Raw genomic sequence first — 54,942 nt, 5'->3', positions numbered from 1 at the left:
CCGGCTGGTCGTTCCCGCCCTGCCGGAGTTTCCGGCCGGGAGCCCGACGGAGCATGAAGGCCGGGCGGCGGTGCGGACCGAGATGGCCGGGCCCGAGGGGGTGACGCTGGACCTGGTGGTCGACAGCCGGACCGGGATGGTGCTGCGGGCCTCCGCGCCGGGAACGGCCTATGTCGAGGAGCTGTCCGAGCTCGCGTTTCCCGAGGCTCTGCCGGACGACCGGTTCGTCCAGCCCGAGGACGACGGCAGCGCCGACCGGGCCGAGCAGCTGCGGTGGGAGCGGATCCGGGAGCACTACCGGACGTGGCCGCTGCCGGTGCCCGCGTCCTGGCCCGGCCCGCTCGGGCGCCCGAGCCCGATCGACGGCGATCCCGACACCGGGTACGTGGTCGTGGACCTCGACAACGAGCCGTCGCCGGGCGCGCCGACGGTGGCCCAACTGGTGCGCCAGCCCCTGGAGGAGCCGCCGTACTTCGAAGGATGGGCCAGGGACCCTGGACACCACCTCCAGCGGTGGCGTGACGCCCGGTGGCAGTGGACGCTGGTGCTGTCCGACCACCCGCTCACGGTCGAGCAGTTGGAGCGGGTCCGCCGGGAACTGGCGAGCGCCGAGTAGGAGTTGTGCGCGGGAAGTCGGCCGGTCCGACTTCCCGCGCACAAGGACGGCTTGCTCAGCCCCTCGGAGTGAACCAGCTGAGTTCGAGGATGGCGTCGTTGTAGTCGGCGTCGTCGCCGTTCTCCGCGACGACCACCATCAGGTGGTAGTTGCCGATGTCGTACGGGCCACCGCTGTTGAGCTTGCTCGCCTTCCAGTTGCCGTCGGCTTCGCTGTACTCGAAGGTGGCGACGAGCTGACGCGGACCGGTGATGGTCTCCGCCCCGGAAATGGTGTTGCGCTCTCCGGTCCCGGTGAAGAGGTAGTCCACCTCACCGTCCTTGCTGGTGACCGCGACCTTCTGGGTGAAGGACGAGTTGGTCTTCGCCTTGATGGCGACCTTTGCGCCGTCGGGGAGACTGATCTCGGCCTTGTTGTCCTTGACGAAGACGTACGCGTCAGACACTTCGGACTCCTTCGGTTCGGCTGGATCCCAGCACAGGGTGGTGACTCTGAGTTCTCAATAGTGATCGAAAGTGATCGCCGCTCAGCGTAGCCAGCAGAGAGCCGGAGGAGGCGGAGTCACGGAATCCGGGACAGGGGCAGCTCGACAGTGGTAGGCGGAGCGCCGGGGTGTTCAGGAAGCCGGGGCGGCGGTCTCCAGGGTTCGGCGGATCACTTGGATCCCCTGGTCGACCATCGCGGCGATGGGCTCCGCCAGGCCGTGCGGCTGCACGTCGGTGACCCAGACGAAGCGGCTGCGACCGCCGGGTTCGGCGAACACCTGCATGGAGGCGTGGTGGTGGGCGACGTCCATGGAGCCGCCGACCACCGAGTAGGCGATGCGCCGGAGGTCGTCGTCGAGGGAGACGATCAGCTCGTGCACCACCGTGCCGTCCGCGAAGGTCACCACCCGGACATCCCCCTCGACCCGGGTGTCGACCACGAATGCGGGGGCGAGCCGGTGATGGACCTCGCCCCAGTCGTGGATCGCCGCCCAGATCCCCTCGGGGTCGGCCTCGATCAGGACCTCTCGGTGCACGGTTGCCATGGGGGTACTCCTTGTCTGGGTGGACGGTCAGTTGGCGGTGGGCGCGGTGGCGGTCGCGGCGGCGGTCGCGGCCGGGAGCAGGCAGAAGGGGTGGCCCTGGGGGTCGGTGAGGACGACCCACCGGCCCTCGCCCGGCTGGAACTCCGGACGGGACGCGCCGAGGGCGAGCAGCGCCTCGACCTCGCCCTCCAGGTCGGCGACGGTGAAGTCGAGGTGCAGGTGCCCGCTCCCCTCGGGCCACTGCGGCGCCTGGTAGCCCTCGACGCGGACGAAGGCCAAGCCCGTCCCCGCGCTGCCCGCGCTGAGGGAGGCGAAGTCCTGGTCGCTGTAGGTGAGTTCCCAGCCGGTGGCGTGCTGGTAGAAGGCGGCGAGCGCGACCGGGTCGGCGCAGTCGACGACCACGGTGGTGAGCTGTGCGAGAACGGGCATGAGCGGACTCCTGAATCGTGAACGACCGGAAGCCTTACGGGCTTCGGTGAGGAGCCTCGCCCAGCAGCCCCGCCCCGGTCTTGAACATCCTTGCGTGGCTGTCAGACCCGGTGCGTAGCGTTCGAAGAGTGCTCACCGCCGACCCTGTCGCCACCCGCCCCGGCTTCGCCATCAGCGCGGTGTCCTGCCGGTCCGACCACAGCCGCTGGTCCGCGCCGGAGGTACGGGCCGACTACCGGGTGGTGCTGGTACGCCGTGGAAGGTTCCGCAGAACGGCTGGCGGCGCGCCCGCCGACATCGACACGGCCCTCGGCTACGTGGGCGTCCCCGGCGAGGAGGAGAGCTTCGCCCACCCCGCCGGGGGCGACACCTGCACGTCGATCAGCGTGACGCCGCACCTGTGGCGCTCCCTGGCCGGGGACGGGGCTGGACCGGCCGCACAGACGCTCTATACGGACCCGAAGCTCGACCTGGCGCACCGGCGCCTGCTCGCCGCCGGTCGGTCGGAGGACATCGACTACGCGCTCGCCGAGGAGCTGGTGGGGCTGCTCTCGACGGCCATCGGCCGCACCGTCGCCGGGCGGACCTTGGTGGGCGACGCGGCAGCCGAGCGCGACCGGAGCCTCGTCGCGGCCGCCCGCGAGGCGATCACCGAAGCGGACCCGGCCGCGGGCACGCTGTTCGGGCTGGCCGAGTCGCTCGGAGTGTCCCCGTACCGCCTGAGCCGGGCCTTCCCGCGCCACCTCGGCGTCTCGGTGACCCACTACCGCCACCGCGTCCGCATCGGCCAAGCCCTCGACCGCCTGGAGGCCGGCGAGACCAGCATCAGCACCCTCGCCGCCGAGCTCGGCTATGCCGACCAGGCCCATCTCACCCGCACCATGCGCCAGCACCTCGGCCACACGCCGACCGCCCTGCGGCGGCTGCTGAGCCCCGAGCCTGGGCTTAGACGATGAAGTGGTCGAATTCGCCGGCCTTGGCGCCCTGGATCCAGGCGTTGAGCTTGGCGCGGGTGGTGGTGACGATGGTGGAGGGGTCGTCGGACTCGCGGAGGTAGATCAGCTCACCGGCAGAAGCGATCTCGACGCAGTTCGCCTGGTCGCTGCTGTAGCTGGACTTCTGCCAGTTGAGCTGGTGCATGGCTATCTTCCCTGGACCTTGTAACGGATGTGCTGGATCAAACCCAGTGAGTCGCGCCGGGCTGGCGATGACTCGGATGTTGCAGCCGACAGGAGAGGAAGTGCCAAGCCCCTGAGCCGGTCGAACTTCCGGTCAAATGTTGTCACGACCTCGGGGTCTCCAATGAAGTCGGACCCATGGGGGTGTTCGAGCAGAACTGTGTCAAGCCGGGTGTGAGCCCCACGAATGAGCAGGAACGGAGTGTCATTCGAAGCGTATGTGGTGCAGTCGAACGGGAGGATCTGAATCGTCACGTTCGGCAGCCTGCTCATCTCGATCAGATGGGTCAGCTGATCCCTCATGACCGTCGGCCCGCCGTACATCATGTGGAGGGCGGCCTCATGGATCACGGCCCGATAGGGAGGCGCATTCGTGCCGGTCAGCAGCTTGTGGCGCTCGTAGCGGAACTCGACCTTCTTCTCGTTGTATCCCTGGATGACCTCACTGTAGGCCTTGGTCTGCAAGAGCCCCGGGATCAGGAGAGATTCGTAGTTGTTCAGGGCGGTAGCGCAAGCCTCTGACTCGGCGAGATCGAGCGCACTGCGCGTCATGTGGTGCTTGAACTCGGTCCACCAGCCCTTGCCCGAGCTCTCGCTCATGGCGATGAGGCCGGCCCGGTACTCGGGGTCCGTGACCTTGCAGATGTCGAACCAGGCGTTCAAACGTTCAGTGTTGAGGCCAAGCCTGCCGGCCTCGGTGTGGCTGATGTTCGGACCCTTCACTCCCAAGGCCTCGCCGATCTCCAACGCCGAGAGGCCTGCGGCGTCTCGAAGTCGGCGAAGTTCCTCGCCGAAGCGGCGTTGGCGCTCGCTGATGCCAGTCCTGAATCCCATGGGCAGGTCCTTCCCGCGATCTATGCCTACGGAAAGTGTAGGGGCATGTGCGGAGTGTGTTGCAGAGTTGAGGCAGATTCACTTACAGTTCCAAGCACATACCGTCGATCAGACGGATCGTCAGTAGTGTTTGGGAGACTCCCCATGTGTGACCCCAACCTCAACTCCCCCTCCCTCCTCGTATCCCGCGAGCTGTTGCGCGAGGCCATGGCGCGCGCCGGGTACGGCCTCTCGGCGATCGCGGACGCCGAAGTCGCCCTTGCCGAACTGATCGTGAACGCCTGGAGGCACGGCCGGACCCCCTCGCCGGCCGTCGTCATCTCCATCGAATCCCGCACCCTCCGGGTTGACGTGGCTGACCTCAGCCCCCTCCTCCCCGAGCGCCGCAGGCCCACCGAACTCGCCGAGTCCGGCCGTGGGTTGCAGCTGGTGGAAGGCCTCACCCACCGGTGGGGCGCCGAGCCGCAGAAGATGGGCAAGCGGGTCTGGTTCGAGCTGTCGCAGGACGGTGGCGCCGCGTGAACGCCCTCCACCCCATCCACCCGGCCGATCCGGCGATCCACCACCTCACCGGCCCGCAGCTCACCGAACTCATCGTGGAACTCCGGACCGAGGGGCGCGAGTTCGGCATCCTCTGGCCGTCCGCCAAGCCGGGCGAGACCGTCCTGAACGGCCGGGTGCTCGTCGACCTGGGCAACGTTCCCGCCAGTACCGTGATCAACCTCCTGGCGCTGCTGCGCGAGTTCAAGCGACACCGGAGCTGAGTGCCAAGTTTGCTACCGCCGGAAAAGGAGCTTGACCTCAAGTCGGCTTCACCTCCTAGCGTCGGTCCTGCCGAAGTGATCGACGCGAAGGGGAGGGATCGGCCGTGGAGTACTCGCACAGCGATGCCGAATTGATCAAGCAGCCCATCGGCTACTGGAGTTGGGCCGCGTACAAGGCCGTCGTCAACCGCACCCGTGGGGCGCTGGCCGAGTTCGGCACCACGCAGCCGCAGTGGTGGGTGCTCGCCCAGCTCGCCCGGGCCGAGGAGCCGAGGACCCGAGATGAGGTCTCCGCCGTACTGCGCGACTACCTCGACACCGGGCAGGACGCTCTCGGTGCCGAGATCGACGCGACCGTCGAGCGCGGCTGGGTCGCCGAGTCCCCCGGGGGCCGGCTCGTACTGACCTCCGAGGGGCGGGAGTTCTTCGACCGGCTCGCCGCTCTCCAGGACGAGCTGTGGGCCGAGCGCCACGCGGACATCTCCGACGAGGAGTACCTGACCACGCTGAAAGTCCTGCAGCGGTTCGTCCACAACACGGGCGGGCAGGCCTGGCACCACTGAGCGCAGGGGGCCGGACTGTCCGACCCCGTTCCTAGGATCGGCGCCATGCCCGACGCCTTCACCGTCCTGTGGACCCACGACACCTGCCGTTTCCTCCGCAAGGGGGGCCGGGTGGGTGAGCGGCCGCCCGTCGCCTACAGCGGGGTGCACCAGTCGCTGCCCGCCTGGTCGACGGCCAAGGCCGGGGACGAGGTGTACGCGCTGCACGTCAGCCGGTGCGAGGTGTTCGTGGTCAGCCGGATGCGGATCGTCGACCGGGAGCGCGGCGAGTGCTGCGGCGCCGCCCGAGCGACCTGGCAGGACCCGGCCTTCCCGGGGCACGATGCCTGGTGGATGCTCGGCGCGGGCGGCTGCGGGGCCGAGGCCGTCCACGTGGACGGGACGCCCGTGCGCTTCGACCAGCGGATACCGGGGGAGCTCCTCGGGCAGCTCACCTGGCGCAACCAGCGGGGAAAGCTGCGGGGGTTGAAGCACCTGGTGGACGGGCGCCTCGAACGCTCCGTCAGCCTCCAGGGCTTCTACCGGCTGACCCCGGAGTCGGCCGACGAGCTCGCGGAGCTCGTCGGCCCGTGAGCCGGACCGCTGTGCACAGGAAGTCGGACCGGCCGACTTCCTGTGCACAGCGGCGATCAGGGTCCGATTCGCCCGGCGAGGTTCAGGGCCACCGCGATGTGGCTGTACCCGGGGAGGGACGACCCGACGGCCTTCTCGAAGCGGACGACGTCCGCGATCCCGAGCTTCTCCCCGCCGGGGAGGGTCCGGTTCGACGTCCACAGGAGCAGCCGCAGCTGCTCGTTCTCCGCGCCGAGCATCGCCGCCGAGGGCTCCAGCGGCTTGCCGTTGGCGGCCCGCCACTCGGCGACCTCGGCCCAGAAGGCGGCCACGGTGTCCCAGCAGACCGCGGCCCGGGGGCCGAGCAGGAGCCGGGTCTCCGCGGGAGAGCGGAACGCGTCCAGGCCGTGGGAGGCGAGGTTCTGGAGATCCTCCAGGAAGGTGACGGCGAACGCGTACTCGGCCTCGTCCGCCAGCAGTTCCTCGATCAGTGCCAGGACCTCGGCCGTCCCGCCGTGATCCCGCCGGGCGACCCGGAAGGCGACCTGCCGGCAGACGTCCAGGTCCTCGTCGGCGTCCACCGAACGCGGGTCGACACCCGCGAGGTCGAGCAGTCGTGCCGTCCGCCCGACCGGCCGTCGGCGCCAGGGGAAACGCATGGTGTTCCTCTCCGCCGAGGCGGTGGTGAGCATGATCGTCAGTGCCGGGGAAGCATGGCACGGTGTTCCACGCGGGCTGCGGGCGGGAGGGGCTCCGGGGGAGTCGTCAGCGGTGCCGCTGCCACTCGGCGCGGGTGAGCTCGTACTCGACCTCGCCGTGTTCGGAGCCGGGGATCGCGTCGGGCCAGTCGCCGGTGAAGGTCCGCAGGAACGTCAGGCCGGACTTCTCCATCACGCGCCGGGAGCGGGAGTTGACCGTCATGGTGTTCGCGGTGACCCGTTCCACGCCGAGCTCGGTGAAGCCCTTGTCGATCAGCGCCCGTGAGCCCTCGGTGGCGTAACCCTTGCCCCAGGAGGCCTGGTTGAGCCGGTAGCCGAGCTCGACGACGGCCGGGTCGTGGTCGGTCAGCGGGCGGAACTCGAACCAGCCGAGGAAGGTGCCGGTGGCCTTCTCCTCGGCGGCCCAGAAGCCGCGGGTGCCGGTGCACGGGTGGTCGTGGAGGAGCCGGGGGAGGACCTTGGCCTCGACCGTCTCCCGGCCGGTCGGCTCTCCGCCGTTGATGAAGCGCATGACCTCGGGATCGTTGTCCAGCGCGAGGAGGTGGTCGGCGTCGGCTCCGGTGAATGGACGCAGGACGAGTCGCTCGGTCTCAAGGAACACATGCATGGCGCGATCCTGTCCGTCGGCGAACGGGTGTGCCACCGGATATCCGGCGGCCCACCGGCCCGCGCAGGAAGTCGGACGGGCCGACTTCCTGCGCGGGGACGGGATCGGACAGCGGGGGACAGCGACCCGCAGGGTGACAGCCGTCAGCCCGTCACCGGTTCCAGGCGGAGGCGCTGGTGGGGCCAGGGGGGCGGCTCCTCCGTCGGGCCGAACCAGACCCGGACGTCCTCGCCGGTGCGGACGGGGAGGGCGGGGAAGTCGTTCTCGGCGTGTTCGGTGCGGTGCAGGGCGTGTTCCGGGGCGAGGTGCCGGGCGGCGTACGCGTCGAAGGCCTCGAAGGCGGCCGGGTCGGGATGGCAGACGGTGGCGAGCACCTCGCGGGCACCGGGCGGCGGGAGGAAGCCGGGGCCGCGCAGCAGCAGGACGTCGTCGCTGTCGATCATGGTGGCGTTGGCCGCGTCGCGGTGCGCCCGCCAGACCGGTCCGCCGTAGAAGGCCTCCAGGGACCGGCGACGCGCGGCCATGTCGGGGAAGGCGCGCAGCCAGACGAAGCGGTCCGGGTGGCCGAGGTCGCGGAAGCGGCCGCCGAGAGTGATGCCGACGGCCTCCTGCCCGGTCACGAACTCCCGCTCGAAGAGCTCGATCAGGGTGTCCCGGGCGCCGGGGTGCAGGGTGTACCGGCGCAGTTCGACGATCGGGTTCACGGCGATCGGGTTCACGGCGATGGGGTTCACGGCGACGTGGTTCATGCGGCGAGCCCGTCGAAGGCCGCTCCGGTGCGGGTGAGGTCCATCGTCCAGTTGAGCTCCCAGCTGCGGCCGCCGTCGGCGGAGAACTCCTGCTCCCAGCGGGCGGCGTCCGGGCCGAGGCGGTACCAGGTGAAGTGCACCCGGATCGGGCGGCCGCCGTAGGTGTCGTCGCCGTGGAAGTCGCCGCGGTCGCCGGTGAAGCCGCCGGTCACCGGCGGGTCGAGCCGGCCGGTGCGGCTGTCGGACCAGAAGATCGACCACTGCCGCGCCTCCCGGTCGTACAGGCGCAGGGTGGCGCCCCGGCGGCCGAGGGTGGGGAAGGCGATCTCGTCGATGTTGCCCGCGCCCCCGAACAGTGGCCGGATCACGGCCTCGCCGGGGAACTCCTCCCAGGTGTCGCCACCGTTGAGCGGGGTGCTGAGCGGGGCGGTGAGGCGGCGGTTGGCCACCCGCCAGGTGCCGTGCAGGAAGTCGAAGTCGTTCGTGCCGTTCATGTGCCGCAGGCTAGGAGCGGTCCACTGACATCCACTGTCAGTGAATACTGCTCGGTATGCGCGCGAGTCGACTGGTCACCCTGCTCCTGCTGCTCCAGAACCGGGGCCGGATGACCGCCCGGGAGTTGGCGCAGGAGCTGGAGGTGTCCGTCCGGACGGTCTACCGGGACGTGGAGGCGCTGGCCGCCGCCGGGATCCCGCTGTACGGCGAGGCCGGGCACGAGGGCGGCTACCGGCTGGTCGACGGCTACCGGACCCGCCTCACCGGGCTGACCGCCGAGGAGGCCCAGGCCGCGTTCCTCGCCGCGCTCCCGGGCACCGCCGCCGACCTCGGCCTCGGCGGGGCCCTCGCCACCGCCCAGCTCAAGCTGCGGGCCGCGCTGCCCGCGGAGCTGCGCGAGCACGCCGGGCGGATCCAGGAGCGCTTCCTGCTGGACGCCCCCGGCTGGTACGGCCGCGCGGACGAGACCCCGCACCTGGCGGCCGTCGCCGCAGCGGTGTGGGCGCGCCGGGCGGTGGTGCTGCGGTACCGGCGGTGGCGGGCGCCGGAGGAGATCGAGCGGCGGGTGGAGCCGTACGGGCTGGTGCTCAAGGCGGGCCGCTGGTACCTGGTGGCCGGCGGGCCGTCCGGGACGCGGACCTACCGGGTCGACCAGGTCATCGAACTTCGGCCGCTGCCGGAGCAGTCCGCCGTGCCGGAGGGCTTCGACCTCCCGGCGTACTGGCAGGCCCACCTGGCGGACTTCCGGGCCCGGCTGCACACCGGGGAGGCGCTGGTGCGGCTCACCCCGGAGGGTGCCCGGCGGCTCGGCGTGCCGCCGGGGGAGGGCGGCTGGACGCAGGCCCGGGTGCCGATCGAGTCGGTCGACCACGCGCACGGGGAGTTCCTGCGGCTGGGTGCCGACATCGAGGTGCTGGAACCGGCCGAACTGCGCGAGCGGATCGCGGGGACGGTCCGGGCGCTGGCCGCCCGCTACGGGAGCGCCGACCCCGGGAGGTGATGGCCCGGAGCCGCCCAGAGTTGCCGGGAGCCGCCCCGAGCCGCCCGGAGCCGCTCAGGGCCGCCCGTAGCCGCCCGGAGCCGCTCAGAGCCCGACGAAGTGGTCGAACTCGCCGTCCTTGGCGCCCAGGATCCAGGCGTTGAGCTTGACCCGGGTGGTGGTGACGACCAGGTCGGGGCGGTCGGACTCGCGGATGTAGACGAGCTCCCCGGCGGAGGCGATCTCCAGGTACCTGGCCTCACCGGCGCTGAAACTCGACCGCTGCCAGTTGAGCTGGTCCATGTGTGCTCCTCCTGATCGTTCACCACAGCCGCAACGAGGGTACTGCTCCACGCAAGAGGGCAGCGGCACCGTTTCGGTCATGTCAATTCGTGCGGGTCGCTGTGCTATTCCATTGGGGTGTCAGTCGTTCCTACACTGAGACCCCGCCGCACGGGGGCTGCGGGAGCCAGGTTGCCGACGGGCCCGGGGGAGGCACGTGTGACTGACCGGGGCTGGGACGAGGACGAGGCCCGGCCGTACTTCTTCCTCTCCTACGCGCACACGCCGAAGTCCGGTGCGCGGGGCGCCGGCGACCCGAACCACTGGGTGCGCCAGCTGTACCGGGACCTCTGCGAGGCGGTGCTCCAACTGACCACCGTCCCGGCCGGGGTGCCGGTCGGATTCATGGACGAGTCCATGCACCAGGGCGAGTTGTGGGCCGAGCGGCTGTCCGAGGAGCTGGCGACCTGCCGGGTGTTCGTGCCGCTGTACTCGCCCCGGTACTTCAACAGCGTTCCGTGCGGCCAGGAGTGGCACGCCTTCACCCGCCGCCCGGTCTACCCGGCGACCATGGAGGTGGAGCGCACCAGCGGCATCGTCCCGGTGCTGTGGGCGCCGATGAGCCGCTACCGGCTGCCCCAGGTGGCCAGCGAACTCCAGTTCAACCACGCGGGGTTCGGGCCCGACTACGCCACCGAGGGCCTGTACGCGCTGATGAAGCTCAGCTACTTCCGGGCCGCCTACGAACTGGCCGTGCACCGGCTGGCCGCGCGGATCGTCCAGGTGGCGGAGGAGACGGTGATCCCGGTCGGGCGGCGGCTGGAATTCAACGGGCTGCCCAGCGCGTTCAACGTGTCCGCCCCGACCAAGCAGCTGCGGATCTCCGTACTCACCTACCACCAGGGCGAGTTGCCGCAGGACCGCAACCCCGACTTCTACGGCGCCCGGCGCACCGACTGGCACCCGTACCGGCCGGCCGGCTCGCCCATCGCGCAGCACGCCGTACGGCTGGCACGGCAGTTGGGGTTCCAGCCGACCGTGCACGAGTTCGACGACGAGGTGGAGTCCATCATCGAGGGCAACGCCGAGGCCCCCGGACTGCTGCTGCTGGACCGGTGGGCGCTGCGCGACCCGCGCCGCCGGGAGCTGGTCCGCCGCTTCGACCGCTCCGACGCCACCTGGGTCAGCGTCCTCGAACCGTGGAACACCGAGGACCGGGAGTGCCTCGAACGGGACGGCGAGTTCAGCGGGCTGAGCGACCAGACGCTGCGCAAGACCCGGCGGGCCGGGCGCCCGAGCTTCCTCGGCGTGACCGGCCCGACCGGGCTGAACAGCCTGGAGGACTTCGACGACGCGTTGCCCCGCGCCGCGATGAAGGCCAAGTACGCCTTCGAGAGCCGGACCAGGGCCGAACCGGAGGAGCCCCCGGCGCCCCGGCCGAGCCTGCGCGAGGCCTTCCGCCGCGGCCCCGGGGGCTACGGGCCGGACGGCTTCGGCGGGCACCGCACCGAGCCCTTCGGCCCGGACCCCTTCGACCGCGACCACGACCCCGACCGGGACGACCGCGACGACAGCCCCGGCCGGGACGACAGCCCTGGCCGGGAAGGCCGCGCCGCGCGGGACGACTACGGCGCCGGCGAGGAGCGCACCGTCCGGCTCTCCCGTGCGGACTACGCCGCCCCGGAGGAACGCACCGTGCGGCTCTCCCGCGAGGACTACGGAGCCCCCGACACCAGGACCGCCCCCGAAGCCCGCGCCGTCCCCGACCCCCGGACCGTCCCCGACCCCCGCGCCGCCCGCGAGGACCGCACCACCCGTATCACCCGCACCACCCGCACCACCCGTGACGACCGCACCGCCCGTGACAACGATCGCCCCTACCGCAACGACCGTGACGACGGCGATGACCCCGATGCTGGGATGGCGCCCTTGGGAGGACCGCACCGATGAGCGACAACACCACCAGGAACCTGCGCCTCGGCGCCGCCGAACTGGCCGCCACCCGCGAGGCCGCCCGGCAGGCCGCCGAGCAGGACCGCCAGGGCCGGATCATCACCTTCTACTCCTACAAGGGCGGCACCGGCCGCACCATGGCCCTCGCCAACACCGCGTGGATCCTCGCCGCCAACGGCTTCCGGGTGCTCACCGTCGACTGGGACCTGGAGGCACCCGGCCTCGCCAAGTTCTTCCACCCCTTCCTGGACCCGGCCTCGCTGGCCGGCACCACCGGGATGATGGACCTGATCGCCGAGTACCGCGAGGAGGCGCTGCGCCCGGTCGAGCACGCCGAGGGCTGGCACCTGGACTTCGCCCGGGTGCACCCGCACGCCCTCTCGCTCTCCTGGCCGCACTTCCCGGCCGGCGGCAGCCTGGACTTCCTCTCCGCCGGCCAGTTCAACCGGGACTACTCCGAGGCCGTCACCCACCTCGACTGGGACATCTTCTACGACCGCTTCGACGGCGGGCAGTTCTTCGACGCGCTCAAGGCCGACATGGCCAAGCGCTACGACTACGTGCTGATCGACTCCCGCACCGGCCTGTCGGACATCGCCGAGATCTGCACCGTGCAGATGCCCGACGACCTGGTGGTCTGCTTCACCCTCAGCGACCAGTCCATCGACGGCGCCTCCCGGATCGCCCAGCACATCCACGACCGCTACCGCGACCGCGGCATCCGCATCCTGCCCGTCCCGATGCGCATCGACGAGGGCGAGAAGGAGAAGGCCGACGCCGGCCGCGCCCTGGCCCGGGTCCGCTTCGACGGCCTGCCCGCCGGCCTGGGCAGCGAGGAACTCGCGGGCTACTGGGGCTCGGTGGAGATCCCGTACCGGCCGTTCTACGCCTACGAGGAGATCCTCGCCACCTTCGGCGACCAGACCGGCACCCCCACCTCGATGCTGGCCGCCTGCGAGCGCCTCACCTCGATGATCACCGAGGGCCGGGCCGCCGGCCTGCCGCCGATGGACGAGGAGGTGCGGCTGCGCTACGTGGACGCCTTCACCCGCCGCCGCCCGTCCGTGCCCGCCGACCTCTACCTGTCCTACGTGCCCGAGGACCGGATGTGGGCGGACTGGATCGAGTCCGTGCTGACCAGGGCCGGCTTCCGGGTGCTGCCGCGCGACCTCAGCGCCGGCACCGACCCGCGCGAGGAGACCGAGCGCGGCATCGACTCCGCCTACCGCACGGTCGCCGTCCTCTCGCCCGCCTACCAGCGCTCCCCGCAGGCCCGGGCACTGTGGGAGTCGGTGGTCAACTCCGACCCCTCCGGCACCCGGCGCCAGCTGCTGCCGGTGCGCGTCGGCGACGTCCGGCTCACCGCGCCGTTCAGCAACCGCAACCCGGTCGACCTGGTCGGCCGCGACGAGAACCAGTCCATCCAGAGCCTGCTGCGCGCCCTCGGCCGCGGCGACGCCGTGCTCGGCGACGCCCCGGCCGGCGGCCCGCGCTTCCCCGGCAGCAAGCCCTCGGTGTGGGACGTCCCGCCGCGCAACCCCTCCTTCACCGGCCGCGCCGCCGTCCTGGAGCAGCTGCGCAACCAGCTGCGCGGCGGCATGGCGGCCGTGCTGCCCACCCCGCAGACCCTGTACGGGCTCGGCGGCGTCGGCAAGACCCAGGTCGCGCTGGAGTACGCCCACCGCTTCATGTCCGACTACGACCTGGTCTGGTGGATCGACGCCGAGCAGACCGAACTGGTCGCCCCGGCCCTCGCCGAACTCGCCCGCCGCCTCGGCCTGCGGGTCGGCGACTCCGTCACCGAGGCCGCCGAGGCCGCCCGGGAGGCGCTGCGCCGCGGCGTGCCCACCTCGCGCTGGCTGCTGATCTTCGACAACGCCGACGAGCCCTCCGAGATCCGCCGGTTCTTCCCCGGCGGCTCCGGCCACATCCTGGTCACCTCCCGCAACCAGGCCTGGACCGGGCACGCCGAGGCGCTGGAGGTCGACGTCTTCACCCGCGGCGAGAGCGTCGAGCACCTGTGCCGGCGCGCCCGCAGCCTCTCCCGCGCGGACGCCGACCGGGTCGCCGAGGCCGTCGGCGACCTGCCGCTGGCCGTCGAGGTGGCCGCCGCCTGGCTGGACACCACCGGCACCCCGGTGGAGACCTACGTCGCCCAGCTGCACGCCGAGGCCGCCCGCGCCCTCGCCGTCGACCACCCCACCGACTACCCCACCCCGGTGGCCGCGACCTGGAACGTCTCGATCGGCCGGCTGCGCCAGCAGTCCCCGGCCGCCGTCCGGCTGCTCCAACTGTGCGCCTTCTTCGCGCCCGAGCCGATCTCGATGAACCTCTTCTACAGCGATCAGATGATCCGGGCGCTGGTGAAGTACGACGCCGACCTCAGCGACAAGTTCATGCTCGGCAAGGTCATCCAGGCGATCGGCCGGTACGCGCTGGCCAAGGTCGACGCCGGCAGCAACAGCTTCCAGGTGCACCGCCTCGTCCAGGCGGTGATCCGGGCCGGGATGACCGACGACGAGCAGGAGATCGCCGTCCACGAGGTGCACCGCATCCTCACCGGCGCCCGGCCCGTCCTCGGCGACACCGACGACCCGGCCAACTGGCCCGCCTTCGACGAGATCTGGCCGCACCTGTCGCCCTCCAAGGCGCACAACTGCGACGAGGCCGACACCCGCCAGCTGCTCATCGACCGGGTCCGCTACCTGTGGAAGCGCGGCGAACTCGACCGCGCCCGCGACCTCGGCCACGCCCTCGACGCCGAATGGACCAGCAAGCTCGGCGAGGACGACCGGCAGACCCTGCTGCTGCGCTTCCAACTCGCCAACGTGCTGCGCTCCCAGGGCAACTACGCCGAGGCCCTGGCCCTGGACGAGGCCACCCTGGAGCGCCAGCGGGTGCTCCTCGGCGAACACCACCCGTACACCCTGATGACGGCCGGCTCGCTCGGCGCCGACCGGCGGGCACTCGGCCGCTTCCAGGCCGCGCTCGACCTCGACCAGGAGATCCTGGAGCAGTTCCGCGAACTGTTCGGCGACGACAACCCGCGCACCCTGTCCATGGCCAACAACCTCGCCATCGACTTCCGGCTGGTCGGCAACAGCGAGGCCGCCCGCGAACTCGACCAGGAGACCCTCGACCGGCGCACCGCCGTCCTCGGCCCCAAGCACCCCTACACCCTCTCCACCAAGTCCAACCTGGCCCGCGACCTGCGCGAACTCGGCGACTACCGCGGCTCGGTGGACCTCCTCCAGGAGGTCACCTCCGACCTCGGCGACGTCCTCGACCCGGACCTCCCGGAGAACCTGCGCAACGCCAAGTCACTGGCCGTCTCACTGCGCCGGATCGGCCAGCTCGCCGAGGCCCGCCGGATCACCAAGGAGACCTACGAGCGCTACCTGGAGCGCTACGGCGCCGACGCCCCCGACGCGCTCGCCTGCGCGCTCAACCTGGCCGCCGACCACAGCGCCTCCGGCGACAAGGAGGCCGCCCGCGACCTCTGCTCCACCGTCTTCGAGGGCCACCGGCGGCTGTTCGGCGACGAGCACCCGTTCACCCTGGCCTGCGCCAACAACCTGGGCATCTACCTGCGCGGCAGCGGCGACGTCCAGGGCGCCATCGAGCGCGGCCGGCTCACCGTCGACGGACTGACCCGCTCGGTCGGCGCCGAGCACCCGTACACCCTCAACGCGGTGATCAACCTCGCCAACGCCTACGGCGACGACGGGCAGGCCGACCTCGCCGAGGCGCTCGGCCGGGCCGCCTACTCGGGCCTGTGCGGACGGTACTCGCCGCAACACCCGGACGCCGTCGCCTGCGAGGCCAACCTGGCGATCACCCTGCGCTCGGCCGGCCGGCACACCCAGGCCGCCGAACTGCGCGCCCGGGCGATCTCCGAACTGATCCGGCAGTTCGGCGAGGAGCACCCCAACACCGTCTCCGCCCGCGGCTGGAAGCGGATCAACCGCGACCTGGAGCCGCAGCCCGTATGACCGGACGAGGGGCGGGGTACGCTGCCGAGCCATGAGTACCCTGCCCCCCGTCCTGGTCACCCGGCACCCCGCGCCCGGCGTCCTGGAACGGCTCACCGACCGGTACGCCGTCACCGTGCGCGAGACCGACGAGGAGCTGGACCGGGCCGAACTGCTCGCCGCCGTCCGCGGCCGCCGGGCCGTGCTCACCACCCTCAACAACCGGGTGGACGCCGAGTTCCTGGACGCCGCCGGCCCCCAGCTGGAGATCGTCGCCAACCACGCCGTCGGCTACCACAACATCGACCTGGCGGCCTGCGCCGAACGCGGCGTCGTCGTCACCAACACCCCCGGCGTGCTCACCAACGCCACCGCCGAGACCGCCTGGGCGCTGCTGCTGGCCGCCGTCCGCCGGCTCGGCGAGGGCGAGCGGCTGCTGCGCTCCGGCACGCCGTGGACCTGGAGCCCGAACTTCCTGCTCGGCCTGGAACTGGCCGGTACCCCGCTCGGCGTGCTCGGCATGGGCCGGATCGGGCAGTCGGTGGCCCGCCGGGCCGCCGCCTTCGACATGCCGGTCGGCTACCACAACCGCCGCGCCCTGCCGCCCGAGCAGGCCCACGGCGCCGAGTGGAAGCCGCTGGAGGAACTGCTCGCCACCTCCACCGTGCTGGTCGTCACCTGCCCGTGCACCGAGGAGACCCGGCACCTGCTGGACGCCCGCCGGCTGGCCCTGCTGCCGCCCGGGGCGGTGGTGGTCAGCATGACCGCCGGCGTGGTGGACGAGGAGGCGCTGGCCGCCGCGCTGGAGTCCGGCGCGCTGTTCGCCGCCGCCGTGGACAACTTCGAGCACGAGCCGGACGTCCCGTCCGCGCTGCTCGCCCAGGAGCGCGCGGTGCTGGTCCCGCACCTGGGCAGCGCCACCGTGCGGACCCGGCAGGCGATGGGCGGCCTGGCGGTGGACAACATCCTCGCGGTGCTGGGCGGCTCCGAACCGCTGACCCCGGTGAAGCGCTGACCCCGGTCGAGCGCTGACCGGCCGGGCGCTCGGAGCCGCTACCCCGCCGCCCAGGCCAGCGCCGTGGTCATCACCCGGAACGCCCCGAAGTGCGCGGCGCCGGGCTCCAGGAAGAGCTCGGCGCCCGGTACGTGGTCGGCCAGCCAGCGGGAGTGGTCCACCGGCGAGAACTGGTCGTCCGCGCCGTGCCACAGCCAGGTCGGCACCCCGATCGACCCGACGTCGAAGCCCCAGTCGGCGGTGAAGGCCAGGACGTCGTCGATCCAGCCGTCCGCGCCGTGCCGGAACGCCTCCCGGTAGTTGCTCTGCAGCATCCGGCGCAGCCCGCTGTCCGCCACCACCTCCCGGTCGGCGGGCGACAGTTCGGTGCGCAGCCCGTTCAGCAGCCGGACCGGGTCGTCCTTGATCTGGCGGGAGCGGAACTCCATCGCGTCGGCGATCCGGCCGTGCCCGCGCTCCGCCTCCCGGTAGGCCCGGACGTTGGACGGGGTCATCCCCGCGTACCAGTCCAGGCCGGTCGCGTTCCGCGGCGCCAGCCCCACCAGCACCGCCACCCGGCTGACCCGCCCCGGCAGCATCGCCGCGCAGGCCAGCGCGTGCGGGCCGCCGCCGGAGCGGCCCAGCACCGCGAAGTCGCCCAGCCCCAACTCGTCGGCGATGGTGCGCACATCGGCCGCCGCGTGCGACACCCGGCGGCCGAACAGCCGGGTCGAGTCGCCGTAGCCCGGCCGGTCGTAGGAGATCAGCCGCACCCCCAGCCGGTACAACACGGTGCTGCGCGGATGCGGCCCGACCCGACTGCCCGGCATGCCGTGCAGCAGGAACACCGGACGGCCGCGCGGATCGCCGAGGGACTCCACGGCGAGGGCGCGACCGTCCGCCGCTTTGACCATCCGTAACGCCACGCGTTCCTCCTCAGTGCTCCCGGTCGGTGGTGGTGCGCACCTCCCGGCGGGCCTGCCAGGTGGTGTGCTCGCGGGACACCGCGTCCTCGGCGTCCCGGGCCAGCCGGGCCCAGAGCTCCTCGGCGTCCATCGACTCCAGGTCCAGCCGGGCGAGTTGGAGGCGGATCAGCTCCAGCTCCTCGGCGGCCAGCCCGTACGCGGCGGCCAGCGGGCGGTACTGGCGCAGCTGCGCCCAGGCGGTGACCGAGGCGGCCACCGCCGACACCGTGCCCAGCGCGTCGTAGGTGAAGGCGCCGAGCGCCCGCAGCACCGCCAGCGCCAGGCCCAGCGCCGGCAGCAGCACCCCCAGGACGTCCGTCCAGTAGCCGGCCCGGGCGCAGTAGCGGGCCTTGCCGCGGTACCAGTCGTGCTGCACCCGGATCCGCTCGTTCAGGTACACCTCGCGGCGCACCGCCAGCGGCTGCCCGCGCAGGTCGCGCATGGCCGGGGTGATGTCGACCCCGGTCGCCGGCACGGCCACCGGGCCGCCCCGGAACGCGCCCAGCACCCGGGCGAGTTGGAAGCGGTACAGGCCCTCGGCGTCCGGCAGGCTGTGCGGCGGCGGCTGGTAGGCGTCCGCCCGGACGGCGAACTTCCAGGCCAGCGTCTTCACCGACTCGGCGGCCGCCCGGCCCTCGTACCAGAGGCCCTGCGGGTTCTGCCGGCCGATCACCACCGCCAGCGCCACCGCGCCCAGGTAGGCCGCGGCGGCCGCCCAGGCCCACGGCTCGCCGTCGGCCGAGCCGGTCGCGGCCGCGACCAGCAGCAGGAGCAGCTCCCAGGCGGAGAGCAGCACCGAACGGCGCTGGCCGCGCAGCGAGGCCGCGTCGGCGGCCCAGAAGAACTCGGGCAGCAGCTCCCGCTCGCGCACCCACCCGGTCCGTCCCGCACCAGACGCCATGCTCGGCCCCCACCCGTCGCTCCGGTCCCTCCGCTCTCCTGCCCCGGGCGGGTCGCCGGTACGCCTGGCCGCGGCGGGGGCGCCGCGCAATGGCCGGGAAGGCCCGGTGGATTGTCCGGTACGCCCCGTAGTCGACCGGTTGCGAGCCGTCAACAAGGTGTCGTCAGTAGGTGTAGAAGATGCGCTCGGCGTTGTCGGCCATCTGCTTGGTGTTCCACTCGGTGCCCCCCGGGACGTTGCCGGAGCGGAACAGCGGCGGCGCGGCGGCGTCCCCGGCGGCCGCCCGGTCGGCCAGCCGGCCGACCGCGGAGGCGACCACGGCCTGCATCAGCGCGCTGGTGACGATGGTGGAGACCGGGCCGAAGGAGGTCTCGGCGCCCGGGTGGGTCAGCTCACCGTCGCCCACCGCGACCTTGCTGTCCAGCACCACGTCGCAGTGGTCCTTGAGGTAGGTGCCGGAGGGGTGCGCCGCGGGCACCTCGTCGGGGTAGGCCAGCGAGGTCACCCCGATCACCTTCAAGCCGCGGTCCCGGGCGTACCGGGCCAGCTCGACCGGCATCACCTGGCGGCCGGAGAGCGAGATCAGGAACAGCAGGTCCCCGCTGGTCGCCGGGGTCAGGTCCAGGGTCGAGGTGGCCAGCCCGGACACCCGCTCCAGGGCGCTGGCCAGCGGCGCGGGCATCATCGTCACCCCGGCCATCCCGGGCACGTTCAGCAGGTTCATCGGGACCAGCCCGCCGGCCCGGTAGACCACGTCCTGGGCCGGCAGCGAGGAGTGCCCGGCGCCGAAGGTGAACACCCGGCGGCCCTCGGTGATCGCCTCGGCCAGCAGGGCGGCCGCCGCCTCGATGGTGTCGGACTCCTCCGCGCGGACCCGGTTCAGGTGGGCGATCGCCGCGTCGAAGTACCGGCCGACCAGGTCGTTCATCGGTTGCCTTCGCTCTCTGCCGGTGGGGGCGCCGGCCGGGTGGGGCGACCGGGACGGCCCGGACGCCAGTGGAGAAAGCTACGGCGAGCACGGTCGCGCCCCGGCGGCACCGCTGTCAACAGGAACGAAAACCGGTCCCGGAAACCCCGGGGCGGGCCCGGTTGTCGGTGCGGTACGTCAGAATTGGCGGTGAGGACACCGAAGAACGGAGCCAGCGGCGATGTCTGGGCTGATCGACACCACTGAGATGTACCTTCGCACCATCCTGGAGCTGGAGGAAGAGGGCATCGTCCCGATGCGTGCCCGGATCGCGGAGCGCCTGGAGCAGAGCGGTCCCACGGTCAGCCAGACGGTCGGCCGGATGGAGCGCGACGGGCTGCTCCAGGTCGCCGGCGACCGCCACCTCGAACTGACCGAGGAGGGCCGACGGCTCGCGGTGCGCGTGATGCGCAAGCACCGCATCGCCGAGTGCCTGCTCGTCGACGTGATCGGCCTGGAGTGGGAGCAGGTGCACGAGGAGGCCTGCCGCTGGGAGCACGTGATGAGCGAGACGGTCGAGCGCAAGGTGCTCGCCATGCTCGGCCACCCGACCCAGTCCCCGTACGGCAACCCGATCCCGGGGCTGGACGAGCTGGGCGACACCAAGGCCGAGGGCGAGGGCTTCGACGCCGCGCTCGTCCCGCTGGACACCGTCAAGCCGGGCGAGGCCGGGGCGGACGTGGTGGTCCGCCGGATCGGCGAGCCGATCCAGACGGACAGCGAGCTGATGAGCACCCTGCGCCGGGCCGGCGTCCGGCCGGGCTCCACGATCAAGGTGACGGCCGGCACCGGCGTCGGCGGCGTGCTCGTCGGCACCGGGGACAACGCGGCGGAGCTGGGCAAGGACATCGCCCAGCACGTCTTCGTCGCCCAGGCCTGACCCCGCCCGACCGGGCCCGATCGCCGCGCCCCGTGCGACGGTCGGGAAGCCCCGGGTGACGATCGGGGCCCGCTGCTCCCCGTGCAGCGGGCCCTTCCCGTCCCTCCCCGGCTCCCTCCCGGTCCCCTCCTGCCCCTCCCGTTCCCTCCCGGCCCCTCCACCGCCTCGCCCGGCTTCCCCGTCCGAGCGACCCTTCCGGCGACCCCACACACCGCAATTCCTCCCCTCGGCCGATCATGGCAATCCTTGAGCGCTGTCACTCGTACGAGGGGCTTTCCCGGTTGACCAGCGGGTAGACCGAGGCCTTATCCGCACATGCGTGTGACGGGCCCCGCCTCCGGTGGGAGACAAGGCCCGTCACTCGCGCGCGTTGTGTCGCGCGGTGCACGCCCTCACCCGATCGGCGCAGGGCGGCAGGCTTCGGCCGTTCGGACGCCGGCCGTTCAGACGCCGGCCGGCTGGGCGGCCTGGAGCTGCTGGGCGGGCGCCTCGCGGCCGCAGGCGTAGGCGAGCGGACTGATCAGCTCGGCGGCGTCCGGCAGCCAGCGGTTGGACTCGGAGGGGGAGCGGGCCCACTGGGCGTAACCGGTGGAGCCGATCCGCGAGGGCGGGGCGACCGTCCAGTCCCCCTCGCCGCGGGCGACCAGGTCCAGCCGCCCGGGCGGCCAGCCGAGCTTGCGGAGCATCTCCGGCAGCTTGGCCGCGACGCCGGGCAGCACCAGGAAGTGCAGCCGCCGCCCGACCCGGCCGGGCGAGCTGGGCAGCACCACGACCGGGCCGAGCTGGAGGTCCATCCGCTCCATCCGGGCCAGCGCCAGGCACCCGGCGGTCTCCGGCACGTCCAGGACGTCGAAGGACCGGCCGGTGGGCAGCAGGATCGACGCCTTGGGCCGTTCGGTCCACCAGCGCCGCACCGCGCCCGGCCCGGCGCTCGCCTTGCGGGCCCAGTCCGCGTCCAGCGGGTGGGCGCCCGGCTGGGGGCAGCGCTGGTCGCCGCAGGAGCAGCGGGCGGGCCCGTCGCCGTCGATCAGCCAGGCGCCGGGGGCCACCTCCCAGTGGCGGTTCTCGGCGTAGCCGACGGCTTCGATCAGCAGCGGGGGCAGGCCGGCGTTCTTGTCCTGGCCGGGGGCGTCGGGGATGTCTTCCACGCGCTGCTCAACTACCGTGCGTGAGGCTGGTTACGGCCCGGCGGGCCCCGGTCGGCCGCATCCCGGCAATGTCACCCGAACCGGTGACTCAAGCGAGTTGGGGCGGGCGGAGGCAGGCGCAGCGGGGGCGCACGGAAGCATTCCCCAGGGCGCGCGGGGGGTGCGGTTCGTCACCGTGGGTATCCCGCTGACGTTGCTGATCGCTAACCTGGTGTCAGATTCCTTGGACGGTCGGACAGTCGGCAACAGATCAGCACATCGTCGCCCGCCGGCCGGGACCGGAGGGTGTGGGGAGGCGAAGCCCAATGGCCGCGAGACCACTCGTCGCACGACAGCCCAACGAGCGCCTGCAGCAACTGATCCAGGAGGCCAGTTGCTCCAACGCCGGTCTGGCCCGCAGGGTCAACCTGTGCGGCGCGGAGCACGGACTGGACCTGCGCTACGACAAGACCTCCGTCGCCCGCTGGCTGCGCGGGCAGCAGCCGCGCGGTCAGGCGCCGGCCGTGATCGCCGAGGCGCTCGGGCGCAAGCTCGGCCGCAGCGTGTCGGTCGAGGAGATCGGCATGGCCGACGGCAAGAACCTCAGCTCCGGCATCGGGCTGCAGTTCGCGCCGACCCTGAACGCGGCCCTGGAGCAGGTGTGCGAGCTGTGGCGCAGTGACGTCGGCCGGCGGGACTTCCTCACCGGGGCGACGGTCGCCGCCTCCGCGCTGGTGGAGCCCAGCCGGGACTGGCTGATCACCCCGCCCGACCCGGTGGTGGCCCGCACCGGCGGCCCCCGGGTCGGCCCGACGGACGTGTCCGCGATCAAGGCCACCACCGCGATGCTGGTCGACCTGGACCACCGCTTCGGCAGCGGCCATGTGCGCCCGGTCGTCGTGCACTACCTCAACTCGGTGGTCTCCGGCCTGCTCGGCGGCGCCTACCGGGAGGAGACCGGGCGCCAACTCTTCGCCGCGGTGGCCCGGTTGACCGAACTGGCCGGCTACATGGCGGTGGACACCGGGCAGCCCGGGCTCGCCCAGCGCTACTACATCCAGGCCCTGCGGCTCGCCCAGGCCGCCGACGACCGCGGCTACGGCGGCTACGTGCTGGCCGCCTCGATGAGCCACCTGGCGGCCACCCTCGGCAACCCGCGGGAGATCGCCCAGCTCGCCCGCGCCGCCCAGGAGGGCGCCCGTACGGTGGCCACCCCGACGGCGATGGCGATGTTCTACGCCGCCGAGGCCCGCGGCCACGCCCTGCTCGGCGACGCCCGCTCCTGCGAGGCGGTGTCGGCCAAGGCCCTGGAGATGATGGAGAAGCGCCGCCCCGAGGACGACCCGGACTGGATCGCCCACTTCGACGACGCCTACCTCGCCGACGAACTCGCCCACTGCCACCGGGACCTCGAACAGGCCGGGCCGGCCGAGCACTACGCCCGCCGGGCGCTCGACCTGCACCCGCCGACCCGGGTCCGCCGCCGCGCGGTGGACCTCGTGCTGCTCGCCACCGCCCAGCTCCAGCAGCGCGACCTGGAACGCGCCTGCGAGACGGGCACCCAGGCGGTGCGGCTGCTCAGCGGGCTGCGCTCCAACCGGGGCGTGGAGTACCTGGACGAGTTCCGGCGCCGGCTGGAGCCCTACCGGGAGCAGCGGGTGGTGCGCGAGTTCCACGCCAGGGCGGACGCGGAGGCGGCCTGACCACCGTCTGTGCAGGGAGCGTGTGGGAATGTCCCGCCCGCGTGGTCACCCGGTGAGGCGAACCGGTAGCGTGGGCGCGACGTCCAAGGAACTGTGATGCTCCCAAGAACCGACGAGATGTGGTCCGCCGCCAGTGCGCGGTCCTGCACAGGTGAGGAATCGCGTTGAGTCAGCGCCGCTCGTACAACTCGGGTGACTTCAACCTGGACGACCTGTTCCGCCCCGAGCCCGGCCAGCCCCAGGGCCAGCCGGGCCAGCAGCAGGGCCCCACGGCCGTGCCGCCGGTGGGCCGGCCGTCCGGGCAGCCCGAGTACCTCGGCGAGGGCGCGCAGGCGCCGCCGACCCAGGCGATGCCCCCCCAGCAGCCCGCCTGGGGTGCACCGCCGCAGGCCGGTTACGGCGCCCCGCAGCAGGCCCAGCCGGCCCCCGAGACCCAGCACCTGCCGCCGTACCCGGCCGGCGACCCGCAGGGCGGCTACCCGGCGCCGCAGCCCGGCTACGGCGTCCCGCCGCAGGCCGCGCCCGGCTACCAGGGCTACCCGCAGGCCACCCAGCCGCAGCTGCCGCAGCACCAGCAGCAGCACCAGGCGGGCTACCCGGTGCAGGGCTACCCCCAGCCGGACGGCTACGCCCAGGACGGGTACGCCACCGACGGCTACGCCACCGACGGCTACGGGTCGGACGGCTATCGGCCCGACCAGGACGCCACCCAGGCGGGGCGCGGCGGCCGCGGTGGACGCCCCTCCAACAAGCTGGTCATCGGCGGCGTGGTCGCGGGCTTCGCGGCGGCCGGCGTGCTGGTCGCCGTGCTGATGAGCGGCGGCGACGACACCACCAAGAGCGGCCAGAAGACCGCCCCGGTCGCGGCCACCGGCGGCACCGCCACCGGTGCGGCCGGCGCGAGCGGCTCCGGCGCCGCCGCCGACCCGGAGGTCAAGGCGCAGGCCCAGCCGCTGTCCGACCTGCTGGGCACCGCGAGCGACAGCCGCAGCGCGGTGGTCTCGGCGGTCGCCTCGGTGCAGAAGTGCGACAAGCTGCCCGACTCGCAGCAGGCACTGGCCGCCGCGGCCGGCAAGCGGCGCGAGCTGCAGACCAAGCTCGGCCAGTTGAAGACCGACAAGCTGCCCGGCGGCCAGCAGCTGGTCGAGCAGCTGAACGCGGCCTGGACGGCCTCGGCCCAGGCCGACGACGAGTACGCGGCCTGGGCGACCGACGCCCAGTCCTCCTGCGACCCGAAGAAGCCGGACACCGGCAACCAGCACTACAAGAACGCCGTGCAGGCCAGCGGCACGGCCACCACCGCGAAGAAGCAGGCCTCGACCCTGTGGAACGCGATCGCCACCCCGACCGGCCTGCCCAGCCGCGGCGACGGCGACCTGTAGCGGGACCCCCGGAACACCGGAGGGCGGGCCCGCGCGGGCCCGCCCGTCCGTCCATGTGCCGTACGCGGTGCGGGGCGCGGGGGATCAGGACGGGCCGCGGGCCCCGGTGAGGACCCAGCGGACGTCCACGAAGCCCGGCTGCTGCAAGGTCATCCGGCCGCCCTTGACCACCTGGTAGGTGACCCAGGTGTTGACCAGCCGGGGCGACTCGGTGCTGGGCAGCATGTTGGTGGTGCCCCAGTTCAGCGGCGGGGTGAGGCCGACGTCGATGCCCTCGCCGCTGTCCAGCAGGGCGTCGATCGACTTCGCCTCGATCGGCTTGCCGGCCGCGGCGAGCTTCTCCACCACCACCCGGAACACCTCGTAGGCGACCCAGGTGGTCTGCACGCCCGGGTCGGAGACGTCGATGGCGTGCCCGTCGGTGGCCTGGGAACGGACCACCGCGCGCAGCCCGTCCCAGGTCTTGGCCGACTCCGGCGGGTACCAGCTGGTGACGAACGCGCCGGCCAGCGGGCCGGAGTCGCCGCCGGTGGAGTCGACCACCGACTGCTGGACGCTGCCGATCACCGAGGCGATCCGGGTGTTCTTCACGTTCTGCCGCCGGTAGGCGTCCAGCAGGTTGCCGGTCGGCTCGGCGGTCAGGGCGCTGGTGACGCAGTTGCCCGGGTCGTCCCTGCCGATCGCCTTACGGACCACCTGGCTGTAGTCGGAGGACTGCTCGGGCGCCTTGACGTCCAGCAGTTTGATGCCGGCCGGCTTGAGCGCGTTGCCCAGGTAGCCGAGCAGGTTGTCACCGGACGGGGTGTCCGGGCGGATCAGCGAGACGGCCTTGCAGCCGGCGTCGACCAACTGCCGGCCGCTGCCCGCGATCAGCGCGGGCATGCCGCCGTCCACCGGGTAGGACAGCGGGCTGGAGAACTCGGGCTGGGACAGGCCGTAGCCGCCGATCAGCGGGATGCCGGCGCGCTCCAGCATCGGCATGAAGGCGTCGCCCCACTGGCTGTAGGAGCCGAGCACGGCCACCGCCTTGGCGTCCACCGCCTGCTGGGCGCAGGCCTTGGCGCCGTCGGCGGTGTTGTGCTCGTTGCAGGTGATCACGTGCAGCCGGTGGCCGCTCAGACCGCCCTTGACGTTGACGTCCCGGCCGATCGACTCGGCGAGCGCGGTCATGCCGGGACGGTCCGCGGAACCGGTGCCGGACGGGGCCCAGGTCATCACGGTCAGGTCGTCGGCGCCGGTGGAGGCTCCGGCCGGTCCGCCGCACGCGGAGGCCGAGAAGAGGGTGGGGAACAGCACCGCGGCGGTCACCGCGGCGGCGATCGGGCGGCGCGGGCGGCGTCCGCTGATCGTGGGACGGGCCCGGGACGAGTCCCTTCGGCGGGTCATCGGTCTTCCCTCTCTGGGGCGCCATCCGGCGCACCGGGGGACAGCCAAGCCCCGGAGCCACAAGCCGAGAGGGACGAAATGTGAACGCCCGGCCAACGGACGCCGAAATCCGGGGCGGTACGCGTGTAGATCGCGAGTGGAGCACGAACAGACGGGGAACGTACGATCGTTCACCATGTCCGCCAGCACAGATTCTTCGCACCGGTCCACCCGAAACCCTTCTCGTCCGGGCCACCGCTCCAGCACGATGGGCGGCATGCCGCTCAACGACCTGCCCTGGTGGCGCTGGCGAGCCCGACTCCGCTCGGCGCTGCACATGCTGTCCGACCCCGGTTTCCAGCACGAGGCCTGGCTCACCGGCCGGGAGGGCTACGGGGATGTGACCGACGCCGTCTACCGGCTGGTCGAGGACACCTGGCTGGACCGCTGGTCCGCCGAGAAGTACGTGGGCACCATCTTCCGCGACTCCGCCGAGGCCGCCCTGGTCGACGTCGCGGTGCTGCGCGCGGTCCAGATGCTGCACGAGGTCGGCGCCGACGCCCCGGCCTCCGCCTACCTCGGCCACCCCGGCTGGCCCGAGACCGTCCGGGCCGCCCGCGAGGCGCACGTCGCCCTCGCCACCGGGGACGGGGACGACCCGGATGCGACGCCCAAGTCCCTCGACGTGCTGCGCATCCTCACCCAGGTCTGAGCTCGGGGCTGAGCTCGGGCCTGGGGCCGGGGGCTGAGGTGTCGTGCTGGTCGGTGCCGTCCCGCAGTACGGGCAGCGGGGCGGCGACTGTCCAGGATGTGACACGCTGGACCATTCACGCACGCGCGTCACGCACTCGTACGACCTCAGAACGGGATACCCGCAGTGGAACAGCAGCCGGCCAGCGCCCAGTACGTCCTCACGCTGTCCTGCCCCGACAAGCAGGGCATCGTCCACGCTGTCTCCAGCTACCTCTTCATGACCGGCTGCAACATCATCGACAGCCAGCAGTTCGGGGACGGGGACACCGGACTGTTCTTCATGCGGGTGCACTTCTCCGCCCCCGAGCCGGTCACCGCCGACAAGCTGCGGGCCAGCTTCGCCGCGATCGGCGCCTCCTTCGGGATGGACTGGCAGATCCACCCGACCGAGCAGCGGATGCGGATCGTCCTCATGGTCAGCAAGTTCGGGCACTGCCTGAACGACCTGCTCTACCGCACCCGGATCGGCGCCCTGCCGGTGGAGATCGCCGCGGTGGTCTCCAACCACACCGACCTCCAGGACCTCACCGAGAGCTACGGCGTCCCCTTCCGCCACATCCCGGTCACCCGGGACACCAAGGAGGAGGCGGAGCGGCAGCTGCTCGACCTGGTCGAGAAGGAGAACGTCGAACTGGTCGTGCTGGCCCGCTACATGCAGGTGCTCTCCGACCGGCTGTGCACCGAGCTGTCCGGCCGCGTGATCAACATCCACCACTCCTTCCTGCCGAGCTTCAAGGGCGCCAAGCCGTACCACCAGGCGCACGCCCGCGGCGTGAAGCTGATCGGCGCGACCGCGCACTACGTCACCGCCGACCTCGACGAGGGCCCGATCATCGAGCAGGAGGTGGCCCGGGTCACCCACGACGTCAGCCCGGACCAGCTGGTCGCGCTCGGCCGGGACGTCGAGTGCCAGGCGCTGGCCCGCGCGGTCAAGTGGCACAGCGAGCACCGGGTGCTGCTGGACGGGGCCAGGACGGTCGTCTTCGCGTAAGCGGCGGTCGTCTCCGCACGAGTGACGGCCGTCCTGGTGCGAGCGGCGGCCGTTTCCGCGCGAGCGGCGGTCGTCCTCGCGCGGGCGGCGCAGGAGCGTTACGGCCGCGCCAGCAGCGGCAGCGCGTGCAGCACCTCGCGCACCGCGGCCCGGTCGCCGTGCTCGCCCACCGGCAGCCGGTCCGGGTCCCGGTGCGCGGCCGCCAACTGGCACAGCTCCAGGCCGTCCAGCACCATCGAGGCCACCGGCTCCCCGGCGGCGGGACCGGCCGACCACGCCGACCGCGCCGACCAGGCCGATCCGGCGGGACCGGCCGGTCCGCTCGGTCCGCCGTCCAGCGGCACCAGCCACTCGCCGGCCGCCGGACCGTCCACCACCAGCCGCACCCGCCGAACGGCCCGACCGTCCCCGGACGGCGCCCCGGCGGGCGCGGGCCGCGCCGCGCGCAGCCCCGCCAGCGCCCGCGGCAGCAGCCGGACCACCAGCTCCACCATCTGCCGCAGGTGCTGCGGCGCCGGCGGAGCGTACGGGTAGGCCACCGCGCGGGCCACGTCCTCGCCGTGCACGAAGCACTCCAGGGCGCGCTCCACGAAGGCGTCGCGCAGCGGCAGCACCGCGAAACCGAGGTCGACCGGGGTGCTGCCCTGCGGCGCCAGCGCGGCGCTGCGCACCAGGTCGTGGGTCTGCTGCCGCCACCGGGCGCGCACCGACCTGGGCGGCAGCCCGGCCTGATCGGCGAGCAGCCGGGCGGTCCGCGCCGCGTCCGCCGCGTACCGGCCGCCCTGCGGGGGCACCCGCGGCGCCGGGACGCCCACCTCCTGCGGCGGCACCCGCCGCTCCGCGCCCGTGACCGGCCCGGGTCCGGCGGCGGCCGGCACCGGGTCGGGCAGGCCGAGGGCGAGCGCCAGGAAGCCGTCCGCCGCGGTCAGCCGGCCCAGTACCTCGGCCGGGCGCAGCAGCTCGGTGCCGCCGTGCCACGGCAGTTCGGCCACCTCCTGCCACTCCTCCGGGCCGAGGTCGCGCAGCAGCGCGTCCAGCTTGGCGGTCTCCGCGGTGTACGGCATCCCCCAGGCGGGGACGGGCAGTTCGGCCGGGCGGCCGGCCAGGCACCAGTCCAGTACCTGCTGGCGCAGCGAACCGGGCTGGTCCAGCGGCTCGTCCAGGGAGAGCCAGCCGGCCGCCTCGCGCAGCCGGTCCGCCTCGTCGGCGCACTCCGGGCAGGCCGGCAGGTGCTGCTCCAACTCGGCGGCCTCGCGCGGCGGGCAGGCGCCGAGGGACCAGGCACCGAGCAGCGAGCGCAGGGCGTCGTGCCGCTCCTCGCTCATCCGCCCGCGCACCTCTCGACGGTTCGCACGCTCACCTTCACCTGCCCCCGTTCCCGTCCCCGTGCTCCTGGCGGGCGCGTTCGTCGGCCAGTTCGGTGGCCAGCAGCTCCAGGCCGAGCCGCATCCGCTGCTTGGCGGCCTGCTCGCTGATGCCGAGCAGTCGGGCCGTCTCCTGGTAGGTACGGCCGTCGTAGTACGTCACCGCGATGGTCTCACGCAGGGGTTGGGGCAGGGAGTCGACCACGTACTGCATGCGCGCGGCGGTGGCGACGGCCCGGATCTCCCGCTCGGCCGCCCCGCCGTGCTCCGGCGCCAGCTCGGCGCCGCGGCGCGCCCGCAGCCGTTCGACCGCGCGGCGGTGGGTGAGCGCGCCGAGCCAGGAGCGCAGCGAGCCCCGGGCGGGGTCGAAGTCCCCGGGGTGCTCCCAGACGTGGGCGAAGACCTCCCGGGTGAGCTGGGCGGCGGCCGCCTGGTCGGCGAGTATCCGGCCGGCCAGGCCGTGCACCATCGGGGCGAGCCGGTCGTACAGTTCGCCGAGCGCGGTCTCCTCGCCGCGGGCGAGGCGTCGCTGCAACTGCTCGTCCCAGCGCGGGATCCCGTCCGGGGTGGCCATCGAGAACCACCCTCCTGACCGGTTCGCTGGCGTTACCCAACGGTATCCCCTGGCCGGTACGCGGTGGGAGGGATTCGGGCAAGAACGGAACCCGGTCTCGTGGTTCGTCTCCGGTGCCGGTGCCGGTGCCGCCGTCGCCGCCGCCGTCGCCGATGATGGTGCCGATGCCGCTGTTCGAGACCCGCTGGACATATGTCGTACGGGTGGTTCGCGAGTGGCGGGCGGGGCGACGGGGGCGTCCGGCGGTAGGTTCCCGCCCAGGGCGGGTCCGAACAGGCCCCGCGGGACCGGCGTCGGCCCGGGCCGGACGAGTGCCGGTGCGAGGCTCGCGAGAGTGAGCGGGACAGTATGCACTGCCCTGTCCCCCGATCGCCGGAATATGCCCGAAGCGCTTGCTGCGGTCCGTCCGCCCACCCATCCTGAGGCGTATTCGTGTCGCGGTCGTTGTGCGACCGACGAGTTGACGCGGGCGAGTGGCGCGGGCGGACGGGTCGGCGAGTGCCCGAGTGGGCACCGGGTGGCACCGGTGGTCCCGGGCGGTCCCGGGTGGCACCGGGCGAAGTGCGAGGGCCCCGCCGGCCGGCTGATCCGGCCCGATCGGGACGTTGGCCGAACTGCGAGTGCAGGTGGTGGAGCGGTGCAGGTTCTTCAGGTACAGCTTGCGGTGCAGGCGGACCCCGCCGAGGTCGGCCGGGCCCGGCGGTGGGTGCGCTCGCGGCTGCTGAACCACGGGGTGGACCCGGACGCGCCGATGGCCGAGACGGTGGTGCTGGTGGTCTCGGAACTGGTGACCAACGCCGTGGTGCACACCGGCTGTCCGGCCGTGCTGAGACTCTGCCTGCCGGTGGCCGAGGGCCCGGCGCAGGACGTCCCGCCCGGCCCGCTGCGGGTGGAGGTGGCCGACGCGAGCCAGGCCGCCCCGGCCCCCCGGCACGCCGGGGCGGACGAGGACGCCACCAACGGGCGCGGACTGGAACTGGTCGAGCTGCTCTGCGACCGCTGGGGCTGGTACCCGGACGGTTCGGGCAAGCGGGTCTGGTGCGAGATCGGTGCCGGGGCGCGGCCGGTCGATCCGATGGCGGGCGTGGACTGGGCGGCCCTGGCGCAGTAACCGGGCGGCGCCGGCGCGGTGTCCGGGCAGCCCCGGCGCGGTAACCGGACAGCCCCGGTGCGATGGCGGCCTCCGGCGGCGATCACCGGCCGAAAGGCGATCACCGGCCGAAAGCTGACGCAACCATTCCGAATTTCGGACTAGCCATTGACGTGACGTATCCGACTGATCACGCTTGGGTGCGGCTCCCGTTGCGAGGGGACGCCGAGGGAACGTCCGTCCGCCGTCACGGTGCTGCTGTCCAGGGGGATCGCGTCAGCAGGGGGGATCGTGGACTGCCGGTCGCGGACGGCTCCTCGGCGAGTGCGGAGGGCCCGGCGCGGGTTCAGGGCCCGTGCGCCGTGATCGGACGGCGGCCCGGCACGCTGCGCTCGGCGCGCAGACGGCCGGCCGTCGTCCGTGGTGCCCGCTCCGGACGATCGAATTCCGGCCAGGCGGCTCCGCGCGCCCGTCCCGGTTTCACTCGCCCGTCCCGGTTTCACTCGCCCGCCCCGGTGCGGCCGTTGCCCGTCCCGGTGCGGCCGTTGCTCAGAGCGGGGCGGCCCGGAAGGTACGCCGGTAGGCGCTCGGGGCCACGTCCAGCCGGCCGCGCAGCTGCAACCGCAGTGAGGCGGCGGTGCCGAAGCCGGACTCCCGGGCGACCTGGTCGATCGTCAGGTCCGTACGCTCCAGCAACTGCCGGGCCCGCTCGGTGCGCTGGGTGGTGATCCACTGGCCGGGACTGGCGCCGGTCTCCTCGCGGAAGCGCCGGGTGAAGGTCCGCACGCTCATGCCCGCCCGCTCGGCGAGCCGGTTCAACGGCAGCGGCCCGTCCAGGTGCTCCAGCGCCCAGGCGCGCACGGCGGCGGTGCCGGCGCCCCCGGTCTCCACCGGGCTCGGGGCCTCCACGTACTGCTTCTGGCCACCGTCGCGCCAGGGCGGCACCAGGCAGTTGCGGGCCACCGCGTTGGCGACCGCACTGCCGTGGTCGCGGCGCACCACGTGCAGGCAGAGGTCCACCCCGGCGGCCACCCCGCCGGAGGTCAGGACGTCGCCGTCGTCGGTGTAGAGCACGTCCGGGTCCAGCCGGACCTTCGGGAAGGCCCGGGCGAAGCGCTCGGTGTAGCGCCAGTGGGTGGTGGCCGGGCGGCCGTCCAGCAGGCCGGCGGCGGCCAGCAGGAAGGAGCCGGTGCAGATCGACATCAGCCGCGCACCGGGCCGGATCCGCCGCAGGGCGGCGGCCAGTTCGGGGGTGAAGGCGGCGTCCGCGCCGTCCGGGGCGGCGTCGTGGGAGGCCGGGACCACCACCGTGTCGGCCCGCTCCAGCAGTTCGGGCCCGTGGTCGACCGAGATCCGGAAGTCGGCGCTGGTGGCGACCGGTCCGCCGTCCAGGGTGCAGGTGGCCACCCGGTAGAGCGGCCGGCCGGAGCCGTCCTTGGCGTTGCCGAAGATCCGTGCGGGGATGCCGAGTTCGAAGGCGATCACACCCCGCAGGGCGAGTACCGCGACGAGGTGCGTCATGCCGTTCCTTTCCGGGGTGGCCGGTTTGGCCGGGGTGCGGCCGGGCGGTGCGGGTCCGGGCGGTGCGGGGTCCGGGCCAGGGTACGCGCCGGGCGTGGCCCGATTCTTGCGAAAGCTGTCATTCGGGCCACTCGTCCGGGCGGCGCCCGCCCGGGAGACTCGTCCACGTGACCGAACGCAGTGCCCTCGCCGCCTCCACGCCCCCCACCGTCCCGATACCCGCCCCCGGCCGGCGCCCCCGGGTGCACTACGCCTGGGTGGTGGCCGCCGTCGCCCTGCTGGTCCTGCTCGGCTCGGCCGGCTTCCGCTCCACGCCCAGCCTGATGATGGACGCCCTGCACAACGAGTTCGGCTGGTCGCTCGCGACGATCGCCAGCGCCACCTCCGTCAACCTCACCCTCTACGGCCTCACCGCCCCCTTCGCCGCCGCCCTGATGGACCGTTTCGGCGTGCGCCTGGTGGTGGTCTGCGCGCTGCTCACCATCTCGGTCGGCGCCGGCCTCACCATGCTGATGCGCCAGCCCTGGCAGCTCATCCTCTGCTGGGGCGTCCTGGTCGGCCTCGGCAGCGGCTCGATGGCCGGCGCCTTCGCCACCACCATCACCGGCCGCTGGTTCCAGGCCCGCCAGGGCCTGGTCACCGGGGTGCTCACCGCCGCCGGGGCGGCCGGCAACCTGGTCTTCCTGCCGGTCGGCGCCTGGCTGGTCGAACAGCACGGCTGGCGCTCGGCCGTGGTCGTGGTCTCGCTCGCGGCCAGCGCCGTCGCCGTGCCCGTCCTGCTGCTGATGCGCGAGCGCCCCGCCGACCTCGGCCTGCTCCCGTACGGCGCCACCGAGGCCCCGCCCGAGCCGGCCCGGGACGGCCGCGCCCTGGCCCGCACACTGCGGGTGCTGCGCGAGGCCGCCCGCACCCGGCAGTTCTGGCTGCTGGCCGGCTCCTTCGCGATCTGCGGCGCCACCACCGCCGGCCTGGTCGGCACCCACTTCATCCCGGCCGCGCACGACCACGGCATGCCCGTCACCACCGCCGCGAGCCTGCTCGCCCTGATCGGCGTGTTCGACGTGGTCGGCACCGTGTTCAGCGGCTGGCTCACCGACCGGGTCGACTCCCGGCTGCTGCTCACCGTCTACTACGGGCTGCGCGGCGTCTCCCTGCTCCTGCTGCCGCAGCTGCTGGCCGGCTCGCTGCACCCGCCGATCCTCGCCTTCGTCGTCTTCTACGGCCTGGACTGGGTGGCGACCGTGCCGCCGACCGTCGCGCTCTGCCGTCGGCAGTTCGGCGAGGACGCCCCGATCGTCTTCGGCTGGGTGCTCGCCGCCCACCAGATCGGCGCGGCCGTCGTCGCCGGGCTGGCCGGGCTCGCCCGCGACGCGCTCGGGAACTACGACCTCACCTGGTACGGCGCCGGCGCGCTGTGCGCGGTCGCGGTCGGCCTCTGCCTGGCGCTGCGCACCGGGCGGTCGGGCGACCGGGCGGTGCCCGCCCTGTCCTGAGGGGCGCGGGCCCGGGCGGGCGGATGGGACGGACGTACGTCTGGCACGTACGTCCGTCCGGCCGGTGGTAGGCGTGCGTCTGGCGCGGACGTCCGTCTGACAGGTACGTCCGTCTGACCAGCGGGCACCTCCGGTTCGGACGTCCGTCTGACAGGTACGTGCGTCTGATCGGCCCATGCGCCCGACCCGCCCGTGCGTCTGGATCGGACGTCCGTCCAACAGGGCGCGTCCGCCCGGTTCGGACGTGCGTCTGATGCGGCCGCACGGGCCGCCATGGCCGTCCGGGCCGTCGGAGCGGAGGGCTAGGCTCCGTATTCATGGCGCTCACCTTCACCCTCGACCCGAAGCCCGACCCCGACCTGCGCACCGCCGTGGTCCGGCTGTGGGCGGACGTGACCAACGCCGGCGGTGCGGTCGGCTTCGTGGCCCCGGTCACCGAGGACGAGGTCTGGGACACCGCCGACCGTCAGTTCGCCGGGCTCGCCCCGGACGGCCCCGACCGCCTCCTGGTCGCGCACGAGAGCGCGACCGGCCGGCTGGTCGGGGTGCTGTTCTTCGCGTCGATGCGCTTCGCGCCGATGGAGCACTGGCGGATGCTCAAGCGGGTCATGGTGCACCCCGACTTCCAGGGCCTCGGCCACGGTGCCGAGTTGCTCGCCGAGGCCGAGCGGGTCGCCCGCGCCTGGGGCCTGGAGTCGCTGCGGCTCACCGCGCGCGGCGGCCTGGGGCTGGAGCGCTTCTACGCCCGCTGCGGCTACCGGGAGGTGGGCCGGGTGCCGGCCGCGATCCGGGTCGCCCCCGGGGACGACCGCGACGACGTCACCATGTGGCTGGACCTGCGCCGACCGGCCGTCGAGGAGGGACGGCGGCCCCCTGGCCCGCGCCCGGTGTCAGGCATGCTTGACTGGGAGACCCGCCCCGGCTCGAACCAGAAGGATGTGTCCCAGTGAGCAGCAACGGCCCGCAGAAGTCGCACGCCACGCTCCGCTACACCTCCATGCGGGCCAGCATCTTCCTCGCCTGCCTGCTGGTCGCCCTGCTGCTCGGGCACTTCCAGGTCATCCCGGTGAGCGGTGAGGCCGGGATGATCTTCCTGTTCCTGCTGGCCGCGATCGCCTCCGCGCCCCTCAGCTACGTGCTGCTGAGCAGGCAGCGCGACGAGATGTCCTCCCAGATCACCACCAAGGTCTCCGGGATGCGCAGCCGCACCGCCGACCGGATCGCCGCGCAGAACGCCGAGGAGGACGCCGCGGACGACGCCGCCCGCGCGGCGTCCTCCCGGCAGAGCTGACCCGGGGCGCGGCCCGCCGTGCCGAACGTGCCCGCGGTCCCTGCCGATCCGCACCCGAGCACGGGCATCGGCACCGGTACTGACCCCGGCACCGGCACCGAGACCGACGCCGGCACCGGCACCGGCACCGGGCGTGCCGCCGGGACGTGGCCGGCCCCCGTGCGCAGGCCCACCGGGCGGGACGTGGCCAGGCTGGCCGGGGTCTCCCAGGCCACCGTGTCGCTGGTCTTCTCCGGCGCCGAGGCCGGTCGCCGGGTCTCCGAGGCGACCCGGGCGCGGGTCCGTGAGGCCGCCCGCAGCCTGGGCTACCGCCCGCAGGCCGCCGGTCGGCAGCTGCGGCTGGGCCGCAGCGGAATGATCATGCTGGCCGTGCCCAACCTCCAGGGCCCGTTCTTCGGCCGGGTGCTGGAGGGCGTCCACCACGAGGCCGGCCGGCACGGCCTGGCGGTCGTGGTCAGCTCGGGCTGGGGCAGCGCGACCCTGGCCGAGGCCGCCACCGCGGGCCGCTTCGACGGTCTGCTGATCTGCTCCCCGGACGACAGCCAGCTCGGCGAGCTGCCGCCGGACACCCCCGCGGTCTTCCTGGACGCCGACCCCGGCACCGACCGGGCGCGCCCGACCGTCGAGCTCGACGTGGCCGGCGGGATGCGGGCCGCCGTCGAGCACCTGGCCGCTCTGGGGCACCGCCGGATCGGGCACCTGCGGTCCACCCATGCCGCGTACACGTTCCGGGTCCGGCAGGCCGCCTTCGAGCAAGCCGTGCGCGAACTCGGCCTGGACGTCGTGGAGTTGGGTGTGAGCTTGAACGACGGTCACGCGGCCGCGCGGAGCGTGGCGGGGGAGCTGCTGGAGCGGGCGGACCGTCCGCGCGCGGTGATCTGCGACGACGACGTGGTCGCCTCCGGGGTCTACCAGGCCGCCGCCGAGCGGGGGTTGCGGGTGCCGGACGACCTGTCGGTGGTCGGCATGGACAACGTCGCCGTCTCCGGGCTGCTCGCCCCGCCGCTGACCACCGTCGACCTGCCCGGCGAGGAACTGGGCCGGGCGGGGGCGGCCGCGCTCGCCGGACTGCTGGCCGGCGAACGGGTGGAACCGGTCGCGCCGCTGGCCACCTCGCTGGTGCTGCGCTCCTCGACGGCCCCGGCCCCGGCCCCGGCTCCGTCCTAGGCCCCGTCCTGACGGACGTTCGACGGCCGCTCGCGCTGCCGCCCGGCCGGGGCTGGTCCCAACGAGTGAAAACCAGCCGCTCCCTCTCGTGCCGCGATCGCACACCGATAAGCGGACGATGATATTCCGGCTATGCGGACGCCCCGACCACGATCCCCACGCCTGCCCAGAGCGGCCCGACTGGCCACCGCCTTCGGCCTCTTCGCGGGCACCCTGCTCACCGGCACCCTCACCGCCCCGCCCGCCGAAGCGGCCGTCACCTTCACCAAGACGGTCGACAAGGCCACCGTGGCGCCCGGCGAGAACGTCACCTACACCCTGCGGTACACCTGCTCGGTCAGCGATTGCGCCAACGGGCACATCACCGACGCCCTGCCCGCGGGGATGGAGTTCGTCGGCTGGTCCCCGGACGCCAGCACCGTCGACGTGGCCGGCTCGACCGTCCCGGCCGCGGGCGAGGTCGGCGCCACCCTCGACGTCAAGCTGCTCACCCTCACCCCGGGGACCACCGCGACCGTCAAGGTCGTCCTCAAGTTCCCCAACTTCACCACCCCGAACGACACTCGGACCGTCAACTCGGCCACCCTGACCGCCGACGGCGAGACCCCGCAGACCGGCAGCGCCACCACCACGGCACTCGTCCAGCCCGACTACAAGGTCACCAAGGGCGTCCAGACCAGCAGCCAGGACGGCCGCTCGGTCACCTACCAGTTCAGCGCCTGCTCCACCGCCGGCATCCCCAACGTCGACCTGGACGCAAGCCGGCTGGTCGACACCCTGCCGCCGGGCGCCGTCGTCGACACCGCCCGCTCGCCCGGCTGGACCCAGGACCCGAACGACCCCGACCGCTGGACCTACGACATCGGCGCCTTCCGGGCCGGCAACGGCCAAGCCGGCTGCCGGCTCCCCGGCGTGCTGGTGGTCAACTACCCCGACCCGACCTTCCCCAGTGGCACCACCTCCACCAACTCGGTGGTGCTGCAAGGCGATCCGCTCGGTCCGGAGGAGACGCGCGACCTCTCCACCGCCACCGCGCAGACCCCCACCTTCCAGCCGCCGGCCACCGGCATCCAGGTCACCGCCGCCAAGCAGTGGCAGAGCGAGGTCGCCTCCGGCGACATCGCCTCCCTCAACCTCTATCCCGTCAACACCGCCGGACCCGCCACCGGCCTGGTGATGACCGACCCCGGCTCCGGCACCACCCCCGGCCTCTACGACTGGCTCTTCCCGCAGGCCGTCCAGCTGTCGGAGTGGAACCCGAACAGTGTCGGCCTCACCCTTCAGTACCGGCTGAACGGCGACCCGGCCTGGCAGACCTTCACCCCCGGCAGCCCGTTCAACGGCTCCACCGCCCGCTGGCTCACCTTCGCCGAGGGCGCCGGCAACCCGGCCGACGACGTGATCGGCATTCCGGCCGGCCGCTGGCTGGACGGGCTGCGCTTCGAGTGGAACGGTCCGATCCCCACCGGCTGGAGCCCCGGCAACGCCGTCCGGCTCCACGCCCAGGTGGTCACCCCCGGCCACGACGGCCGCCCCGCGCCCACCCCGCTGCACAACTGCGTGGACGTCACCGGCACCGACGCCGCCGGCGACACCTCCTCGGCCGGCGCCTGCGCCGACACCACCGTCACCGCCGCCACCAACCTCGGCGCCGCCAAGACCACCACGGCCGGCGCCGTCCTCGCCCCCGGCGGCACCGCCACCTTCCAGGTCGTCCCGTACAACCGGACCGGGCGCACCCTCGGCACCCCGCTCGTCCTGTACGACCTGCTGCCGCCCGGCCTGGTCTACGTCGACGGCAGCGCCCGCCGCGACCCGGCCTACCCGGAGTCCGTCGCCCCGCAGTCCGTCCAGGTGCTGCCCGGCCCCGACGGCCGCCAACTGCTCAGGATGACCTGGCCGGCCGGCGCGCCCGACATGATGTACCTCGACGACCACAAGGCGTACCGCACCCTGATCGACGCCCAGGTCGCCGGCAGCGCCCGGCCCGGCACCCTCACCAACGACGTGTACGTCACCACCGAGGGAGCCACCGCCCCCGTCAGCTGCTTCTACTTCGGCACCGACAGCGGGGTGCCGGACGCCCGGGACCTCAACGGCGACGGCAACACCGCCGAGACGATGTGCCACGCGTCCTCGCAGGTCGAGGTGCAGGTCCCGGCCGTGCTGCGGTCCTTCAAGGAGGTCAAGGGCGACCTCGACAAGGACTACGCCACCACCGGTACCACCACCCCCGGCGGCGGCATCTCCTACCGGCTGACCGTCCGCAACGACTCGCCCGACCCGGTCACCGACTTCATCGCGTACGACAAGCTGCCCACCCCGGGCGACTCCTACGTACTGCGGCCCGACATCCCGCGCGGCTCCGCCTGGACACCCTCGCTCACCCAGCCGCTGACCTCCAGCGACCCGACCGTGGTGATCGAGTACACCACCTCGCCCGACCCGTGCGTCACCGGCGCCATCACCGTGCCCGGCCCCTGCGACGCCGGCGCCCGGTGGAGCAGCACCTTCCCGGCACCCGGCACCACCACCTGGTTCCGGGTCCGCCGCCCCGGCACCCTGGCGCCCGGCGGGGTGTTCACCCTGACCTGGCCGATGGTCGCCTCGGTCGACGCCGGCAACGCCGACTTCGCCTGGAACAGCTTCGCCTACACCGCCACCGACTCCGGCGGCAGCCCGCTGCTGCCCGCCGAGCCCGCCAAGGTCGGCGTCGGCGTGACCGCCCCCGTCCTGCCGAACAACGCGCTCGGCGACTTCGTCTGGCTCGACCGCGACGGCAGCGGCATCCAGAAGCCCGGCGACGCCGGCGTACCGGGCGTACGGGTCGAACTGCTGGACGGAACGGGGCAGCCGGTCCGGGACCGGACGGGCAAGCCCGTCACCACCGTCACCGACGCGAGCGGGCACTACCTGTTCGACAAACTGCCGGACGGGGAGTACGCGGTGCGCTTCGACCTGACGACCATCCCGGACGGGGCGAAGGTCACCGTGCGCCACGCCGGTACGGATCCGGCGCTGGACTCGGACGCCGACCCGGCGACGGGGATCACCCAGACGGTGCGGCTGGAGGGCGGGCGGCGGGACCTGGACCTGGACATGGGGGTGGTGGTGGCGAGCTCTCCGTCGCCTTCGCCCTCTCCGTCCCCGTCGCCGTCCCCGTCGCCTTCGCCTTCGCCCTCTCCGTCCCCGTCGCCGTCCCCGTCGCCTTCGCCGACGTCCTCGCCGTCTCCGACGAACTCGCCGTCTCCCACGGCGTCGCCCTCGCCGACGAACTCGCCCTCCCCGACCGGGTCGCCGTCGCCGTCGCCGTCCGCCTCGCCGAGCCCGACCCACAGCCCGTCGCCGAGCGGGAGCCCCACCATGAGTGAGCCCGGCACGCCGACGCACACGCACACGCCTACGCCCACGCACACCCCGTCGTCCTCGTGGACCCACGGCGGTGGGGAGCTGCCCGGTACCGGCGGCAACGGGCTGCTCCCGCTGCTGCTCGCGGCCGGTGCGCTCGGCAGCGGGGTGCTGTTCTCGCTGATCGCCTGGGGTCGTCGGGGCCGCCACAGCTGATCGCCGTAACCGAACGAACGGAGGACATGACTGCGCCCGCCGGCCAGACCCCGGCGGGCGCAGTCGTCTGTGGGGGTGGGGTCAGCCCACCGGGACGGGCTCGGCGAGCGGCGCCACCGGCGCGCCGCGGAACCAGCGCCGGGCACCGAACAGCACCAGGCCGCCCAGGGTGATCCCGCCGGCCGCGCACACCGCGACCGGGCGCAGCGATCCCTCGGCGAGGTGGCCGGAGACCGCGTAGCCGAGCGAGTTGCCGGTGGCGAACAGGGTCACCAGCCAGGCGAAGGCCTCGGTGACCGTCCCGGTCGGGGCCAGTTCGGCGACCAGGACGAAGGCGGCCGCCAGCAGCGGGGCCAGCATGACGCCGGAGAGGAAGGCCAGCGCGGCCATCGGGTACGGGCCGGGCAGGGTGACCAGCGGCAGGTAGGAGGCGGCCATGGCGAGGGCCATCAGCCAGGTGCGGGTCGCGGTGCTCTGCCGCCAGGTGACCATGCCGTAGGCGAGCGCGCCGAGCAGGCCGCCGAGCGCGGCCAGTGCCAGCAGGGTGCCCCCGCCGCCGGGCAGGCCGTCGGCGTGCTGCTCGGCGTAGGCGATGAACAGGACGTTCTGCGCGCCGACCGCCCAGCCGGCCCCGGCGAGTCCGACCAGCAGCAGTACCAGGCCGGGGGAGCGCAGCGGGCCGAGCAGTCCGGCGGAGTGGTCGCGGGCGGGGGCGCGCCAGGCCCGGGCCGGTGCGGTGGTGGCGACCACCAGTGCACCGGCCAGTCCGAGTCCGGCGGCCACCCAGAGCGCGGCGACCGGGCTGAACAGGCCGGCGATTCCGGCCACGGCCAGCGGTCCGGCCACGTAGAGGATCTGCTGGGAGGCGGAGTCGAAGGCGTACGCGGTGTCGAGCTGTTCCTCGTCGACCACGTTCGGCCAGAGCGAGCGCAGGCAGGGTTCCAGCGGCGGCATCGCCAGGCCGGCGACGGCGGCGCCGAGCGGCGCGGCGAGCGGGGAGCCGGGGGCGAGGGCGAGCAGCGCGTACCCGCCGCCGGCCACGACGGCGGAGGCGAGCAGGACGCGCGGCTGGCCGGTGCGGTCGACGATCCGGCCGAGCACCGGCCCGCCGACGGCGGCGGCGAGCGCGTACACGGAGGTGGCCAGTCCGATCCGGCCGTACGGGACGCCGGCCTCGCGCAGGGCGAGGGCGATCACCAGGGCGGTCATACCGGCGGGCAGGCGGCCGAGCAGGGTGCCGAGCAGGAGTCGGGAGACGTGCGGGGCGCGGAGCAGGGCGAGGTAGCCCATCGGTGGTCTTCTCCGGTCAGGGCAGGGGAGGGTGGGGACGCCGTCAAAGTTATACGTATAACTGCTGTTCGGTCAATCCGGCCGGGAGGTGGGGCTGATGGGGCGTCAGCTTCGTTCGTGTCCGGATCTCACTGCCGGGCGGGGAGTGACCGTGGCTCGATCTCAAACAAGTACTTTGAACATCTCAAACCTTTACTGCTAACGTATCGGCCGTGACCACCTCAGACGCACTGCGGATGCACGGCCCGGGCCCGCTGCCCGGCGCCGCCCGCCCGGGTGCGCTGAACGGTGCTGTGGACAGCCCGCGCCGTTGTCGCGCCATGAGCTGCGCAGCCATGAGCTGTATCGCGGCGGCACGCCCCTGACCGGGGTTCGTGACCTCTCCCCGTCCGGCCCCGAGCCGTGCCGCCGCCTCCGCCCCGCCCCACCGCCAGCAACGCCCTCCCCCGGAGTCGCACCCCCATGTCCACAGCGCCCGAGGCGACCTCGTCGCCGTCCCTGCTCACCCGCATCCGCAAGACACCGTTCTGGGTGCAGATCGTCGCCGGCCTCGTGCTCGGCGTCGGCCTCGGCTACCTGGCCCGCGCCGCCGACGTCTCCTGGCTGGCCACCACCCTGGAGACGATCGGCAAGATCTTCGTCCAGCTGCTCAAGCTGGCCGTGCCGCCGCTGGTCTTCACCGCGATCGTGGTGAGCGTCGCCAACCTGCGCAACGTCACCAACGCGGCCCGCCTGGCCACCCGCACGCTGCTCTGGTTCATGATCACCTCGCTGATCGCGGTCGGCATCGGCCTGGGCCTGGGCCTGCTGACCAACCCCGGCCAGGGCACCAACCTCAAGACCGACGGCCTCAAGGCGCTCGACTCCAAGGGCACCTGGATCGACTTCCTGACCGGGATCTTCCCGACCAACATCGTCGACGCCTTCGTCAAGGTGAACGTGCTGCAGATCGTCTTCATGGCGGTCGTGGTCGGCGCCGCGATCATCAAGCTCGGCACCAAGGCCGAGCCGGTCCTCAAGCTCAGCGAGACCGTGCTGGAGCTGACCCAGACCGCGCTGTGGTGGGTCATCCGGCTCTCCCCGCTCGGCACCCTCGGCCTGATCGGCAAGTCCGTCGCCAAGTACGGCTGGGACCTGCTCAAGCCCTTCGCCACGCTGACCCTCGACATCTACGTCGGCTGCGCCCTGGTGCTGTTCGTCGTCTACTCGCTGGTGCTGCGCTTCGCCGCGGGCCTCAACCCGCTGCACTTCTTCAAGGGCGCCTGGCCCGCCATCCAGCTGGCCTTCGTCTCGCGCTCCTCGGTCGGCACCCTGCCGGTCACCCGCCGCGTCACCGAGCGCCTCGGCGTCCCGAGCGAGTACGCCTCGTTCTCCGTGCCGTTCGGCGCCACCACCAAGATGGACGGCTGCGCCTCGATCTACCCGGCCGTCGCCGCGATCTTCGTCGCCCAGGTCTACAACATCGAACTGGGCATCAAGGACTACATCCTGATCGCCTTCGTCTCGGTCGTCGGCTCGGCCGCCACCGCGGGCCTCACCGGCGCGATCATCATGCTGACGCTGACCCTGTCCACCCTGGGCCTGCCGCTGGAGGGCGTCGGCCTGCTGCTGGCCATCGACCCGATCCTGGACATGATGCGCACCGCCACCAACGTGGCCGGCCAGGTGGTCGTGCCGGTCGTGGTCGCGGCGCGGGAGCGGATCCTCGACGTGGCCGCGTACAACAACCCCTCCGGGGACCTGTACGAGGAGGACGCGCCGAAGGTCGCGGTTCCGGTCGCCGCCTGATCGTCGGCGCGCCGGCTGATCGGGCCGGCTGATTGAGCTGCCTGATCGTCGGTGCGCTGTTCGATCGTCGGTGCGATCGGTGCGACACGAAGGGCCCTCTCCCGGTTCACGGGGGAGGGCCCTTCGGCCTTCTCCTGCCTCTCCCCGTCCGCCGGGAAAAGGCAGGGGGCCCGCCGCGATGGGCAGGCCCCCTTGGGTGCTGCTCTTGTGCTCATGGTGACGGCTGTCGGGAGCCGCCGGCGGACCCGAAGGGTCCCGAGCGATCAGAACATCAGAGGATGATCAGACGGCGGTGACGTTCTCCGCCTGCGGGCCCTTCGGACCCTGGGTGACGTCGAAGGTGACCGCCTGGTTCTCCTCCAGCGAACGGAAGCCGTTCGCATTGATGGCGGAGTAGTGGACGAAGACGTCGGGGCCGCCGCCCTCCTGGGCGATGAAGCCGAAGCCCTTCTCAGCGTTGAACCACTTGACGGTTCCCTGAGCCATGCCGTTCTCCTTGCGATGCGTGTCGGGGGCCACACCGTGTGGTCCCCGGTCCGCTGCGCTGATCGCCCTGCCTCCGGACGAGTCCGAAGTTTTTCGATATTGCTGAAAAACTACAAAAAGCCCGCGGTTACATGCTCCGCAGGCTTCAAGTACTGCAAGGGGAATCAAACTGCAACTGAGGGCAACGCTAGCATGCGGCCGCTGTGACGACCAGGGGTCACTTGCCCTTCGGACGGCGCGTGTCGTAGGCCCTCCGAGTGGGCTGGTTACGGGCGCGGGCAGGCGTGTTGGGGGCCCGCGCGAGTCCGCCCGGAGGCGCCCGCGCGCCGGTCCGGAAGCGCCCGCGCGCGTGTCGGGTGGCCGGTGCGAGCCGTCGCGAACAGCAGGCATACGCTGCGGTGAAACGCACGAACAGCGCCGTGGGGAAGCGCACGAACAGCAAGGGAGCGCCGCAGTGGCAGCACCGGACGGACAAACGCGGGAGCCCGAGCACCAGGAGACCACCCCGGTCAGGCCGAGGGTCGGCCACATTCAGTTCCTGAACTGCGTCCCCCTCTACTGGGGCCTCGCCAGGACCGGCAACCTGCTCGACCTCGACCTCACCAAGGACACCCCGGAGAAGCTGAGCGACCAACTCGTCGGCGGCTCCCTCGACATCGGCCCGATCACCTGCGTGGAGTACCTGCGCAACGCCGAGGACCTGCTGGTCCTGCCCGACATCGCGGTCGGCAGCGACGGCCCGGTGATGTCCTGCCTGATCGTGAGCAAGGTGCCGCTCGCCGACCTCGACGGCCGCCGGGTCGCCCTCGGCTCCACCAGCCGCACCTCCGTCCGGCTCGCCCGGCTGCTCCTGGAGGAGCGGGAGGGCGTGCGCCCGGACTACTTCACCTGCCCCCCGGACCTCAGCGCGATGCTCGCCGAGGCCGACGCCGCCGTCCTGATCGGCGACCCCGCCCTGCGCGCCTACCTCGGCCAGGCCGCCGACCTCGGGCTGACCGTCCACGACCTCGGCGAGATGTGGAAGGAGTGGACCGGACTGCCGTTCGTCTTCGCGGTCTGGGCCGTGCGCCGCGAGTTCGCCGAACGCTGCCCCGAACTCACCGCGGCCGTCCACCGGGCCTTCCTGGAGTCGCGGGACCTCTCGCTGGTCGAGGCCGCCAAGGTGGCCGAGCAGGCCGCCCGTTGGGAGACCATCGGGGCGGACGTGCTGGAGCGGTACTTCAGCGAGGCGCTCGACTTCTCGCTCGGCGGGCGGCAGCTCGCCGGGGTCGCCGAGTTCGCCCGGCGGGTCGCCCACGACAGCGGCTTCGCGCCGGACGTGACGGTGCGGCTGCTGGAGCCGGCGGCGCTGCCGGTCGGGCCGTAGGGTCCGCCTTCGTCCCGCCGTTCGCGGGAGGGGCCGGTCGGACCACGGTGGTGGTGCGGCCGGCCCCTTCGCATGGGGTGTGGCCGGCGCGTTCGCGGGGGTGCGGACGGTCTTCGCGCTGGTCCGGCGGGGCGGGTCGGGCGGCAGGTCGGTCCGGCCCGGTACGGTCTGCTCCCGAGGTGCGTCCGGCGGGGTACCGCGCGGGCGCGGGGTGGGCGAGGGGAGCGTGCGGGGCATGCGGGCACTGGGGTCGGACGATCCGCGCCAGGTGGGCGCCTACCGGCTGTTGCGGCGGCTCGGCTCGGGCGGGATGGGCCGGGTCTACCTCGGCCGGACGGCCGGCGGGCGCACCGTCGCCGTCAAGGTGGTCCGGGCCGAACTCGCGGACGACGCCGAGTTCCGCGCCCGGTTCCGGCAGGAGGTGGCCGCCGCCCGACGGGTCGGCGGTGCCTGGACCGCCCCCGTCCTGGACGCCGACACCGAGGGCGAGCAACCCTGGGTCGCCACCGGCTACGTCGCGGGCCCCGCACTCGCCGACGCCGTCCGGGCGCACGGCCCGCTGCCGGAGGCCGCCGTCCGCGCCCTCGGCGTCGGGCTCGCCGGGGCACTCGCCCATGTGCACGGGCTCGGCCTGGTGCACCGCGACGTCAAACCCTCCAACGTGCTGCTCACGCTGGACGGCCCGCGGCTGATCGACTTCGGGATCGCCCGGGCCCTGGACGCGACCAGTGGTTTCACCCGTTCGGGTTATGTGGTGGGCTCACCCGGCTTCATGTCGCCCGAACAGGCGAACGGGCAGCCGGCCGGACCGGCCGGGGACGTCTTCTCGCTCGGCGCCGTCCTGGCCTTCGCCGCCACCGGGGTCCACCCCTTCGGAGCGGACGTCAGCGCGGCCGTCCTGCTCTACCGGGTGCTGCACGAGGAACCGGACGTCACCGGACTGCCCGAGGCGCTGCGGGCGGTCGTCCTCGACTGCCTCGCCAAGGACCCGGCCGCCCGGCCAACCCCACGGCAACTGGCCGCCCGCCTCGACCCGGACGGCGCGGCCGCCGCCCTGCTCGGGCGGGGCGACTGGCTGCCGCCGGCGCTGGCGGCCGGGGTGGGGCGCAGCGCGGTGGAGCTGCTGGACCTGGAGGGGGCGCAGGGGGAGGCGCTCCCGCAGGCGCCGTACGCGCCGTACACGTCGACGTGGGCGTCGGCGCAGGATGCGGCGTCGGCGTCAGGAGAAGGGGAGGGGGAGGGGGAGGGGGACGGGCCGCTGCCGCTGTGCAGTTACCCGGCCGGGACGGGGGAGGAGCAGGGGCTCGCCCGTCGGCGCCGTCGGGCAGGAACCGCGGTGGCGGCGGTGCTGGTGGTCGCGGTGCTCGGGGGCGCCGGGTACGGGTGGTACGCGATGACCGGGCCGTCCGAGCCGGTGGTGTCGGTGCCGACCCTGGGGCCGTTGCCCCTGCCGTCCGTGGACCCGGGCCAGGCCGTCGCGTCGCCGGGGGCCTTCGTGCCGGGTGGGGCGGAGGGGGCGTCGCCCTCCGCGCCGGTGCCTCCGTCCGCGGCGGCGTCCGGGGCTGCGTCCGAGGCGGCCCCGCCGTCCGGGACGGGTGGGCCGGGGGCGGTGCCCGCGGCGTTCCTGGGCACCTGGAGCGGAGACATGGTCACCGACAAGGGGCTGCCCGGCGGCACCACCACGCTCACCGTCCGCCAGGCGGCGATCGGCCAGGAGGCCACCACCAGCCACAACGGCGTCTCCGGGCTGATCTCGATCAGCTGCGAGGGCGCCTGGACGCTTACGTCGGTCTCCGGCACCGAGCTGGTGTTCCGGTCCCGGCTGGTGCGCTCCTCCCTCCCCGGTGCCTGCACCGGCGGTTCCAACACGGAGACCCTGAGCCTGCGGTCCGACGGGACGATCCGCTTCACCTCCGCCGACCCGGCCGCCGGGAACCCGGCCGGCACCTTGCGCAGGACCGGCTCGGCGGGTCGGTAGCGGGTTGGTGCGGGTCGGTAGTGGTCCGGTGCGGTTCGGTGGCGGGTCGTTGCGGGTGGCCCGGCGGGACGGGTCGAGGCGCAGTTCAGCGGGCTGACGCGGGCGTCCGAAAGGCCTGGCGTAGGCTGGTTCGGCCGTACCCGAGTTGCACTTGAGAGAGAGAAGGCCGCCAGGTGACCGAGCTCGCAGCGACCACCCTCGATGCGTCCAGCACCGACCTGCAGGCCGTGCTCGACCGGGCCGCCGCCGGCGGCCGGATCACCCCGGAGGAGGCGCTGGAGCTCTACCGCTCGGCGCCGCTGCACGCGCTCGGCTCCGCCGCCGACGCGGTGCGCCGCCGCCGCTACGCGGGTACCGAGCACATCGCGACGTACATCATCGAGCGCAACATCAACTACACCAACGTCTGCGTGACGGCGTGCAAGTTCTGCGCCTTCTACGTGCCGCCGAAGAGCGACAAGGGCTGGTCCCGCGAGCTCGACGAGATCCTGCGCCGCTGCGCCGAGACGGTCGAGCTGGGCGGCACCCAGATCATGTTCCAGGGCGGCCACCACCCGGACTACGGCGTCGAGTACTACGAGCGCGCCTTCTCGGCGATCAAGGCCGACTTCCCCCAGCTGGTGATCCACTCGCTGGGCGCCTCCGAGGTCGAGCACATGTCCCGGATCTCGGGCGTCTCCATCGAGGAGGCCATCACCCGGATCCACAAGGCGGGCCTGGACTCCTTCGCCGGCGCCGGCGCCGAGCTGCTCCCGGAGCGGCCGCGCAAGGCGATCGCCCCGCTCAAGGAGTCCGGCGAGCGCTGGCTGGAGATCATGGAGGCCGCGCACGGCCTCGGCGTGGAGTCCACCTCCACCATGCTGATGGGCACCGGCGAGACCAACGCCGAGCGGATCGAGCACCTGCGGATGATCCGCGAGGTGCAGGACCGCACCGGCGGCTTCCGCGCCTTCATCCCGTACACCTACCAGCCGCAGAACAACCACCTCAAGGGCTCGACCCAGGCCACCGTCTTCGAGTACCTGCGGATGATCGCGATCGCCCGCCTGTTCCTCGACAACATCGCCCACATCCAGGGCTCCTGGCTCACCACCGGCAAGGAGGCGGGACAGCTGTCGCTGCACTACGGCGCCGACGACCTGGGCTCCGTGATGCTGGAGGAGAACGTCGTCTCGGCGGCCGGCGCCAAGCACCGCTCCAACCTCACCGAGCTGATCCACCTCATCCGCGCCGCCGACCGCGTCCCGGCGCAGCGCGCCACCACCTACGAGCACCTGCGGGTGCTGGACGACCCGGCCAACGACCCGGTCGACCCCCGGGTCGCCTCGCACATCGCCTCCACGGCGATCGAGGGCGGCACGGCGCACCCCGAGCTCAAGATCCTGGACAACGGCTGAGGCCCCGGACGACCGAGGACCACGGACACCCGAGACCGCTCCGGTCGACGCCGTGCTGACCCTGCACCGGGCCGAGTTCCTGCTGCCCGACCCCGCCGGACCCACCGCCCCGTCCTTCGCCGACGGGGCGGTGGTGGTGCGCGGTGAACTGGTCGAGGCCGTCGGCCCGTACGCGGAGCTGGCGGCGGCCCACCCGTCGGCCCGGGTCCGGGACTGGGGCCGGGCCCTGCTCGCACCCGGCCTGCGCAACCCCTGCGGGCAGCGGCTGCTGGAACGGGACTACCACCCGGACCCGCGGGAGGAGATCGGCGTCGAGCCGGTCGTGGACGGGCTGGTCGGCTGCACCGACGAGGCCCGGTACGGAGCCAGTGCGCGGCGCGGCCTGCAGCGGATGCTCGGGTTCGGGGTGACGGCGGTGGCCGGGCCGTTCGCGCGGCCCGCGGTGCGGACGGCGGTGGCGCGGTCGGGGCTGGTGGCGTTGCCGGGGGCGTCGGCGGCTGCTGAGCTGGCGGGGCCGGGGGAGCTGGGCGAAGGGGCGGGCCCGCTGGACCCGTTGGCGGTGCTGCCGCTCGCCCGGGCCGTGCACGGGCGGGTCGCGGCCGGTGGGCGGGCGGACTTCGCGGTGTTCCCGGTGGCGGCGGAGGAGGCGGAGGAGGAGGGCGGGGTGCGGCCGGTGGCCGGTGGGTGCCTGGCGACCGTGCTGGCCGGGCGGTTGGTGTACCGGCGGCGGTGACCGCCCACGGGGCGGCTGGCCGGGCGGCTTGCTGGGCGGCGGTCGGGGCGGCTCGCAGAGGTGACGGTCGGCGGGCGGAGGCGGTCGTGAGCCCTCCGGTGTGACGTACCCGTCAGTAGGCGGATTGCCTTGCGGTGCAGGGGACTTCCTTCGTGTGCACCCGAACTGCCGTGCCCTCCCAGGGGGGTGATTGTCCCTTCACCGTGACCTGAGGGCCCGCCAGCGGATACGATCCCGGACAGCTCACTCCGTACCCTCACCACACCACCACCCGTGCCCGCGGGCGGCGGGGCCGTGTCCCAGGCCCCGGAGGCAAGCCAGGACAGGAACCATGCGAACCGCGACCGTCCCCCCGCCGCGAACCCCGCGGATGGGCCGTGGTTGGTACCTCGCCGCCGTGCTCAGCGCCGTGCTGGCCGTCGGGATGTGCCTGCTCGGTTGGCGCCAGGCCGACCAGGCCGACCGGATCGCGGCCCACCCGGTCAGGGTCGAGGGCGTCGTCACCCAGCTGCCGACCGGCGGCGGCACCTACAGCGCCGTCAGCTACAAGGTCAGCGGTCAGCCGCACACCGCCGCCGCGCTGCCGCTCGCCGACGGCATCAGGCTCGGCGACGCCGTCTGCCTGGAACACGCGGCCGACGACCCGGGCGCCGTCCGGATCTGCGGTGACACCTACCCGCAGCCCGTCGGCGTCGGCCTGGCCCGGTTCAGCGTGCCCGTCGCCGTCGTGCTGTTCGTGATCTGCATGCTGCGCATCCGGCGCCACCGGCGGGCCGTCGCCGTCCGCAGCGGGCAGGGCCGGCTCAGCGCCAACCTGGCCATGGCGACCGGCGCCCTGGCCGAGGGGATGCCCGCGATCACCCAGGGCAAGCGCTCGCGCCGCCGCCGTCGCGCGGGCGGGCGGCGCGGATCGCACTGAGCCCCCGTCGGCGGATCGCACCGAGCCCCCGTTGGTCGGGGCAGCCGTCGCAGGGTGAACAATGGGGGGCGTGACCCGAGCCTCCCTGGACAAGCAGCCGCACGAAGTCGCCGCCATGTTCGACGACGTCGCGGCCAAGTACGACCTCACCAACGACGTGCTCTCCCTCGGCCAGGCGCGCGCCTGGCGCCGGGCGGTGGCCGAGGCGGTGGCCGCGGGACCGGGGGACCTCGTGCTCGACCTCGGAGCCGGCACCGGCACCTCCTCGCTGCCCTTCGCCGAGGCCGGGGCCGACGTCGTCCCGTGCGACTTCTCGGTCGGCATGCTCACCGAGGGCAAGCGCCGCCACCCCGAGCTGCCGCTCACCGCCGGCGACGCCACCCGGCTCCCGTTCGCGGACGACACCTTCGACTCGGTGACGATCTCCTTCGCGCTGCGCAACGTCCAGGAGACCGACGCGGCGCTGCGCGAGATGCACCGGGTCACCAAGCCCGGCGGCAAGCTGGTGATCTGCGAGTTCTCCACCCCGACCTGGACGCCGTTCCGGACCGTCTACACCGAGTACCTGATGCGCGCGCTGCCGCCCGTCGCCACCGCCGTCAGCAGCAACCCGGACGCGTACGTGTACCTCGCCGAGTCCATCCGGGTCTGGCCGGACCAGCCCACGCTGGCCTCCCGGATGCAGGAGAGCGGCTGGTCGAAGGTCGCCTGGCGGAACCTGACCGGCGGGATCGTCGCGCTGCACCGCGGGTACAAGCAGGCGTAGCCGCAGGGGGGCGGTACGCGGCGGAGCGCGGGGACCGCAGGAGTCCCCGGCAGCGTGAGCGGAACTAGACTGCCGGGGACGAAAGCCGCCATCCCCCCGCCGCAGCTCCAGGAGTGTGTCCACGTGTCCGAGACCGCAGCCGATCTGACGAAGCCGGACAGCACGGTCGAGAGCACCGCCGACGTCATCGTGGTCGGCGCGGGCCCGGCCGGCGCCACCACCGCGTACTACCTCGCCCAGGCCGGACTGGACGTCCTGCTGCTGGAGAAGACCGCCTTCCCGCGCGAGAAGGTCTGCGGCGACGGCCTCACCCCGCGCGCCACCAAGCAGCTGGTGGACATGGGCATCGACGTCTCCACCGACAACGGCTGGCTGCACAACAAGGGCCTGCGCATCATCGGCGGCGGCGTCCGGCTGGAGCTGGACTGGCCCGAGCTGGCCTCCTTCCCCGACTACGGCCTGGTCCGCAAGCGCGCCGACTTCGACGAACTGCTCGCCCGTCAGGCCGAGAAGGCCGGCGCCCGGCTCTACGAGCGCTGCAACGTCAGCGGCCCGGTCCTGGACGAGCGCACCGGCCGGATCGTCGGCGTCACCGCCAAGCTCGGCGAGGAGAAGCGACCGGTCACCTTCCGCGCCCCGCTGGTCGTCGCCGCCGACGGCAACTCCACCCGGCTCTCCCTCGCCATGGGCCTGCACCGCCGCGAGGACCGCCCGATGGGCGTCGCCTACCGCACCTACTTCAACTCGCCGCGCCACGACGACGACTACCTGGAGTCCTGGCTGGAGCTGTGGGACACCCGCGGCGACCAGCGCAAGCTGCTCCCCGGCTACGGCTGGGTCTTCGGCATGGGCGACGGCACCTCCAACGTCGGCCTCGGCATCCTCAACTCCTCGCCCGCCTTCGGCGAACTCGACTGGCGCGAGGTGCTCAAGGCCTGGTGCGCGAGCATGCCCGCCGAGTGGGGCTACACCCCCGAGAACATGACCGAGCCGATCCGCGGCGCCGCCCTGCCGATGGCCTTCAACCGGCAGCCGCACTACACCCGCGGCCTGCTGCTGGTCGGCGACGCGGGCGGCATGGTCAACCCGTTCAACGGCGAGGGCATCGCCTACGCGATGGAATCCGGCCAGATCGCCGCCGGCGTCATCGTGCAGGCCCACGCCCGCGTCACCGAGGGCGGCCGCGAGCGCGCCCTGCAGGCCTACCCGCGCATCCTCAAGGACGTGTACGGCGGCTACTACACGCTCGGCCGCGCCTTCGTGAAGCTCATCGGCAACCCCAAGGTGATGCAGCTCGCCGCCCAGCACGGCCTGCCGCGCCCGCTCCTGATGCGCTTCACCCTCAAGCTGCTCGCCAACCTCACCGACCCGCAGGGCGGCGACGCGATGGACCGCGTGATCAACGGGCTGGCGAGGGTCGCGCCGAACGCCTGAGGTGGCGGGGGCGCTCGGGGCACCGGGGTGCTCGGGGTGCCGGGGGTGCTCGGGGTGCTCAGGGTGCTTGGGGCGGCGCGGTTCAGGGCGACTTCGGTGCCGTCCCCTGTTCCGTCGTCCCCCGCGCTGAAGGATCTTGCTCCGCCGTCTCCAGCTCCGCCGTGTCGCGGGAGGCGGCGGAGCGCTGCTCGACGTAGGCGAGGCGCTCGTCGAACACCCGGGCCGCGTCGGGGGTGAGCGTCCGCAGGGCGACCAGGGCGCTGAACACGACGTCGCAGAGCTCGTGCTGGACGTCCTCCCAGGTGTGGGTGACGCCCTTGCGCGGGTTCTGACCGGTCGCGCCGATCACCGCGGCGCCGACCTCGCCGACCTCCTCGGAGAGCTTGAGCAGCCGCAGCAGGCGCTCCTCCTGCGGCGACTGGGTGCTCTGATCGTCCAGCCACGCGACCAGGTGGTCGACGCTCTCCCAGATCCGGCTGTCCATGCGGTGCTGCTCCCTGCGGTGTCGGTGGTGCTGCCACCGTACGGGAGCGGCGAGGGGCGGGCCGGACCGCTGCGCGCCGGATCGGTGCGCTCCGGACCGGTGCCGCCCAGCCCACCCCAGGTGTTCGCCTGCTCGCCCGCCCGGCCGGTGGATCAGCGCTTGCCGATCTTCACGTGGCGGATGTTCACGGGGACGTTCGGGAATCCGTCGCCCGGGCCGTTCTGGTCGTCCTCGCCTGCGGTGGCGATCTTCTGCAGGACGTCCAGGCCGGCCGTCACCCGGCCGAACGGGGTGTAGGCGGGGGAGAGCTTGGTGTCCTTCCAGACGATGAAGAACTGGCTGCCGTTGGTGTTCGGACCGGCGTTGGCCATGGCCACGGTGCCGGCGGGGTAGGTGGCGCCGGTCAGGTTCTCGTCCGGGAAGGAGTAGCCCGGACCGCCGCTGCCCGTCCCGGTCGGGTCGCCGCACTGCAATACGTAGATCCGCTGGGTGGTGAGCCGGTGGCAGTGGCTGCGGTCGAAGTAGTCGTGCTCGGCGAGGAAGCGGAACGAGAAGGTGGTGCAGGGCGCCTTGTCGGTCAGTGCCTCGAAGGTGATCGGGCCCTGGTTGGTGCGAACGGTCGCCTGGTAGGGGCGGGCCGCCTTCGCGGCATCGAAGACCGGGATGCCCTTGAAGTTGTCGGCCGGGACGGCCGGTGTGTAGGTGCAGGCCGCGCTCGGGGCGGGGGTGGCGCCGGAGGGGGCCGCGACGGCCGTGCCGGTGCTCGCCGCGAGCGGGAGGACGGTGGCGGCGGCGACCAGCGCCCAGTGCTTACGGTTCACGTGACGGGCCTTCCGGGGGGTGGTGGACGGCATGTTTGTCATGGAGGAATCATCCACGGCCGGGTGGGTCTTCGGTAGGGGGCTGGGGCGGCCGGTGCTCCTTCGACTGCCGGTGGTGACGTGGTGTCAGTTCTTCTTCGGGGCGGGCGTGAACAGTCCGGCCCGGGCGGCGAGGGCGGCGGCGTCGGCGGCCCGTTCGGCGGTGCGGGCGTCCAGCGGTTCGCCGGTGACGAACAGCCGGTAGTAGAGCGGGGCGGTGGCGGCCCTGACCACTTCGACGCCGTCCGTCCCGGCGGGTAGGTCGCCCCGCGCAACGGCCCGTTCGGCGACCTCGGCGGCCTGGCGGTGGCGGGCCGCGAAGAACCCGCGCAGGGCGGCCGCGCCGACGTCGGAGCGTTGGGCGGCGGAGATCAGCGCGGTGGGCGTGGAGCCCCGCTCCGGGTCGGTGAAGACGCTGAACACCTCCTGGGCGATGCGGCGGAGGTCCTCCTGGAGGTCTCCGGTGTCGGGCAGTGGCCAGGGCTGGTCGGCGGAGGCGGTCAGGGCGTCGGCGATCAGGCCGTCCACTCCGCCCCACCGCCGGTAGAGAGTCGCCTTGTGGACGCCGGAGCGTGCCGCGACCGCCTCGGCGGTGAGTCCGTCGTACCCCTTCTCGGTGACCTCGGCGAGCGTCGCGGCGACCACCTCCGCGCGGACCCGGGCGCTGCGCCCGCCCGGGCGCGGGGTGGGCGTGCGGGACGGCTGCCGGTCGGGAGTGGTGGCCTCGCTCAAAGTCGACTCCTGTCGCATTAAGGCTTGCTGCGGGGTGGTGGCCGTGCCATGCTCATCGTAATGCGACGAGAGTCGCATTACGAGAGGAGCCCGTGTGACCACCCGTGCCATCCCCGACCCGACCGCCCTCCACCCGCTCGCCGGCCACGACCGAGTGGTCCTGCTGCGCCCGCTCGTCACCGACCCGAGGATCCAGGTCGGCGAGTACACGTACTTCGACGACCCCGACGGAGCCACCCGCTTCGAGGAGCGCAACGTCCTCTACGCCTACGGCCCCGAACGGCTGGTGATCGGCAAGTACTGCGCGATCGCCACCGGCACCCGCTTCCTGATGGCCGGGGCCGCCCACCCGGCCATCGGCGTCTCCACCTTCCCCTTCACGATGTTCGGCGGCAGCTGGACCGAGCAGACCCTCGACATCGTCACGGGCCTGCCCAGCCGCGGTGACACCGTGGTCGGCAACGACGTCTGGTTCGGCTTCGGCGCCACCGTCCTGCCGGGCGTCCGGATCGGCGACGGGGCGATCATCGCGGCCGGTGCGGTGGTCACCGCCGACGTCGAGCCCTACACGATCGTCGGCGGCAACCCCGCCCGCCCGATCCGACGCTGCTTCGACGACGCCGACATCGAACGCCTCCTCCGCGCCGCCTGGTGGGACTGGCCGACGGAGCTCGTCACCGAGCACGTCCGCGCCATCATGTCCGGTACTCCAGCCGACATCGAGGACATCGCCGAGACGAACGGTCTGCTCGCCTCCTGACAGTGAGGATGTTCATGGGCGGTTCCCGGGCAGGTCTGACCCGCCTCCTGACTGACCTCGGGTCCTCAACGGGATCTGTCGGCCTCGTTCGGGAACCGCTCGTGTGCATCCACCGGTCCGGCTTGCGTGACTTCAT

Annotated in this window: 53 protein-coding genes (1 of these 53 only partly in view); 30 read left to right on the top strand and 23 right to left on the bottom strand. The window is 73.1% G+C overall.

Annotated features, from left to right (window positions below; all coding sequences use genetic code 11):
* Nucleotides 1-616, top strand: partial view of a hypothetical protein gene (locus ACFV8H_RS13245; RefSeq protein ID WP_380399176.1) — the 3' portion only. It extends 89 nt beyond the left edge of the window; 616 of the gene's 705 nt are visible here — the last part of the coding sequence; its start codon lies beyond the left edge, outside the window; its stop codon occupies nt 614-616.
* A gap of 55 nt (nt 617-671) precedes the next feature.
* On the opposite strand, the gene ACFV8H_RS13240 is transcribed toward ACFV8H_RS13245, so the two are convergent.
* The 3 genes from ACFV8H_RS13240 to ACFV8H_RS13230 form a co-directional block, all read right to left on the bottom strand.
* Complete coding sequence (locus ACFV8H_RS13240) at nt 672-1,061, bottom strand: fucose-binding lectin II (protein ID WP_380399174.1); 390 nt, start codon at nt 1,059-1,061, stop codon at nt 672-674.
* Between the two features lie 171 nt (nt 1,062-1,232).
* A complete protein-coding gene (locus ACFV8H_RS13235; protein ID WP_380399172.1) occupies nt 1,233-1,646 on the bottom strand; it encodes an SRPBCC family protein in 414 nt (137 codons plus the stop codon).
* 27 nt (nt 1,647-1,673) lie between these two features.
* The gene (locus ACFV8H_RS13230) at nt 1,674-2,075 is read right to left on the bottom strand and encodes a VOC family protein (protein WP_380399170.1); all 402 of its coding nucleotides are present in this window, start codon (nt 2,073-2,075) and stop codon (nt 1,674-1,676) included.
* Between the two features lie 128 nt (nt 2,076-2,203).
* On the opposite strand from ACFV8H_RS13230, the gene ACFV8H_RS13225 reads away from it, so the two are divergent.
* The gene (locus tag ACFV8H_RS13225; RefSeq protein WP_380399169.1) at nt 2,204-3,031 is read left to right on the top strand and encodes a helix-turn-helix domain-containing protein; all 828 of its coding nucleotides are present in this window, start codon (nt 2,204-2,206) and stop codon (nt 3,029-3,031) included.
* On the opposite strand, the gene ACFV8H_RS13220 is transcribed toward ACFV8H_RS13225, so the two are convergent.
* Both ACFV8H_RS13220 and ACFV8H_RS13215 read right to left on the bottom strand, forming a co-directional pair.
* On the bottom strand, nt 3,021-3,215 hold the full coding sequence (locus ACFV8H_RS13220; protein ID WP_380399167.1) for a DUF397 domain-containing protein: 195 nt from the start codon (nt 3,213-3,215) through the stop codon (nt 3,021-3,023). The two genes, ACFV8H_RS13225 and ACFV8H_RS13220, sit on opposite strands and share 11 nt — an antisense overlap.
* A gap of 2 nt (nt 3,216-3,217) precedes the next feature.
* Entirely contained in the window at nt 3,218-4,087 is an 870-nt protein-coding gene (locus ACFV8H_RS13215) for a helix-turn-helix domain-containing protein (protein ID WP_380399165.1), read from the bottom strand.
* Between the two features lie 144 nt (nt 4,088-4,231).
* On the opposite strand from ACFV8H_RS13215, the gene ACFV8H_RS13210 reads away from it, so the two are divergent.
* From ACFV8H_RS13210 to ACFV8H_RS13195, 4 genes are all read left to right on the top strand, one after another.
* The gene (locus tag ACFV8H_RS13210; RefSeq protein ID WP_380399163.1) at nt 4,232-4,609 is read left to right on the top strand and encodes an ATP-binding protein; all 378 of its coding nucleotides are present in this window, start codon (nt 4,232-4,234) and stop codon (nt 4,607-4,609) included.
* The gene (locus tag ACFV8H_RS13205) at nt 4,606-4,851 is read left to right on the top strand and encodes a hypothetical protein (protein ID WP_375888509.1); all 246 of its coding nucleotides are present in this window, start codon (nt 4,606-4,608) and stop codon (nt 4,849-4,851) included. The genes ACFV8H_RS13210 and ACFV8H_RS13205 overlap by 4 nt, the downstream gene beginning before the upstream one ends.
* A 104-nt stretch (nt 4,852-4,955) precedes the next feature.
* Nucleotides 4,956-5,414: a MarR family winged helix-turn-helix transcriptional regulator gene (locus tag ACFV8H_RS13200; protein ID WP_380399161.1), complete on the top strand. Its 459-nt coding sequence runs from the start codon at nt 4,956-4,958 to the stop codon at nt 5,412-5,414.
* 45 nt (nt 5,415-5,459) lie between these two features.
* A complete protein-coding gene (locus tag ACFV8H_RS13195) occupies nt 5,460-5,987 on the top strand; it encodes a hypothetical protein (RefSeq protein ID WP_380399159.1) in 528 nt (175 codons plus the stop codon).
* 56 nt (nt 5,988-6,043) lie between these two features.
* On the opposite strand, the gene ACFV8H_RS13190 is transcribed toward ACFV8H_RS13195, so the two are convergent.
* The 4 genes from ACFV8H_RS13190 to ACFV8H_RS13175 form a co-directional block, all read right to left on the bottom strand.
* Nucleotides 6,044-6,658, bottom strand: coding sequence for a hypothetical protein (locus ACFV8H_RS13190; protein ID WP_380399157.1), 615 nt, complete (start codon nt 6,656-6,658; stop codon nt 6,044-6,046).
* Nucleotides 6,659-6,731: 73 nt separating this feature from the next.
* Nucleotides 6,732-7,292, bottom strand: coding sequence for a GNAT family N-acetyltransferase (locus tag ACFV8H_RS13185; protein ID WP_380399155.1), 561 nt, complete (start codon nt 7,290-7,292; stop codon nt 6,732-6,734).
* A gap of 143 nt (nt 7,293-7,435) precedes the next feature.
* Complete coding sequence (locus ACFV8H_RS13180) at nt 7,436-8,041, bottom strand: NIPSNAP family protein (protein WP_380399154.1); 606 nt, start codon at nt 8,039-8,041, stop codon at nt 7,436-7,438.
* The gene (locus ACFV8H_RS13175; RefSeq protein ID WP_380399152.1) at nt 8,038-8,535 is read right to left on the bottom strand and encodes a hypothetical protein; all 498 of its coding nucleotides are present in this window, start codon (nt 8,533-8,535) and stop codon (nt 8,038-8,040) included. Before ACFV8H_RS13175 ends, ACFV8H_RS13180 begins: the two co-directional genes overlap by 4 nt.
* A gap of 56 nt (nt 8,536-8,591) precedes the next feature.
* Here ACFV8H_RS13175 and ACFV8H_RS13170 point away from each other — a divergent pair, with 56 nt between their 5' ends.
* The gene (locus ACFV8H_RS13170; RefSeq protein ID WP_380399150.1) at nt 8,592-9,536 is read left to right on the top strand and encodes a helix-turn-helix transcriptional regulator; all 945 of its coding nucleotides are present in this window, start codon (nt 8,592-8,594) and stop codon (nt 9,534-9,536) included.
* Between the two features lie 84 nt (nt 9,537-9,620).
* Here the strand turns inward: ACFV8H_RS13170 and ACFV8H_RS13165 are convergent, their stop codons facing one another.
* Complete coding sequence (locus tag ACFV8H_RS13165; protein WP_375888879.1) at nt 9,621-9,818, bottom strand: DUF397 domain-containing protein; 198 nt, start codon at nt 9,816-9,818, stop codon at nt 9,621-9,623.
* 198 nt (nt 9,819-10,016) lie between these two features.
* On the opposite strand from ACFV8H_RS13165, the gene ACFV8H_RS13160 reads away from it, so the two are divergent.
* From ACFV8H_RS13160 to ACFV8H_RS13150, 3 genes are read left to right on the top strand one after another with little or no spacing between them, the layout of a single operon-like run.
* On the top strand, nt 10,017-11,747 hold the full coding sequence (locus ACFV8H_RS13160) for a TIR-like protein FxsC (RefSeq protein ID WP_380399148.1): 1,731 nt from the start codon (nt 10,017-10,019) through the stop codon (nt 11,745-11,747).
* Complete coding sequence (gene fxsT / locus ACFV8H_RS13155; protein WP_375888884.1) at nt 11,744-15,742, top strand: FxSxx-COOH system tetratricopeptide repeat protein; 3,999 nt, start codon at nt 11,744-11,746, stop codon at nt 15,740-15,742. The genes ACFV8H_RS13160 and fxsT overlap by 4 nt, the downstream gene beginning before the upstream one ends.
* Before the next feature lie 31 nt (nt 15,743-15,773).
* Nucleotides 15,774-16,736: a 2-hydroxyacid dehydrogenase gene (locus ACFV8H_RS13150; protein ID WP_375888887.1), complete on the top strand. Its 963-nt coding sequence runs from the start codon at nt 15,774-15,776 to the stop codon at nt 16,734-16,736.
* A 38-nt stretch (nt 16,737-16,774) separates the two neighbouring features.
* On the opposite strand, the gene ACFV8H_RS13145 is transcribed toward ACFV8H_RS13150, so the two are convergent.
* From ACFV8H_RS13145 to ACFV8H_RS13135, 3 genes are all read right to left on the bottom strand, one after another.
* A complete protein-coding gene (locus ACFV8H_RS13145; RefSeq protein WP_375889199.1) occupies nt 16,775-17,629 on the bottom strand; it encodes an alpha/beta fold hydrolase in 855 nt (284 codons plus the stop codon).
* A gap of 22 nt (nt 17,630-17,651) precedes the next feature.
* Complete coding sequence (locus ACFV8H_RS13140) at nt 17,652-18,551, bottom strand: DUF4231 domain-containing protein (protein ID WP_380399145.1); 900 nt, start codon at nt 18,549-18,551, stop codon at nt 17,652-17,654.
* 193 nt (nt 18,552-18,744) lie between these two features.
* On the bottom strand, nt 18,745-19,509 hold the full coding sequence (locus tag ACFV8H_RS13135) for a sugar isomerase domain-containing protein (protein WP_380399144.1): 765 nt from the start codon (nt 19,507-19,509) through the stop codon (nt 18,745-18,747).
* Between the two features lie 220 nt (nt 19,510-19,729).
* On the opposite strand from ACFV8H_RS13135, the gene ACFV8H_RS13130 reads away from it, so the two are divergent.
* Nucleotides 19,730-20,428 carry a metal-dependent transcriptional regulator gene (locus ACFV8H_RS13130; RefSeq protein WP_380399142.1) on the top strand — a complete coding sequence of 233 codons (699 nt, stop codon included), beginning with the start codon at nt 19,730-19,732 and terminating at the stop codon, nt 20,426-20,428.
* Nucleotides 20,429-20,871: 443 nt separating this feature from the next.
* Here the strand turns inward: ACFV8H_RS13130 and ACFV8H_RS13125 are convergent, their stop codons facing one another.
* Nucleotides 20,872-21,576: a bifunctional DNA primase/polymerase gene (locus ACFV8H_RS13125; RefSeq protein WP_375888897.1), complete on the bottom strand. Its 705-nt coding sequence runs from the start codon at nt 21,574-21,576 to the stop codon at nt 20,872-20,874.
* 305 nt (nt 21,577-21,881) lie between these two features.
* Here ACFV8H_RS13125 and ACFV8H_RS13120 point away from each other — a divergent pair, with 305 nt between their 5' ends.
* Entirely contained in the window at nt 21,882-23,258 is a 1,377-nt protein-coding gene (locus tag ACFV8H_RS13120; protein ID WP_380399140.1) for a transcriptional regulator, read from the top strand.
* A gap of 164 nt (nt 23,259-23,422) precedes the next feature.
* Nucleotides 23,423-24,640: a hypothetical protein gene (locus ACFV8H_RS13115; protein WP_380399138.1), complete on the top strand. Its 1,218-nt coding sequence runs from the start codon at nt 23,423-23,425 to the stop codon at nt 24,638-24,640.
* A gap of 84 nt (nt 24,641-24,724) precedes the next feature.
* Here ACFV8H_RS13115 and ACFV8H_RS13110 read toward each other — a convergent pair whose 3' ends face one another.
* Nucleotides 24,725-26,026, bottom strand: coding sequence for an ABC transporter substrate-binding protein (locus ACFV8H_RS13110; RefSeq protein ID WP_380399136.1), 1,302 nt, complete (start codon nt 26,024-26,026; stop codon nt 24,725-24,727).
* Between the two features lie 175 nt (nt 26,027-26,201).
* On the opposite strand from ACFV8H_RS13110, the gene ACFV8H_RS13105 reads away from it, so the two are divergent.
* Together ACFV8H_RS13105 and purU are read left to right on the top strand one after the other, a co-directional pair.
* Nucleotides 26,202-26,717 carry a hypothetical protein gene (locus ACFV8H_RS13105; RefSeq protein WP_375888906.1) on the top strand — a complete coding sequence of 172 codons (516 nt, stop codon included), beginning with the start codon at nt 26,202-26,204 and terminating at the stop codon, nt 26,715-26,717.
* Between the two features lie 165 nt (nt 26,718-26,882).
* Nucleotides 26,883-27,749 carry a formyltetrahydrofolate deformylase gene (gene purU / locus ACFV8H_RS13100; protein WP_380399135.1) on the top strand — a complete coding sequence of 289 codons (867 nt, stop codon included), beginning with the start codon at nt 26,883-26,885 and terminating at the stop codon, nt 27,747-27,749.
* Between the two features lie 98 nt (nt 27,750-27,847).
* On the opposite strand, the gene ACFV8H_RS13095 is transcribed toward purU, so the two are convergent.
* Together ACFV8H_RS13095 and ACFV8H_RS13090 are read right to left on the bottom strand one after the other, a co-directional pair.
* A complete protein-coding gene (locus ACFV8H_RS13095; protein ID WP_380399133.1) occupies nt 27,848-29,074 on the bottom strand; it encodes a zf-HC2 domain-containing protein in 1,227 nt (408 codons plus the stop codon).
* Nucleotides 29,075-29,111: 37 nt separating this feature from the next.
* Entirely contained in the window at nt 29,112-29,687 is a 576-nt protein-coding gene (locus ACFV8H_RS13090; RefSeq protein WP_380399131.1) for a sigma-70 family RNA polymerase sigma factor, read from the bottom strand.
* Between the two features lie 637 nt (nt 29,688-30,324).
* Between ACFV8H_RS13090 and ACFV8H_RS13085 the strand changes: the two genes are divergently transcribed.
* Nucleotides 30,325-30,798, top strand: a complete 474-nt coding sequence (locus ACFV8H_RS13085) for an ATP-binding protein (RefSeq protein ID WP_380399129.1) — start codon at nt 30,325-30,327, stop codon at nt 30,796-30,798.
* Nucleotides 30,799-31,326: 528 nt separating this feature from the next.
* Here ACFV8H_RS13085 and ACFV8H_RS13080 read toward each other — a convergent pair.
* Nucleotides 31,327-32,298, bottom strand: coding sequence for a GlxA family transcriptional regulator (locus tag ACFV8H_RS13080; RefSeq protein WP_380399127.1), 972 nt, complete (start codon nt 32,296-32,298; stop codon nt 31,327-31,329).
* A 167-nt stretch (nt 32,299-32,465) separates the two neighbouring features.
* Here ACFV8H_RS13080 and ACFV8H_RS13075 point away from each other — a divergent pair, with 167 nt between their 5' ends.
* From ACFV8H_RS13075 to ACFV8H_RS13055, 5 genes are all read left to right on the top strand, one after another.
* On the top strand, nt 32,466-33,791 hold the full coding sequence (locus ACFV8H_RS13075) for an MFS transporter (protein WP_380399125.1): 1,326 nt from the start codon (nt 32,466-32,468) through the stop codon (nt 33,789-33,791).
* A 317-nt stretch (nt 33,792-34,108) separates the two neighbouring features.
* Entirely contained in the window at nt 34,109-34,741 is a 633-nt protein-coding gene (locus ACFV8H_RS13070; protein WP_380399123.1) for a GNAT family N-acetyltransferase, read from the top strand.
* A complete protein-coding gene (locus ACFV8H_RS13065; RefSeq protein WP_380399121.1) occupies nt 34,738-35,082 on the top strand; it encodes a DUF4229 domain-containing protein in 345 nt (114 codons plus the stop codon). Before ACFV8H_RS13070 ends, ACFV8H_RS13065 begins: the two co-directional genes overlap by 4 nt.
* A 27-nt stretch (nt 35,083-35,109) precedes the next feature.
* Complete coding sequence (locus tag ACFV8H_RS13060; protein WP_380399119.1) at nt 35,110-36,249, top strand: LacI family DNA-binding transcriptional regulator; 1,140 nt, start codon at nt 35,110-35,112, stop codon at nt 36,247-36,249.
* Nucleotides 36,250-36,381: 132 nt separating this feature from the next.
* Nucleotides 36,382-39,813 (top strand): SdrD B-like domain-containing protein, encoded by a 3,432-nt coding sequence (locus ACFV8H_RS13055; RefSeq protein WP_380399117.1) that lies wholly within the window; start codon nt 36,382-36,384, stop codon nt 39,811-39,813.
* A gap of 81 nt (nt 39,814-39,894) precedes the next feature.
* Here ACFV8H_RS13055 and ACFV8H_RS13050 read toward each other — a convergent pair whose 3' ends face one another.
* On the bottom strand, nt 39,895-41,103 hold the full coding sequence (locus ACFV8H_RS13050) for an MFS transporter (protein WP_375888930.1): 1,209 nt from the start codon (nt 41,101-41,103) through the stop codon (nt 39,895-39,897).
* Between the two features lie 462 nt (nt 41,104-41,565).
* On the opposite strand from ACFV8H_RS13050, the gene ACFV8H_RS13045 reads away from it, so the two are divergent.
* The gene (locus tag ACFV8H_RS13045) at nt 41,566-42,891 is read left to right on the top strand and encodes a dicarboxylate/amino acid:cation symporter (protein ID WP_380399115.1); all 1,326 of its coding nucleotides are present in this window, start codon (nt 41,566-41,568) and stop codon (nt 42,889-42,891) included.
* Between the two features lie 282 nt (nt 42,892-43,173).
* Here ACFV8H_RS13045 and ACFV8H_RS13040 read toward each other — a convergent pair whose 3' ends face one another.
* Nucleotides 43,174-43,377 (bottom strand): cold-shock protein, encoded by a 204-nt coding sequence (locus tag ACFV8H_RS13040; RefSeq protein ID WP_030287184.1) that lies wholly within the window; start codon nt 43,375-43,377, stop codon nt 43,174-43,176.
* A gap of 454 nt (nt 43,378-43,831) precedes the next feature.
* On the opposite strand from ACFV8H_RS13040, the gene ACFV8H_RS13035 reads away from it, so the two are divergent.
* The 7 genes from ACFV8H_RS13035 (at nt 43,832) to ACFV8H_RS13005 (ending at nt 51,970) form a co-directional block, all read left to right on the top strand.
* On the top strand, nt 43,832-44,743 hold the full coding sequence (locus tag ACFV8H_RS13035; RefSeq protein ID WP_375888937.1) for a menaquinone biosynthetic enzyme MqnA/MqnD family protein: 912 nt from the start codon (nt 43,832-43,834) through the stop codon (nt 44,741-44,743).
* Nucleotides 44,744-44,978: 235 nt separating this feature from the next.
* The gene (locus ACFV8H_RS13030) at nt 44,979-46,721 is read left to right on the top strand and encodes a serine/threonine-protein kinase (RefSeq protein WP_380399113.1); all 1,743 of its coding nucleotides are present in this window, start codon (nt 44,979-44,981) and stop codon (nt 46,719-46,721) included.
* A gap of 173 nt (nt 46,722-46,894) precedes the next feature.
* On the top strand, nt 46,895-48,118 hold the full coding sequence (mqnC, locus tag ACFV8H_RS13025) for a cyclic dehypoxanthinyl futalosine synthase (protein WP_375888942.1): 1,224 nt from the start codon (nt 46,895-46,897) through the stop codon (nt 48,116-48,118).
* 52 nt (nt 48,119-48,170) lie between these two features.
* Complete coding sequence (locus ACFV8H_RS13020) at nt 48,171-48,851, top strand: hypothetical protein (protein WP_380399110.1); 681 nt, start codon at nt 48,171-48,173, stop codon at nt 48,849-48,851.
* A gap of 331 nt (nt 48,852-49,182) precedes the next feature.
* Entirely contained in the window at nt 49,183-49,770 is a 588-nt protein-coding gene (locus ACFV8H_RS13015; protein ID WP_380399108.1) for a hypothetical protein, read from the top strand.
* A gap of 70 nt (nt 49,771-49,840) precedes the next feature.
* Nucleotides 49,841-50,536 (top strand): demethylmenaquinone methyltransferase, encoded by a 696-nt coding sequence (locus ACFV8H_RS13010; RefSeq protein WP_380399106.1) that lies wholly within the window; start codon nt 49,841-49,843, stop codon nt 50,534-50,536.
* A 144-nt stretch (nt 50,537-50,680) separates the two neighbouring features.
* Nucleotides 50,681-51,970 carry a geranylgeranyl reductase family protein gene (locus ACFV8H_RS13005; RefSeq protein ID WP_380399306.1) on the top strand — a complete coding sequence of 430 codons (1,290 nt, stop codon included), beginning with the start codon at nt 50,681-50,683 and terminating at the stop codon, nt 51,968-51,970.
* 82 nt (nt 51,971-52,052) lie between these two features.
* Here ACFV8H_RS13005 and ACFV8H_RS13000 read toward each other — a convergent pair whose 3' ends face one another.
* The 3 genes from ACFV8H_RS13000 to ACFV8H_RS12990 form a co-directional block, all read right to left on the bottom strand.
* The gene (locus tag ACFV8H_RS13000) at nt 52,053-52,454 is read right to left on the bottom strand and encodes a MazG-like family protein (protein ID WP_380399104.1); all 402 of its coding nucleotides are present in this window, start codon (nt 52,452-52,454) and stop codon (nt 52,053-52,055) included.
* Between the two features lie 152 nt (nt 52,455-52,606).
* Nucleotides 52,607-53,317, bottom strand: coding sequence for a peptidylprolyl isomerase (locus tag ACFV8H_RS12995; RefSeq protein ID WP_380399103.1), 711 nt, complete (start codon nt 53,315-53,317; stop codon nt 52,607-52,609).
* An 84-nt stretch (nt 53,318-53,401) separates the two neighbouring features.
* Nucleotides 53,402-54,046, bottom strand: coding sequence for a TetR/AcrR family transcriptional regulator (locus tag ACFV8H_RS12990; RefSeq protein WP_380399101.1), 645 nt, complete (start codon nt 54,044-54,046; stop codon nt 53,402-53,404).
* Between the two features lie 94 nt (nt 54,047-54,140).
* On the opposite strand from ACFV8H_RS12990, the gene ACFV8H_RS12985 reads away from it, so the two are divergent.
* Complete coding sequence (locus tag ACFV8H_RS12985) at nt 54,141-54,806, top strand: CatB-related O-acetyltransferase (RefSeq protein ID WP_380399099.1); 666 nt, start codon at nt 54,141-54,143, stop codon at nt 54,804-54,806.
* Nucleotides 54,807-54,942 lie beyond the last annotated feature (136 nt).

This window comes from Kitasatospora sp. NPDC059827 (assembly GCF_042731675.1).
Taxonomy (GTDB): Bacteria; Actinomycetota; Actinomycetes; order Streptomycetales; family Streptomycetaceae; genus Kitasatospora.
The sequence above is the reverse complement of the archived record's forward strand: the minus strand, read 5'-3'. Positions and strand labels throughout refer to the sequence as shown.

What these genes read in the sequence shown, in the direction of transcription:
- ACFV8H_RS13235 (WP_380399172.1), bottom strand. Translation starts at nt 1,646, where the DNA reads ATGGCAACCGTGCACCGAGAGGTCCTGATCGAGGCCGACCCCGAGGGG.
- ACFV8H_RS13230 (WP_380399170.1), bottom strand. Translation starts at nt 2,075, where the DNA reads ATGCCCGTTCTCGCACAGCTCACCACCGTGGTCGTCGACTGCGCCGAC.
- ACFV8H_RS13220 (WP_380399167.1), bottom strand. Translation starts at nt 3,215, where the DNA reads ATGCACCAGCTCAACTGGCAGAAGTCCAGCTACAGCAGCGACCAGGCG.
- ACFV8H_RS13215 (WP_380399165.1), bottom strand. Translation starts at nt 4,087, where the DNA reads ATGGGATTCAGGACTGGCATCAGCGAGCGCCAACGCCGCTTCGGCGAG.
- ACFV8H_RS13210 (WP_380399163.1), top strand. Translation starts at nt 4,232, where the DNA reads ATGTGTGACCCCAACCTCAACTCCCCCTCCCTCCTCGTATCCCGCGAG.
- ACFV8H_RS13195 (WP_380399159.1), top strand. Translation starts at nt 5,460, where the DNA reads ATGCCCGACGCCTTCACCGTCCTGTGGACCCACGACACCTGCCGTTTC.
- ACFV8H_RS13190 (WP_380399157.1), bottom strand. Translation starts at nt 6,658, where the DNA reads ATGCTCACCACCGCCTCGGCGGAGAGGAACACCATGCGTTTCCCCTGG.
- ACFV8H_RS13185 (WP_380399155.1), bottom strand. Translation starts at nt 7,292, where the DNA reads ATGCATGTGTTCCTTGAGACCGAGCGACTCGTCCTGCGTCCATTCACC.
- ACFV8H_RS13180 (WP_380399154.1), bottom strand. Translation starts at nt 8,041, where the DNA reads ATGAACCACGTCGCCGTGAACCCCATCGCCGTGAACCCGATCGCCGTG.
- ACFV8H_RS13175 (WP_380399152.1), bottom strand. Translation starts at nt 8,535, where the DNA reads ATGAACGGCACGAACGACTTCGACTTCCTGCACGGCACCTGGCGGGTG.
- ACFV8H_RS13170 (WP_380399150.1), top strand. Translation starts at nt 8,592, where the DNA reads ATGCGCGCGAGTCGACTGGTCACCCTGCTCCTGCTGCTCCAGAACCGG.
- ACFV8H_RS13165 (WP_375888879.1), bottom strand. Translation starts at nt 9,818, where the DNA reads ATGGACCAGCTCAACTGGCAGCGGTCGAGTTTCAGCGCCGGTGAGGCC.
- fxsT (WP_375888884.1), top strand. Translation starts at nt 11,744, where the DNA reads ATGAGCGACAACACCACCAGGAACCTGCGCCTCGGCGCCGCCGAACTG.
- ACFV8H_RS13150 (WP_375888887.1), top strand. Translation starts at nt 15,774, where the DNA reads ATGAGTACCCTGCCCCCCGTCCTGGTCACCCGGCACCCCGCGCCCGGC.
- ACFV8H_RS13145 (WP_375889199.1), bottom strand. Translation starts at nt 17,629, where the DNA reads ATGGTCAAAGCGGCGGACGGTCGCGCCCTCGCCGTGGAGTCCCTCGGC.
- ACFV8H_RS13135 (WP_380399144.1), bottom strand. Translation starts at nt 19,509, where the DNA reads ATGAACGACCTGGTCGGCCGGTACTTCGACGCGGCGATCGCCCACCTG.
- ACFV8H_RS13130 (WP_380399142.1), top strand. Translation starts at nt 19,730, where the DNA reads ATGTCTGGGCTGATCGACACCACTGAGATGTACCTTCGCACCATCCTG.
- ACFV8H_RS13120 (WP_380399140.1), top strand. Translation starts at nt 21,882, where the DNA reads ATGGCCGCGAGACCACTCGTCGCACGACAGCCCAACGAGCGCCTGCAG.
- ACFV8H_RS13110 (WP_380399136.1), bottom strand. Translation starts at nt 26,026, where the DNA reads ATGACCCGCCGAAGGGACTCGTCCCGGGCCCGTCCCACGATCAGCGGA.
- ACFV8H_RS13105 (WP_375888906.1), top strand. Translation starts at nt 26,202, where the DNA reads ATGTCCGCCAGCACAGATTCTTCGCACCGGTCCACCCGAAACCCTTCT.
- ACFV8H_RS13095 (WP_380399133.1), bottom strand. Translation starts at nt 29,074, where the DNA reads ATGAGCGAGGAGCGGCACGACGCCCTGCGCTCGCTGCTCGGTGCCTGG.
- ACFV8H_RS13090 (WP_380399131.1), bottom strand. Translation starts at nt 29,687, where the DNA reads ATGGCCACCCCGGACGGGATCCCGCGCTGGGACGAGCAGTTGCAGCGA.
- ACFV8H_RS13080 (WP_380399127.1), bottom strand. Translation starts at nt 32,298, where the DNA reads ATGACGCACCTCGTCGCGGTACTCGCCCTGCGGGGTGTGATCGCCTTC.
- ACFV8H_RS13070 (WP_380399123.1), top strand. Translation starts at nt 34,109, where the DNA reads ATGGCGCTCACCTTCACCCTCGACCCGAAGCCCGACCCCGACCTGCGC.
- ACFV8H_RS13055 (WP_380399117.1), top strand. Translation starts at nt 36,382, where the DNA reads ATGCGGACGCCCCGACCACGATCCCCACGCCTGCCCAGAGCGGCCCGA.
- ACFV8H_RS13050 (WP_375888930.1), bottom strand. Translation starts at nt 41,103, where the DNA reads ATGGGCTACCTCGCCCTGCTCCGCGCCCCGCACGTCTCCCGACTCCTG.
- ACFV8H_RS13045 (WP_380399115.1), top strand. Translation starts at nt 41,566, where the DNA reads ATGTCCACAGCGCCCGAGGCGACCTCGTCGCCGTCCCTGCTCACCCGC.
- ACFV8H_RS13040 (WP_030287184.1), bottom strand. Translation starts at nt 43,377, where the DNA reads ATGGCTCAGGGAACCGTCAAGTGGTTCAACGCTGAGAAGGGCTTCGGC.
- ACFV8H_RS13030 (WP_380399113.1), top strand. Translation starts at nt 44,979, where the DNA reads ATGCGGGCACTGGGGTCGGACGATCCGCGCCAGGTGGGCGCCTACCGG.
- ACFV8H_RS13015 (WP_380399108.1), top strand. Translation starts at nt 49,183, where the DNA reads ATGCGAACCGCGACCGTCCCCCCGCCGCGAACCCCGCGGATGGGCCGT.
- ACFV8H_RS13000 (WP_380399104.1), bottom strand. Translation starts at nt 52,454, where the DNA reads ATGGACAGCCGGATCTGGGAGAGCGTCGACCACCTGGTCGCGTGGCTG.
- ACFV8H_RS12995 (WP_380399103.1), bottom strand. Translation starts at nt 53,317, where the DNA reads ATGACAAACATGCCGTCCACCACCCCCCGGAAGGCCCGTCACGTGAAC.